Below are 57671 nucleotides of genomic sequence, written 5' to 3' on the forward strand. Positions count from 1 at the left end.
GAGCGGGAAACGAGACTCGAACTCGCGACCCCGACCTTGGCAAGGTCGTGCTCTACCAACTGAGCTATTCCCGCAACTACCTTAAAACAGGCCGTACAGCATTTGGTTGCTTGCGCTACTGTACGGGAGCCGAATTATAAGAGCAGTCATTCCAATTGCAAGGGCTTTTTTGTCTGGTTGCGCGCGTTCGCTCAAAAGCTGGCCGAACTGTCGATTTTAGCAGCCAGCGCATGACAACCCCTTGCCGGGGAATCAGATCTTGAAGACGTGGCTGCGATAGAACTGCAGCTCGGCGATGGATTCGCGGATATCGTCCAGCGCCTGGTGGGTGCCGCTCTTCTTGAACTGCTCCAGCAGTTCCGGCTGCCAGCGGCGTACCAGCTCCTTGATGGTGCTGACGTCGACGTTGCGGTAGTGGAAGAAGGCTTCCAGCTCGGCCATGTGCTTGACCATGAAGCGGCGATCCTGACCGATGCTATTGCCGCACAGCGGGCTGGTGCGCTCCGGCACCCACTGGCGAATGAACGCGAGGGTCTCGGCAATGGCTTTCGCCTCGTCATGCTGACTCGCCTTGACCCGGGCTACCAGACCGCTCTTGGTATGGGTGTTGACGTTCCAGTCGTCCATCTTGGCCAGCTCTTCATCACTCTGATGAATGGCGATGACCGGCCCTTCGGCCAGTACGTTCAGATCCTTGTCGGTGACTATGGTGGCAATCTCCAGTACCACGTTCTCTTCGGGGTCGAGACCCGTCATCTCCATGTCGATCCATACCAGGTTCTGCGCGCTGACTGTCATGATTGCTCTCTCTATTGGGAGGAATGGCGGAATTTTGCCAATTTGCATGTATCATACTGGCTTTGGATCTGTTCATAAACTGGCGAATCGAGTGGCAAAGAAAGCAAAACTCAATCTGGGTCAACAAAGGCGCGTCCAGGCCAACCGCGAACGGCGGCTGCAAAAAGATCACACCACAGTGGTGGATGACACCCTGTTTGGCCCCGCCATTGAAGGGGTGGTGATCAGCCGTTTTGGTCAGCACGCAGACGTGGAAGCGGTCGATGGCACCATCCACCGCAGCAACCTGCGGCGCAGCAGCATCAGCAGTCTGGTCTGTGGCGACAAGGTGGTGTGGCGTCCCGGCCTCAATGCCGCGACAGCGGGCGTCATCGAGGCGGTGCATCCGCGCCACTCGGTACTGACCCGGCCGGACTTCTACGACGGGGTCAAACCCATCGCCGCCAATATCGACCAGATCATCATCGTCTCGGCGGTGATGCCCGAGTTCTCCACCAACATCGTCGACCGCTACCTGGTGGCCGCCGAGGATGTGGAGATCCGCCCCCTCATCGTGCTGAACAAGGTCGATATGCTCGATGATGCCGCCAGAGCGCGCATCGAAAGCCAGCTCGAAACCTACCGCAAACTCAATTACGAGGTGCTGCTGGTGAGCTGCGAGAGCGGCGAAGGGCTGGATGAGCTGAAAGCCGCACTGACCGACAAGATCAGCATCTTCGTCGGCCAGTCCGGGGTGGGCAAGTCGTCGCTCACCAACGCCCTGATGCCGGGGCTGGATGTACTCACCGGCGAGATCTCCGAAAACTCGGGGCTCGGCCAGCACACCACCACCACGGCGCGGCTCTACCACTTCCCGAGCGGTGGCGATCTCATCGACTCCCCCGGGATCCGCGAGTTCGCCCTCTGGCATCTGGAGGCCGACCGCATCACCTGGTGCTTCGTCGAGTTTCGCGACTATCTGGGTGGCTGCAAGTTCCGCGACTGTACCCACAAGGACGATCCCGGCTGTGCCCTGCGCGCCGCGGTCGACGCGGGCGCTATCAGCGCCGATCGCTTCCACAACTATCACCGCATCCTGGAAACCATGCAGGAAGCCCGTCACGGTCGCCAGCAAGCGCGCCTGTGACCCTAATAAACCTACGTTGATGATGAACATGAGCATTACTGACAACCTGAAAATTGCCGGTCAATACTGTCTGCCCAAGCACGCCCTCTCCCGTCTGATCGGCAAGTTTGCCGCCGCCGAAGCGGGCAACATCACCACCAAAGTGATCGAGGCCTTTATCAAGCAGTATCAGGTCGACATGAGCGAGGCGCTGCACGAGAGCCCGGCCCACTACAAGAGCTTCAACGAGTTCTTCACCCGCGAGCTCAAGCCCGGTATCCGCCCCGTGGTAGAAGATGCCCTGACCCTGGCGCTGCCGGTGGATGGTACCGTCAGCCAGCTCGGTCCGATCCAGCAAGGTCGCATCATCCAGGCCAAGGGCCACGACTACAGCGCCCGCGAGCTGCTGGGCGGCTATGAGGATCTGGTTGCGCCGTTCAAGGATGGCGACTTCGCCACCATCTATCTGGCGCCCAAGGATTACCACCGCATCCACATGCCGCTGGACGGCGTGCTGGAGAGCATGGTGTTCGTGCCGGGGGATCTCTTCTCCGTCAACCCGCTCACCGCCGAGAACGTGCCTAACCTGTTTGCCCGCAACGAGCGTGTGGTGGCCACCTTCCGCACCCCACACGGCCCGATGGCGCTGGTGCTGGTCGGCGCCACTATCGTGGCCAGCATCGAGACCATCTGGGCCGGCAATATTGCGCCGACCAAAGAGAAGAAGGTGGTGCGTTGGGACTACACCGGCGACGAGGCCATTACTCTGCAGAAAGGCGCCGAAATGGGCCTGTTCAAGCTGGGCAGCACCGTGGTCTGCCTGTTTGGCCCGGGCATGCTGGCCGGTTTCGAACCTCACTTGGCCAACGGTGTCACCACCCGCATGGGTCAGCCCTTTGCCAAGCTGGCGGAACAGGCATGAGCGAGCAACCGAACGCCTCGCAGAAGAACAACCCGCTGCACGGGCTGACGCTGGAAACCATCGTCACCGCGCTGGTCGAACACTACGGCTGGGAAGAGCTGGGGCAGCAGATCAATATCCGCTGCTTCACCGATAATCCCAGCATCAAGTCCAGCCTGAAGTTCTTGCGCAAGACCCCCTGGGCTCGGGAGAAGGTCGAAAGCCTCTACCTCTACGTCCAGCGCAAGCAAGCCAAATCGAAGAAGGAAGGGCAAGATGGCCTTTAAGATTACGTATACCTATAAAAAACAGGCCAAAGAGATCGGCTACGCGAACGACAAGTTCCGCAGCATCTACGACGCCATCGCTGCTGCCGAAGGGCTGGATCTCACCAGTTTTCACGCCATGGAGGCCCAGCTGGCTCAGGTTTGTCGCCGCGACAAGAAAAGCGTGAAGGATTACCAGGAGAACTACTTCAAAGAGTTGGGATTCTCCAACATCGTCATCGAACGGGATCTGCAGGAGTAACCATGCGCACCTTGACCCTGATGGCCGCCTCTCTGCTGCTGGCGGCATGCAGTACACCGGAACAACATCTGGTGGGCGGCGATCGCGACAGCCACGGCTGTATCGGCAGTGCGGGCTATCAGTGGTCAGCGCTGACTGGCAAATGTGTGCGCCTGTTTGAAGAGGGTATCCGGCTCAATCCAACCGATGCCAGCCAGACCAGCAGTGCGTTCGTGCTGTTCAACACCGATCAGAGCAAGGCCGAACTGACCCTGCCCACCGGTGAGCAGCACCAGCTTGCCCGTCAGGGGATGGAAGGCAACTGGTCGTGGCAGGGCAGCGGTTACACCCTCTTCCCCTGGAAGGGCTATGTGCTCAAATCCGGTGACAAGGTGCTCTATCAGGGGGAGTAACCCGATCGCCTGATATCTTCCCGATATCCGCCAAATAAAATGCCGACCCAAGGGTCGGCATTTTTATATCTGAAACAACCGGTTATCAGGCGCGGCTAAGGTAATCGGCCTGCCCCACCCATTTGTAGCTGGTGAGCTCGGTCAGCCCCATGGGGCCACGGGCGTGCAGCATCTGGGTCGACACCGCCACTTCAGCCCCCAGCCCAAACTGGCCGCCATCGGTGAAGCGGGTCGAAGCGTTCACATAGACCGCCGCCGAACCGGCCCCGTTGACGAAACGCTCGGCGTTGGCCAGATCGTTGGTCAGGATGGCATCGGAGTGGCCGGCGTTGTGCTCGCGCATATGGGCCAGCGCCTCGTTCACATCCGCCACCAGCTTGACTCCCAGGGTCAGTCCCAGCCACTCGGTATCGAAATCCTCCGGCCCCGCCTCGCACAGGTTGTCGGCACCCGCCAGCAACGTCATGGCGTTTGGCGCGGCCACCAGCGTCACCTTGCGCTCGTTCATCAGAGCGACCAGCTGCGGCAGGAAGGTGGTGGCCACCTTCTCGTGTACCAGCAGGGTATCGAGGGCGTTGCAGGCGGAGGGGCGCTGCACCTTGGCGTTGTCGATAACCGCCAGAGAGCGCACCAGATCGGCGCTCTCGTCGACGAAGATGTGGCTGATGCCGAACCCGCCGATGATGACCGGAATGGAGCTGTTCTCCTTGCACATCTTGTGCAGGCCGGCACCGCCACGAGGGATGATCATGTCCACGTAACGATCGAGGCGCAGCAGCTCGGCCACCAGCGCCCGATCCGGGTTGTCGATGTACTGCACCGCAGCCTCGGGCAGGCCGGAGGCCGCCAAGGCATGCTGGATCACCCGCACCAGCTCCAGATTGGAGTGGAAGGTCTCGCGCCCGCCGCGCAATATGCTGGCGTTGCCGGTCTTGAGGCAGAGGCTGGCGATATCGATGGTGACGTTGGGACGCGCCTCGTAGATGACGCCGATAACCCCGATGGGCACCCGACGACGGGAGAGGCGCAGGCCATTCTCCAGCACCCGGCTATCCATTTCGGCGCCGACCGGATCGTCCAGCGTGATCACCTTGCGCACATCGGCCACGATACCGGCCAGCCGGGCCGGATTAAGCAGCAAGCGATCCAGCATCGCCTCTGACAGGCCCGCCTCACGGCCGGCGGCGATATCTTTCGCGTTGGCGGCGAGGATCTGCTCACTGCGCGCCTCCAGCTCGTCGGCGATGGCGGCCAGCGCCCGGTTCTTCTGCGCCGTGCTGACAGTAGCCAGCTGATAGGCGGCTTCACGGGCCGCCTGCCCTATTTTCTCCAGACTCATCTCATTTCCCTTTGTTCATGCCGTGCCGCCCTGATTAGAGCAGCACCATGTCGTCTCGATGGATAGCCACAGAGCCGTAGCCATAGCCCAATACCTGCTCAATCTGGTCCGAGTGGACGCCGCGCAGCTTATCCAGCTCCAGATGGTCGTAACGGCAGATGCCGCGGGCCAGCTCGGCGCCCTTGGGATCAAGAATGCGCACCACATCGCCTCGAATAAAGTCGCCCTTGACTGCGACAATCCCCTTGGGCAGCAGGCTGGAGCCTTTATCCTTCATGGCGGCGACAGCCCCCTGATCCACATGGACTTCGCCGTGAGGGGGCGGGCCTGCCAGGATCCAGCTCTTGCGCCCTTCCAGCGGGGAGGCCAGCGCCGGGAAGAGGGTACCGATACGCTCGCCCTTGGCGAGACGGCCGATCACCTCCGGCATCTGGCCGGTCGCAATCACCACGTTGACGCCGGCGCGACGTGCCACATCGGCCGCCTGCAGCTTGGTGGCCATGCCGCCGGTACCGAGGCCGCTGACACTGTCACCTGCCAGCGAGCGCAGGGTATCGTCAATGGTCTGCACCTCTTCGATGAGCTGGGCATCGGGATTGGTACGCGGATCGGCGGTAAACAGCCCCTTCTGGTCGGTGAGCAGGATCAGCAGATCGGCATCGGCCAGGATGGCGGCGCGGGCGGAGAGGTTGTCGTTGTCGCCCACCTTGATCTCTGCGGTCGCCACTGCATCGTTTTCGTTGATGACCGGAATGATGCGGTGATCGAGCAGAGTGCGCATGGTGTCGCGGGCATTGAGATAGCGCTCCCGATCTTCCAGATCGGCGCGGGTCAGCAGCATCTGGCCGATATGCAAGCCATAGAGGTTGAACAGATCCTGCCACACCCGAATGAGCTGGGTCTGACCGACCGCCGCCAGCATCTGCTTGTTGGGCAAGGTTGGCGCCAGTGGCGGGTGCCCCAGATGCTCACGCCCGGCGGCGATCGCCCCCGAGGTGACCACCACGACCCGATGGCCGTGACGGTGCAAGGCCGCACACTGTCTGACCAGCTCGACCATATGGGCACGATTGAGCTGGGAAGACCCCCCTGTGAGCACGCTGGTGCCCAACTTGACGACTATGGTTCTGTTTTCCATGGGAGCATAAAGGCTAAAAAAGTAAGGAATATCTTTATACCCACGGCCATGGAGCCCTGCAAGGCAATTAACGCCGGGGGTGAGGAGATGAAGCAAAGGCCCGGATGATTGCGGTCGGAAGGGGAGATGGCTGACTGATGGCCCGGCAAACAGCGGGATGCTGCTCGCCGGGCATCAGGGATCAAGCCGCGGTCACGGTCAACTCATTGGTGACCTGATCCGCTGGCGCTAACTGGCACTCCAGTGCCGTCAGTTTGTCGCTGATGAGCTTGTAGAAACGGTTGAGGGTCCGTTCCACTTCTACCTGGTGCTTCTTGGGGATCGGCTTGTCCAGCCACTCACCATCAGCATTGTAGAAACCGAGCTGATAGTGGTAACGGAAATGGTGATCGTCCTGCTCCAGCACCAGCCACCAGCCCCAGAACTCCCGCTTGTCCGGCGCCGGCTTGGCGCTGACACAGACCGACAGGCAGTCGAAACGATAACGCCCCTCTTCGCAGAGATCTTCGCGCAAATAGGGGCCAATGGCAGCAAACTGCCTCAGCAGTCGCTTGTAGGTCACTCTTTCAGACATGCTAACCTCCCTGTTAAACAAGCCGCACCACCTCGGGATGGCGTCAGTTCTTTAGCGCAATATCAGGTACACAAATGCTGTTTCAGCCACTCGACGATTTCGTCCAGTGCCTTGTCATACACCTCCAGCAAAGGCTGTTTGTCGAATACGATGGCCTTGCCGTTACGACTGGCCGCCGCCAATGCCCGTACATCCTGCTCGGGACAAATAAAATCTCGCTTGTGTCCAATACTCAATATCGGCACTGAGGTGCGAGTCCCCAGTAATCCTTGAGTTTTAAGTGAAAAAACCTGGCACTTGGTACGCATGCCGTCCCACTGCGCCGCATCAGCCCCCAACCGGTTGGCCAGACTGTCCCGCATCATGCGCGGGCACTTGGCAAACAGCTCCTGATTGGTAAACACCTGATTGACCCCGGCGCCGACACAGACCACGGTGCGCAGCTTGAACGGTTCGATAAAGGCCAGTCTGGCTGCGATATTGCCCGCCAGACGCATCCCCACCATGGCGATACGCTGATGATCGACCCAGGCCACTTCGGAGAGGTAATGGAGCACCGCCTGATGGAGACGGCTGGTATCTTGCACCAGCGGCCAATGCTCGGCATAGCCAACCCCGGGCATATCGAGGGAGAGCATGCCGATACCGTTGGGCTCGAGCCGTTTGAGATAGAAGTTGAGGAAATCGAGCTGCAGGGAGTCGATCCCGCCGCTGATGATCACCAGCGGCACCGGTTTTTCGGTCGTCGGCAGGTGGAGATAACCCTGAATATGCTTGCCGCGAAAAGGCACCTGGATCTCTTTGAGCGGCACCTTGAACAGGCGACCCGCCTCGCGATAGGCCATGTTACCGAGCAGCTGGGCCTGATCCGCCAGCTCGTCATCCTTGAGATGGGGATAGCTGGCGATGGAGTAGTAGCGCACCGCCTTGAGCAGCTGTCTCAAAGCACCAGAAGGATCACCCTTCTCGCGCAGTTCGCGGCCCTGCTTGAAATAGTTGCCAGCCACCTGGCTCCACTCGTAGATCCAGTTGCCAGGCACATAGCCCTTGATGGTATCGAGATAGCAATCGTGGGTGCGCTCGCCGGTCGCCATGGCGATACGGGCCAGGGTCTGCTCCACTTCGATGGGATCAGCCCCCTGCCAGGTCCAGGAGGGTCGGCGCAGCAGGCGATACCAGCTCTTTGACATGGAGCCGTCGATAAACATCTCGTCTGACTCGGCTTGCGCCAGATCAGCCGCACTGGAGTTGGAGATCTCGGATGTTTCCAATACCTTCTTGACGCGGGTAAAGAGCTGTTCGGTCAGGTTTAGGTCTTCGTTCAAGTCCAAGATAGTGTCCCATTCATATCAGGCAATAGCTCATCTTAACCACTTTTACTGTCCATCAGCCACCCTGCAACAGATTGATACACAAAAAAACAGGGCTCCAAATTGGAGCCCAGTGAAACCATCATTGCCGGTTGCGACCAATGGACGCAGCGAGCGTCACATCCCGATCCCGTTACTTTTCGTCGCAGATCGGTGTGGCGAACTCCAGTGCCATATCCCAAGGCTGTTCGATCCAGGTATCCTGCGGGATCGCCACTTCGAAATCGTCCAGCAGCGCTTCGCCCATCGGCTTGGCGAAAATCGCGATGAACTTGGCTTTCGGGTAGAGCTCGCGGATCGCCTTGGCGGTAGTGCCGGTGTCTACCAGATCTTCCACCACCAGCCAGCCTTCGCCGTCACCGGCGGTGGTGGCAGCCTTCACGACCACCAGCTCGCGCTGGCTGTCATGGTCATAGCTGGAGATACAGAGGGTTTCCACATTACGAATGCCAAGTTCACGGGCCATCAGGGCTGCGGGCACCAGACCACCACGGCTGACCGCGATGATACCTTTCCACTGGCTGACAGGCAGCTGACGACGGGCCAGACGGCGAGCTTCACGTTGCAGGTTGTCCCACGACACATAGAACTTTTTCGGCATGTTATCGATCTCGAATAGTTATTTAAAACAATCACTTAAAATAAAAACACCCGCAATTATCCCTGCGAATGCCAGTAAATGACGGCCCTTGCCCGACTGAATTCAGATTGCACTTCGGCTGCCTCAGGGCTAAGCCTCGGCAGCAAATCTGATAACAATGGAAGCAAGATGGGCTTATCCGGCGATCGGTTAGATGAAGTGTCCAAACCGCGGACAGGCTGTTGGGCCGATATGATAGCACCGTTTGCAGAGAAAATGCCTGGCAAACGTATGCCAAAAACAGGAAAAATCGGCATCACCCTCTCCATTCGGCCCATCTCGAGCGCCAAACGACTAACCTGCCGTCCCTGCTGCCGAGTCCAAATGGGCTGTGCGGCAAATCGCAGATAAAAAAATAGCAGGGGGAGGATTTACCTCACGCACCTGCTGCTTTCTCGCCTCTGCCTGGTTGGGCAGCTCGTCTTAGCGACGAGTGACGAAGGGGTTAGGGTAGCTGAAACCCTGGGTATACAAAGAGGGGGCAAACCAATAGGTTGAGTTGCTGCCTGGCATATTGAAACTCCTGATTGCTTAACAAGTTACGTACCTTTATGCGGGCTCAAATCCTTGAACGAACACTCGGTTCCATGGAGGCGCACTTGCTTTGCTTCGGTTCCCTGGAGGCTTTCATCGTCATCCTGACGGGTGGCGAACCACGGGAGCTAATTTACCAGTCGGTGCGTTAAATTCAATATTTTTGTGAGATCGGTCACACATTTTCTTTTCTATCGGTCAGCGTCGTCCGAACCTGACGATCGTACTGCCTGGTTGCCATCAGCCAGCACAAGCTGCCTGCGATTTGCGCTGATTGCTCACATTTTTGTGTGATTGACTGTATTATCGTTATCCTCTTCCCCGGCCCGCTGATGGGGCCCTGTTAATTCCGTGCTGGTAAGGAGTCCCGACGTGGCACAGCTTAGCTCTCTCTCTCCCAAACTGATTTGGCATTTCTTCGAACAGATCTGCTCCATCCCCCACCCTTCCAAACATGAAGCCAAACTGAGCGCCTGGATCATCCAATGGGCTCAAGGGGAAGGTCTGGCGGTCAAGCAGGACAAGGTCGGCAACATCATCATCAAGAAACCGGCCACCCCGGGGATGGAAAACCGCAAAGCCGTGGTACTGCAGGCCCACATCGATATGGTGCCGCAGGCCAACGCCGACACCAAACACGACTTCGCCAACGATCCCATCGATGCCTATGTCGATGGCGAGTGGGTCACGGCCCGTGGCACCACCCTGGGTGCCGACAACGGCATCGGCATGGCCGGTTGTCTGGCCGTACTGGCTGACAAGACCATCAAGCACGGCCCGCTGGAAGTGCTGCTGACCACCGACGAAGAGACCGGTATGACCGGCGCCTTCGGTCTGGAAGCGGGCTGGCTGGAGGGCGAAATTCTGCTCAACACCGACTCCGAAGAGGATGGCGAAGTCTATATGGGCTGCGCTGGCGGTGTGGATGCCAATATCCGCTTCCCGCTCGAGCTGGTTGATGCTGCTGAAGGTGAAGCGTTCGAACTGGCCGTAAAAGGGCTGCGTGGCGGTCACTCCGGTTGCGATATCCATCGCGGTCGTGGCAATGCCAACAAGCTGCTGGTGCGTCTGCTCAAAGCAGCCGAGCCGCTGGGTGTGCGTCTGACCGAGATCCACGGCGGCACTCTGCGCAACGCCATCCCGCGCGAAGCCCGTGCCACCCTGCTGGTGCCTGCTGTCAGCGTAAACGAGTTCAAGGCGCTGGTTGACCGCTATACCGGGATCTACCAGACCGAACTGGCCGCCACCGAGCCAAACCTGACCGTGCTGGTCAACAGCGCCCCTAAACCGGCCAAGCTGATGAGCGTCTCCCTGCAGCAGCGCCTGCTGGATGCCCTGATGGCCTGCCCGAACGGCGTGATGCGCATGAGCGATGCCATGCCCGGCGTGACCGAAACCTCTACCAACCTGGGGGTCATCAAGACTCAGGATGGCGAAGTGTACGTCCAGTGCCTGATCCGCTCCCTGATCGACTCCGGTCGCGAGAGCATCGAGCAGATGACCCGCTCCCTGTTCACCTTGGCAGGCGCCAGCTGCGAATTCACCGGTGCCTACCCGGGTTGGGCGCCGAACGTGGACTCCCCCGTCATGGCGCTGGTACGCAATAGCTACCAGACCCTGTTCGGCACCATGCCCAACGTCATGGTGATCCATGCCGGTCTCGAGTGCGGTCTGTTCAAGAGTGCCTACCCGGAGTGGGACATGGTCTCCTTCGGCCCGACCATCCGCGGTGCCCACTCCCCTGACGAGAAGGTACACATCCCGGCAGTCGAGCGTTTCTGGCAACTGCTGGTACACGTACTGGAAGCCATTCCGGCCAAGTAAGACGGCCCGGATAAAACAGGCAAAACAAAAGCCCCGCACTGCTGCGGGGCTTTTTATTGTCTGTTCCAGCCTGACTTTGGCACTTAACGGATACCGCGGGCCTCACGGATCCACTCCCAGGCTTGCTGGATCTCCTGGGTTTTCTCCTTGGCCATCTCCATCATCTCCGGCGGCAACCCCTTGGCGGCCAACTTGTCCGGGTGATGCTTGCTCATCTCCTTGCGGTAGGCGCGCTTGATATCCTGATCGCTGTCGCTCTCGCTTACCCCCAGCAGCTGGTAGGCATTCTTGAGGCGATCCGCCGAGGGAGGCGCCTGCCGATACTGCTGGCCACCCGCACCGCCCCCCTGATACTTGCCATGGGCCTGATTGAAGAAGTTCATCTGCGCCTCGGCCATCGCCAGAATGCGGGCCAGCTCGATGCGGCTGAATCCCAGTTCATCAGCAATGGTGTGCAGGATGGCACGTTCACCATCCTCTACCCGACCATCGGCAAAGGCGGCCTGCAGCTGTACTTCCAGAAAGAAGCGCAGGATATCGCGCTGCCCCAGACTGGCACGGCGGAACTCGGCCAGGGTCTCGCGCAGCGGGAAGTCGGCCTCTTTACCGAGACGAAATGACTCCTGTGCCCGGGCACGCTGTTCGCCCGCCAGCCGCATACGATCCATCAGGTTGGAGGCAACCCGGATCTCCTGTTCGGTCACCTGACCGCTTGACTTGGCGATGTGACCCATCACCGAGAAGGTGGCGTGGAAGAAGACGGCTTGCTGCTCCTGACTCGGGCCGCGACGAAACGCCCCCTGCAACCCCATGCCACGGTCGAAACGGTGGCCGATCCAGAGGCCAATCAGGGCGCCGATGATATTGCCGAGCAGAAAACCGAAGAAGGCGCCCAGCACCTTACCCCAAATACGCATGGTTCAAGACCTCTTGAAGTTAATGAGTGCGGGCCTGGAGCTGGTCATCCAGCTCGCGCAGTCGATCGACCGTGCCGATATCGCGCCACTCGCCAGCGAGCAGGCTGCCGCCTACCCGCCCTTGCGCCATCCAGTCACGGAGCAGGGGCGCCAGCTTGCGGGCACCGCCCGCGAGACCGGCAAAGGCCGCCGGATCATATAGTCCGACCCCGCTGAAGGTAAACGCTGGCGTATCCATGACTCGCCCCCCTTGCAGGGCAAAGTCCCCGCTAGGGTGCTGGGGCGGATTGGGCACCAGCCAGAGATGTGCCAGATCATCGCCAAGGGGCTGACTGACCAGAGTGCGATAATCGAGATCGAGCCAGGTATCGCCGTTGATCACCAAAAAGGGTTTAGAGCCCAGCAGCGGCAGCGCCTGCACGATGCCGCCCGCAGTCTCCAGCGCACTCTCTTCGGCTGACCAGTGGATGGTCACGCCAAGCGCACTGCCATCACCAAGGCTCTCGACCAGCTTGTGGCCGAGCCAGGCGTGGTTGATCACCAACTCGGTCACCCCGGCGGCTTTGAGCTTTTCGATATGGTGGACGATAAGCGGTTTGCCCCCCACCGCCAGCAACGGCTTGGGCAGCAGGTCGGTCAGCGGGCGCATCCGCTCGCCACGGCCAGCGGCCAAGATCATCGCCTTCATGGTTTAACCCCTGCATTGGCAATCCCCGGCAACACAACCTGCTCCAGCCACTGACCAAAACGGGCCAGTACCGGATAGGCACTACCATGAGTGCGACAGACATCCACCACATAGCCGAGAGTACGGGGAATATCCTTGAGATAGCCAGGCTTGCCGTCGCGATGATAGAGCCGGGTGAAGATCCCCGCAGCTTTGAGGTGGCGCTGCATGCCGGTCAGGTCGGCATCACGACGGAAACTGGCATAATCGAGCTCACCAAGCAGACCCGCCTGTTGCAGGGTGGCAAAGCCGTGCCGCATCCCTTCATCGATCACCTCGTCTGGCCAGCGTACGTAGCAATCTTTCAGCAGGGAGACCAGATCATAGGTGAGCGGCCCGATGACCATATCCTGAAAATCGATGATGGCAAGGGTGCTGCTCTCGGGGGTATCTCCGCCACATACCATCAGGTTGCGACTGTGGAAATCCCGGTGCATGACCCCTTGCGGCTGAGCCAGATTGCAGGTTGTGAGACAGGCAAAGGTCTCATCGAGCAACTGCTGCTCTTCATCGCTCAGGGTCAGTTTTAGATGGTGGCCCAGCAGCCACTCGGGAAAAATACTGTTCTCCCGTGCCATAAAAGCGGCATCGAAGGGTTCAAGTGCCAGGTCGACTGCCCCCAGTCGGGGCAACAAATCAATGGCCTTGCCATACCAGGCCAGCACGTTGTGCTCGTTCAGGCGGCTGATAAGCTGGGTATCGCCCAGGTCACTGAGCGCCAGCAAGCCCTGTTCGTAGTCCACCGCCTTCACCTCTGGCGCCAGCAGCTGACGCGCCAGCAAGGCGGCCGCGTTACGAACAAATTCATGATTTTTTTCGGTTTTCGGATTGGCATCTACCCATATCAGCCCTGCACCACGGTAGTAGCGGCGGAAACTGGCATCACCGGAAATAAGGGTCAACTGAAGGGTGGCATCGCCTGATATCTGGCGTGCCCACCGCAATAGCAGGGAATCGCGATCGTGCATAAGTCGGGGACCAAGGTGGAAAGCAGCACTTGGCTGTTAGCCCTGGCCGCAATAATGCTTTATCATTGCCGGCTAACATAAAGCAATGACATGCAATGTCAACTCGATGAAACCTGTCGTAAAATGCATGCCTTGGATCAACCGTATCTATCACGGATTGCACGAGTCTTTCACATGACCAAATGGACACTGGGGTACCGCTATCCCATCGCCCTGACTATCAGTCTGGCCCCCGCACTTGCCCCTGTGATGGTGCAGGCGGCTCCGTTCGAAGCGCCGCCAGCCACCGGCATTCTTGATAGTCTCTGCTATGACTATGTTCCCAAGATAGAGAAGCCAGCATCGGATCAGGATGCCAACGCACAGCCGGTCGAGGTTGATGCTGACCGTCTCGAGGCCAAACAGGGCGGCACCGCCGTCTATGAAGGTGACGTCAAGGTTCGTCAGGGTGTTCGCAAGTTTGACTCCGACTATGCCCAGCTCGATCAGAAGAGCCGGGATGTCATCGCCATCGGCAACATCTATTACAACGACGGTCAGGTGACCGTCACCAGCGACAAGACCCTCAAATCCAATCTGGATACCAAGAACTCCGAGCTGGAAGAGGGCAAGTATCAGGTGCATGGCTCACCGGTGCGCGGCTTTGCCAAGCGCGTAGTGATGACCAACAACAACCAGAACATCACCATGGAGGGGGCCCAGTACACCACTTGCCCCCCCGGTCAGGAGGTGTGGACCCTCAAGGCAGGCAACATCGATATCGACCAGAAAGAGGTATTCGGTGAAGCCTGGAACGCCAGTCTCTGGCTCTATGACTACCCGGTGTTCTATTTTCCGTACATCAACTTTCCCATCAAGGATGAACGGAAGACAGGTCTGCTCTATCCGGGTTACAAACAGAGTTCCGGCAATGGCATGGAGATCACCCAGCCCTTCTACTGGAACATTGCCCCCAACTACGATGCCACCATCACCTCTCGTTTCATGGACAGGCGAGGCCTGATGGAACAGGTGGAGTTCCGCTACATGCCGGATCCCGCCCATATCGGCACCCTCTATTTTGAAAATCTGAGGGATGACAAGCAGTTTGACTCGGGCAATCCAAGCTTTACCAACCCTTCAACAGGAACGCCGTACCTCTCTGATGGCCATCGCTATCTGCTGAACGTCCGTCACGGCTCCACCCTGATGGATGGTTCGCTACGCTTTGGTATCGATTACACCAAAGTCCGGGACAAGGATTACAACTACTTCAATGACTTCAGTCCGCAAGTAGGTACCCAGGTCGACAGCCAGTTGCAGCAATCCTTTACTGCTGGTTACTACCAACAAAACTGGAACCTCACCTCGGAGATACGCCGCTACCAGATATTGTTGCCTGGTGCTTTGCTGCCTCACGAGATGCTGCCACGCATCAACTACAACTACTACCAGCAGGGTCAGTGGTTCGATCTGGCCTGGAACAGCGAGCTGACCAAGTTTGGCTATGACAGCGGCAGTGCCACTGCCCAGCAAGCCGGTGAACGCTACACTGCCACCAGATTTCATTTAGCGCCCGCCCTGACAATTCCTCTGGTGGATGCGCCCGGCTATTACCTCACCAGCCAGTACAAGCTGATGTTTACCTCCTACAACCAGGAGGTTCCCAAGGATCTGGTAGCCACCGATCGAACCCGCTTCACCGATGTTGAAAGCAAGCAATTGACCCTGGCGGATGGAACCGTCAATCGCACCCTTCCCTCCTTCCGACTCAAGGGCGGGCTCAACTTCGATCGTTCGATTGACTGGTATGATGGCAAGGGCACCCAAACGCTTGAGCCGGAGTTTCAGTATCTCTATGTACCCTATCGGAATCAGGATGAGATCGGGATCTACGACTCCACCACAACCCGTCAGGATTACTACAGCCTGTTTAGCGATCGCCGCTATGCCGGTCTCGATCGCATTAGTGATGCCAACCGGGTTACCGCTGGCTTGACCAGCCGGGTCTATGACAATGTGGGTGATGAAAGGTTACGCTTGGCGGTGGCTCAGGCCTTCGAAATGACGCCCCCCAAGGTACGCCTCTATTCATCGGATCCCAAGAGCACCAATTCGCGCTCACTGCTCTCGTTCGAAGGTGATGCCCGGATCACCGATGAGTGGTTTGCCCATGTAGGGAGCCAGTACGACACCTCCGAGGGTGATTTTACTGCTGGCAACGGTGCGGTCGAATATCGGGCCGGCAAGCTGACCACCCAGGTCAACTACCGTTATATCCAGGACGGCAACCGGGACTATCGCTACCCGAGCAACCCAAATCTGGCCGAAGACCTCAGCCAGGCTGGCCTGGTGATGATGGCACCGATCGCCGATCAGTGGCAGATGTATGGCGGTTACTACCGTGATATCAAGCAGGATGTGAACATTGACCGCAAAATCGGTGTCAAATACGACTCCTGCTGCTGGAGCATCAACATGAGCCTGGAGTGGCACAACCAGCCGGACAATATCACCCTGAAGCCAACTTCGGAAAAAGTCATTGGTCTGCAGTTTGAAATGAAGGGACTTGGCAGTGTGGGTACCGGTGGCCGCAGTGTCACACTGGATACCGAGCTGTTGCCCTATGTTCGCCCGTTTAATCTGAAAGACCAGCAATGATGCTGGTCCAGCCTTGAGAGATGGATATGAAAAAGAACCTGATTGCCCTGCTGACCGCGGGAATGTTCGGCGCCATGAGCCAGGCCGCTCTGGCTGCACCCGAGCTGATGGACAAGGTGCTGGCCGTGGTCAACAAGGACGTAGTGCTGTCCAGTCAACAGGACGCACTGGTCAACAAGGTAAAACTCTCCGCCCAGGAGAGCGGCCAGTCCCTGCCTGACGATGCCACTCTGCGCAAACAGGCGCTCGACCGTCTAATCCAGGAGAGCCTTCAGTTACAACTGGCGGATCGCCAGGGGCTGAAGATCAGCGATACCCAGCTGGAACAGGCTATTCAGGGCATCGCCGCCGACAACAAGATGACCCTGGATCAACTGCGTGCCCAGCTCGCCCGTGAAGGGATGACCTATGCCCAGTATCGGGAAGAGGTGCGCCGCGAGATCCTGATGAACGAGGTACGCCGCAACCAGGTGCGCCGTCGCATCAACATCTCCGAGCAGGAGGTGAAGCAAGTGGTGGAGATCCTGAAGAAACAGGGTCAACAGCAGAACGAATACCACGTCGGCCATATCCAGATTGCACTGCCGGACAACCCGACCGCCGCCCAGCTGGATGCAGCCAAGAGCAAGATCGAGCGCATTCTGGCCGCCCTCAAGCAAGGTGCCGACTTCCGCAAACTGGCCATTGCCGAGAGTAACGGTCCCAAGGCGCTGGAAGGGGGTGACTGGGGCTGGATGAGCCCGCAAGAGATGCCGACCCTGATGGCCGAAGCGGTACAGGGTGCCAAGAAGGGCGATATCGTCGGCCCGCTGCGCTCCGGCGCCGGTCTGCACATCGTCAAGGTGTTCGACACCAAGGGCCAGCAGCAGGTGATGCAGACCGAGGTGAAGGCCCGTCACATCCTGATCAAGCCTTCCATCATCCTGAGCGAAGAGAAAGCCAAGGGGATGCTGGACGGCATTCTGCACGACATCAAGAGCGGTAAGGCCAGCTTCGCCAGCATGGCGGAGAAGTACTCCGAAGATCCGGGCTCTGCGGTGCAGGGTGGCGAACTGGGCTGGTCTGACCCCAACGTCTATGTGCCGGAGTTCCGCGACATGGTTAACCGCCTGCAACCGGGCCAGATCAGCGCGCCCTTCCGCACCAGCCACGGCTGGCACATCGTCCAAGTGGAAGATCGTCGCAGCCTGGATGCCACTGACAAGGCTCTGGAACAGCGTGCCTATCAGCTGATCTACAACCGCCGCTTCGTGGAAGAGTCCCAGGCGTGGCTGGATGAGCTGCGTGATGAGGCTTACATCCGTGTCGAAGGATCTGCGAGCTGATGAGCTGCCGTCGCCTTGCCGTTACCCCGGGCGAACCGGCCGGGATCGGCCCGGATCTGGTGCTGCAGATTGCCCAGCAGGATTGGCCGCACCAGTTGGTGGTCATTGCCGATCCAGCTTTGCTGCGCGAGCGGGCGGCCCTGCTGGGGCTGTCCATAGAGCTTGAGCCCTACGATGCAGGAGTCCCTGCTCATCCGCAGCGGGCGGGCACCCTGACCGTCTGTCCGGTCCCCCTCGGAGCCCCAGTGGTACCGGGCGAGCTGAACGAAGGCAACGGCGCCTATGTGCTGGCGACCCTGCAACGCGCCTGCGATGGCAACCTCAGCGGCGAATTTGCCGCCGTGGTGACCGGACCGGTGCACAAGGGGATCATCAACCAGGCCGGCGTCTCGTTCAGCGGCCACACCGAGTTCTTTGCCCAGCAGTCTGGCACCGCCGATGTGGTGATGATGCTGGCAACCGAGGGACTGCGGGTTGCACTGGCGACCACCCATATTCCGCTGGCCTATGTAGCGATGGCCATCACCGAGGATCGCCTCGGCAAGGTGATCCGGATCCTCAACGAGGATCTCGCCACCAAGTTTGGCATCGCCAAACCCCGTATTTACGTCTGCGGCCTCAACCCTCATGCCGGGGAAGGTGGCCATCTCGGACGTGAAGAGATTGACGTGATCGAACCTGCTCTGGCCACACTGCGCCAGGAGGGGATCGATCTGGTCGGCCCATTGCCGGCCGACACCCTGTTCCAGGAGAAATACCTCAAGGATGCGGATGCGGTACTCGCCATGTACCACGACCAGGGGCTGCCAGTGCTCAAATACAAGGGCTTCGGCAGTTCGGTCAATATCACCCTGGGGCTTCCCTTCATCCGCACTTCGGTGGATCACGGCACCGCACTGGATCTGGCAGGCAAGGGCCTCGCCGACTCGGGCAGCCTGATCACCGCGATCAACCACGCCATCAAGATGGTAGAGAAAAAAAGATATGAGCAGTAAGGTGCAGAGCAACAAAGTGCACATGGGCCACACCGCCCGTAAGCGTTTCGGTCAGAACTTCTTGCACGATCGCTACGTGATCGATCAGATCGTGGCCGCCATCAATCCGCAGCCGGGTCAGAACCTGGTGGAGATCGGCCCGGGTCTGGCCGCGCTGACCGAGCCGGTCGCCTCCCAGATGGACAAGATGACCGTGGTCGAGCTGGACCGGGATCTGGCGGCACGTCTGCGTGAGCACCCGACCCTCAAGGACAAGCTGACCGTTATCGAAGCGGATGCCATGCGTTTTGACTTCGGCACCCTGATGGGTGAAGGCAAGGGGCCACTGCGTATCTTCGGCAACCTGCCCTACAACATCTCCACCCCGCTTATCTTCCACCTGTGCGAGTTTGCCGACCGGGTTGAAGACATGCACTTTATGCTGCAAAAGGAAGTGGTTCTGCGTCTGGCCGCCGGTCCCGGCAGCAAGGCCTATGGCCGCCTGAGCGTGATGACCCAGTACTACTGCCAGGTAGTGCCAGTGCTGGAAGTGGGCCCTGGCGCCTTCAAGCCGGCGCCGAAAGTGGACTCTGCCGTGGTACGCCTGATCCCGCACAAGAATCCCACCATAGTCGCCAAGGATATCCGTTGCCTGAACCGCGTCTGTACCGAGGGCTTCGGCCAACGTCGCAAGACCATTCGCAACAGCTTCTCCAACTTCATCACCGACGCCCAGCTGACCGAGCTTGGTATCGATGGCAACCTGCGCCCGGAGAATCTCTCCCTCGAGCAGTTTGTCATGATCGCCAACTGGCTGGCAGATCAGCCAAAGGCCTGATCCTGTGGCACTCCCGCACATCGAGATCCGCCCATACCCCGTATATGTGGCGGAATCCAAAGACCCTTACCAGTTTCACTATCTGATCGAGATTGAGAATCTGGGACCCGGCCCGGTGCAACTGCTGCACCGGCGCTGGCTCATCACCGATGCCAATGGCAAGATGCTGGAAGTGGCAGGCCCGGGCGTGGTCGGGGAACAACCCGTCATTGCCGAAGGTGAGACCTACCGCTACCAGAGCGGCGTGCCGCTGGCGACCCCGCTCGGGGTGATGGAAGGGAGCTATACCCTGCAAGATGGCTCTGGCCAGCAGTTCGAGGCGTCCATCGCCCCCTTCACGCTGGCCATCCCCAATATTATCAACTGAGGTTTCATGGCGAACTGTTTTGTCGGTGACATCCAGGGCTGTTACGACGACTTGCGCCGTCTGCTGGATCTTGCCGCGTTCGATCCCGATAAAGACGTGCTCTGGCTCTGCGGCGATCTGGTCGCCCGCGGCCCGGACTCCCTCAATACACTGCGTTTTGTCAAAGGGCTGGGCAATCGCGCCGTCACCGTGCTCGGCAACCACGATCTGCACCTGCTGGCGGTCGCTAATGGCGTTGCACCGCTCAAGAAGAAAGACAAGCTGCAAAGCCTGATGGATGCGCCGGATCGGGATGAACTGCTGGAATGGCTGCGCCACCGCCCGCTGCTGGCAGAGCATCCGGAGCTGCCCATCATGATGGTGCATGCGGGGATCTCTCCTGCATGGGATGCCCGTACCGCCCGCAACTGTGCCCGTGAGGTAGAGAGCCTGCTGCGCGGAGACCAGTACAGCTGGCTGCTACATAACATGTATGGCGATCAGCCCGATGGCTGGAAAGATGAGCTGATCGGGATCGACCGCTACCGCTACATCATCAACACCTTCACCCGAATGCGCTTCTGCTATTTCGACGGTCGTCTCGACTTCAAATGCAAGAAGGGACCCAAGGAGTCAACTCCGGGGCTGCGTCCCTGGTTCGAACAGCGGGAGCATCACGTAGATGACCCCATTCTGGTGTTCGGCCACTGGGCGGCGCTGATGGGCAACACCGGCAAAAGCGATATCAAGGCGCTCGATACCGGCTGCGTCTGGGGCAACAGCCTGACCCTGTGGCGCTACGAGGATGATGCCCTGATCGCCACCCCCTGCCCGGTTCACGCCAGCTAGTGAGTGGGCGGTCGCTGTCATACTGATTGCCACAACCCGCAGTAATAACAAAGCCCGGCAATCTGCCGGGCTTGCAGTTTTGTGTTCTCTGTTTCAGGCGAATGAAGTTACAACTTGCGCCCCAGCCGCTTCTCGATCTGGCGCCGCTCCCACTCGGGGCCAAACAGCTTGAAGGGCTGAAATACCCGAACAGCATGGGAGGCAAGCCCCAGCCCCCAACCCAAGGTTGGCCACCAGGCCCAGATGTACTCCGGATTGCTCAGGTAGTTGATGACAAACAGCCCGCAGATCACCACTACGTAGCTGGCGACATGGTGATAGAAGCCCTTGAGCTCCTCCACATAGCGCATTGCCGCCCGCTCCTCTGCCGATACCTGCACCGCATCCTGACCCATAGTGTCACTTCCTCTCATCTCGCGCTCCTGTTGCTCTGACCCATCCAGTTGAGCCACATCGAGTTCAAAGACGGCGGCCAGGGCCTTGAGAGATTCCAGTCCGGGTTGCTGCCCCTGCTCGATCCGCTGGATAGTGCGGACACTCAAACCAGTCAACGTTGCCAACTGATCCTGAGACCAACCCCGTTGCAATCTCAACTTCCTGACGATCATCTCGAACTCCTTGTGGTCATTGACAGGGCCAGCATAGGGGCCGGAGGGTTGCATGCGACACGACAGCAGCCTGACACCAACCTGACTTTCCTTTTAATTCAGTGCGTTAGTTCAAAGGTAGTGCTGAGTTACAGTCCCCCGACAGTCCCTTTGCGATAACCTGACATCAGGACGACAGACGCACTTTGAGCAAGATAGCGCCTTTGTATTCGGGGAGGCGAGTTATAGATCCTGCATCAACCCGGCGGCAATCTCGAAAGAGCGCAGTCGGGCCTGATGATCAACGATGGGGCCATTGAACATCAGCTCATCGGCTCGGGTTTCCGCCAGCAGCGCCTTGAGACCGTGACGAACCTGCTCAGGATCGCCCACCAGAGAGCGGGCAAGGGTCTGCTCCATCGCCATCAGCTCACGGGGCGTCCACTCGTCGTCAAGCCGGACGACTGGTGCGGGCAGCTTGCCCGCATCACCGCGATGGAGGCGCAAGAACTGCTGCTGCACGGTAGTGAACTGGAAGCGGGCCTCCCGCTCGCTGTCGGCGGCAATCATGTTGATGCAGACCACCGCATGGGGCTTGGGCCAGCGAGCGGAGGGGCGATACTGGCTACGGTAGATCTCCAGCGCCTGCAGCAACATGGCGGGCGCGAAATGGGAGGCAAACCCGAACGGCAAGCCCATCGCCGCTGCAAGTTGCGCGCTGTAGAGGCTGGAGCCCAGCAGCCAGATAGGAAGATGTAACCCTTGACCTGGCACCGCCTGCACCGCGCCGATCTCGTCGCCAAAGTAGCTCATCAGCTCGCGCACATCGGCCGGAAAATCATCCACCTCACTGCTGCGTTGGCGCCTGAGCGCCCGCATGGTGCGCTGATCGGTACCAGGTGCCCGACCAAGGCCCAAATCGATGCGATCCGGATAGAGCGAAGCCAAGGTGCCAAACTGCTCGGCAATCACCAGTGGCGAGTGGTTCGGCAGCATGATGCCACCCGCCCCAATCCGCAAAGTGGTGGTGGCTTCGGCCAGATGGCCGATCAGCACCGAGGTGGCGGCACTGGCAATGCCCGGCATGTTGTGGTGTTCGGCCAGCCAGTAGCGCTGGTAACCCCAGCCCTCGGCATGGCGGGCTAGATCCCGCGAACGGCGAAATGACTCGGCAGGTACGGAACCTTCGGCAACAGGCACCAGATCGAGCACGGAATAGGGGATGGCAGACATGGGTCACTCCATTGATTTACAGACCAGTAACAAGTGGGGCAATGTAGCACGGGATACCTGAATGAATCACTATCTCCTGCCAAGCTCTGCCTGGCAGTGGGCAACCATGGAAAAGCACAGATATCAGGCCATTATTGTCATTTCTGTTATCGTATTGACACACTGCTGACAGATCGTCTCCGCAAGCATCACTGTGACAAGGAAATGTCCATGATCACTGCCAGATCCGGGCGCAAGCCCTTCTACGTTCACATTGCCACCCTGTTTACCCTGCTGTTCAGTGTGCTGGGCATGCTGCTGATTCTGCTGCAGTTCCAGCAGGGCTCTCGCCAGATGCTGGAACATGAGCGCCACAACTTCAAACAGTACCGGGAACAGCTGGCCCTCGCTCTGCAATTGAACGAGCAGCCAGCCCGCATGTCCCTCAGCCTGCTAGCCAGCAGCCGACTGGCCGACATGAGTGATCTGGCAAGCCGACTGGAGTATCTGCCGCAGTTGGCAGAGATCCTGGCCAATCGCGACAGCTATGGTGCCGTCTACATCGGCTATGAGAGTGGCGATTTCTTTCTGGTACGAAAACTCACGGAACGGGCCCGGGCCACGTTGCAGGCTGTGCCTGAAGGCAGCCAGTTGCTGGTTCAGAGCCTGAGTAGCGGGCGGGGAGAGTTCCTCTATTTTGACGAGCAGCTGCAACTTTTGGCACGGCGAGCCATGGCGGATTATCGATTCGATCCCCGCAGCCGCGACTGGTACCGGCTGGCTCGCGGTTCATCAAAGATTGTCGCCACCACCCCCTATCTCTTTTTTACCACCAGGGAGCCAGGCATGACGCTGGCTGTCACCAGCCATAGCCAACGCGCCGTGATCGGGCTGGATGCCAGTGTCGAGGGGCTCTCGGCCTTGATTGGCGAGCTGCAGTTGCCGCTCCAAAGCCAGGTAGTGTTGTTCGATCGCTCCGCGACACTGCTGGCGGCCGACCCTGTACATCTGCCAGCCTATGATCAGCTGACCCGGCTGCCAGCGATCACGGCTCTGGGCAGCCCAGTCATGGCCGAGCTGAAAACTAGGCTAGAGAGAACGCCTGTGCTGCTGGATGGTACTCCCCAGGAGCTGACCCTGACCACAGGGGAAGAACAAGAGTGGCTGGTCTATATCTCTCCCCTCGGCAAGGACACCCCTTTTTACGTCGCCCTGCTGCTCTCGGCAGATCTGCTTTATCAGCAGGCACGCAACGAAGCGCTGGTCAATGTGGCATGGGCGCTGGGCAGCCTGCTGTTGTTGCTGCCGGTGATCTGGCTGGTCTCCCGCCGTACCGCTACCCCGCTGCTGGCCCTGACCCGTGAGGCTGAGCGGATCCAGCGTTTCGACTTTGGCGAGGGTCAGGTTCCTGAATCAGCCATCCGGGAAATAGATGACCTTGCGCGCACCATGTCCGGCATGCGCCAAACCCTCGGCAACTTCATGAACATGGGTAGAGCACTGGCTGCAGAGCACCGCGTCGACTCCCTGCTAAGCCGCATCCTGCATGAAACCATCGCCGCGGTACAGGCAAAAGGGGGATGCCTCTACCTGGCCCAACAGCAAAAGATGCAGCCGGTCCAGGCCCGCTGGCAGCAAACCGAACTGCCCCTAGGGCAGGTTCCCTGGCCACAACCATTGCTATCCGGCCTGGCCACTTCCCAGCGCATCTCCCTCAGCCTGGATGAGGCGGCCTGGAGGCAACACCTGGACAGTTGGGGTTCCTTTCCCGGCCTATGCCAGCTGGTAGCTGAGCCGCTCTGCAACCATCGTCAGGAGCTGATCGGCTACCTCCTGCTGATCCTGCCACACTGCAGCGAACAGGAGCTGGCATCGCGCATCAGCCTGATCGAGGCGCTGGCGGGCACTTCGGCCTCCGCCATCGAGAACCAGCGCCTGCTGGAGGAGCAAAAACAGCTGCTCGAATCCTTTATCGAGCTGATGGCCGGCGCCATCGACGCCAAGAGCCCCTACACCGGCGGCCACTGCCAACGTGTGCCCGAGCTGACCAAGATGCTGACCGAGGCAGCCTGCGCCCAGCGACAGGGCCCCTTTGCCGATTTCAGTCTCAACGAGGAGGAGTGGGAAGCCATCCATATCGCCAGCTGGCTACATGACTGTGGCAAGGTGACCACCCCGGAGTTCGTGGTCGACAAGGCTACCAAACTGGAGACCCTCTACGACCGGATCCACGAGATCCGCACCCGTTTTGAAGTACTCAAGCGGGATGTCTATATCGAGTGCCTCGCAGCCCGCCTGTCATCAGAGATCAGAAGTGCCTGCCGGGAAGAAGCAGCCCCGCGCTGGGCCGAACTGGATCAGGAGTTTGCCTTCATCGCCGAGTGCAATCTGGGCGGCGAGTGGATGGCCCCCGAGAAGATTGAACGGCTCGACGCCATCGCCAGCCGCACCTGGCTGCGCACCCTGGACGATCGACTCGGCATCAGCCGGGAGGAGCTCAAGCTGCGTCAGAAAGAACCGTCTCCCGAGTTGCCCTGCCTCGAGCCACTGCTGGCCGACAAGTGCTGGCACCTTGTGCCTCGTCCGGATGGAGATCGGTTCGACGAGCACAATCCCTGGGGCTTCAAGGTCAAGGTACCGCACCATCTCTACAACCGGGGGGAGAGATACAACCTTGCCATCAGCAGGGGAACCCTCACCGAGGAGGAGCGCTACAAGATCAACGAGCACATCATCCAGACCATACGCATGCTGGAGCACCTCCCCTTCCCCCGTCATCTGCGCTGCGTGCCAGAGATTGCCGGCGGTCATCACGAGCGGATGGATGGCAAGGGTTACCCACGCCAGCTGACCGGAGCACAGATGAGCGTACCAGCCCGCATCATGGCTATCGCCGATATTTTCGAGGCTCTGACCGCCAGTGATCGCCCCTACAAATCTGGCAAGACGGTCTCCCAGGCTCTTGCCATCATGCAGAGCATGGTACGTGAACAGCATATCGACCCGGATCTGTTCGTTCTGTTTGTCAGCAGCGGTATCTGGCGCGATTACGCCAGACGCTTCCTCGAGACCGCCCAACTGGATCAGGTGGATGAAACCGCACTGCTGGCCGCACAGGCCTAGCTGGGTCATATCTTCTTACATTTGCGGGCTGGCCTGAACGCCCCGGGCTGGTTATAACGGTGCCCCTATAGCGAAGGGGGAGCAATAGACTCCCCCTCACTCTTTGTCACACCACACTGTTCAGGTTATCTATGTCAAAACATCTCGTTCTGCTGGGCGCGCTGACGCTCTCCGGCTGCTCCCTGTTGTCTCCCCCCACCCCCACCGTCACCCCGGTGCGCCTTGCCGATAAGGGCCAGCTCGGCTTCTACATAGAGTGCAGCAGCATGACGGCCTGCTTTCAGCAAGCCAACCAGACCTGCCCACAGGGCTACAAGGAGACAGATCGCCGCCAGCAGACGCTATACAGCACCCAGTATCTGGGAGGAAGCTACGACGAAGATAAGAAGGTCTACAAGGCGGCCAAGCCCTATCGCATCGCCAACACGGTCCACTCCCTGACTATCCAGTGTCCCGTCACTAGAGGCTGAACCAGCCTAAGGGCGATGCTCTCCCATTACCGCGGAAAAGAAAACGGTCAACCCAGGTTGACCGTTTTTCACTATGGAGTAGTCCTTAGAACAGCAGATGCGCTACACCGGCAATCACCGGCAGGGTAACCAGGGTGCGCATCAGGAAGATCACAAACAACTCCCACAGTTTGACCGGGATCTTGCTGCCCAGCAGCAGGGCCCCCACTTCGGACATATAGATCAGCTGGGTCACCGACATGGCGGCAATGACGAAGCGGGTCATCTCGCTATCGATGGTCGAAGCCAGCACAGCCGGAATAAACATATCGGCAAAACCGACCATGATAGTCTTGGATGCGGCTTCCGCCTCCGGCAGTTGCAGCAGTTCCAGCAAGGGGACGAAGGGAGCGCCAAGCCAGTTGAAGATGGGGGTGTGTTCGGCCAGCATCAGGGCACAGGTACCGATCGCCATGACCACAGGCAACACGCCAAACAGCATGTCGAGCGCATTTTTCACCCCTTCCCGGGCGACGGCACCGAGACCGGTCATCTGCTCTGCCTTGGTCAATGCACGTTCGAGACCATAACTCATCACACTGTGCTGGTGGGGCACCGCCTCCTGCTTGCGACACAGGGGAGCGCCATCGATATAGATATCCTTCTTCCAGGATAGCGGCGGCAGACGTGGCACCACGATAGCGGCAACCACCCCAGCCAGACAGACAGTCAGATAGAAGGGAACGAACATGTGTTCCAGCTTCACCTGGGAGATCACTACCAGACAGAAGGTGATGGAGACGGCGGAGAAGGTGGTGCCAATAACGGCCGCTTCCCGCTGGGTATAGAACTTCCCTTCGTACTGCTTGCTGGTCAGCAGGATGCCGACACTGCCATCCCCAAGCCAGGAGGCAAAGCAGTCCACGGCAGAGCGACCCGGCAACCGGAATACCGGACGCATGATGCGAGTCATCATAGTGCCGACAAACTCCAGCAGCCCGAAATCGAGCAGCAACGGCAGCAGCAGGCCGGCAAAAATGAAGACTGAAAACAGCACTGGCAGCAGATCATTAAGCACCAGGCCGCCGGTTGCGCCTGAATAAAGCACCTCTGGTCCCACCTGGAAGAAGGTCAGCAGCACGAAAATACCACCCACCACCCGCACGCAGGCCCAGAAAGGAGAGACGTTGAACAGGCTGTTGAGGAATGGTCTACGCACCAGAATCGCCGGTTTGAACAACCAGGTGATGATAGTCATCAGCATGGTGGTAGTGATCACCGCACTGACCATGGCAACCAGATAATCGGCAAAAACCCGCTGCACCAGCTTGGCCAGCACTGCGACGGGGATGGTGACGTTACCGTCATAGACGACCGGCGTCATGAACAGCAAGATACCGATCAGTGACGGTATTAGAAACATCAACAAGTTACGGCGGGTATTAACCGCAGATGCTTCAAGACTCTTTTCCAGCATGATAAGACTGCCCTAATGTTACTTTTCCATAGCCCGGCCTACCTGCGTATTCATGCATTAACCGGAAAAACGGGCGCAAGAATACTCCAAAAAAATGCACAAACAAGCCCATAAGGCATAAATCTGCGCATAAAAATTTTTACAGGTAAACCTTCCATCAAAACAATCAGATACAGAAACGCATATCGATTCAATCGACATCGCCAGACGATTGTTTCATTACTGTTAATTTTGATGGGCAGTATAAACAGTTATCAACTGCAGGCAATAAGTGGCATCACAAATATACCTAATGAGCCACTACTCGACAGGCATAAAAAAACCGGAGCCTGTTCAGGCTCCGGTTATCAATGAAATGGACAGACAAGGGTATCAGTCACGGACGTAGATCACTTCCACACCATCATCATCTTCGTCATCCCAATCATCATCGTCGAGACTTTCGTCAAAGGCCATGGAGGCGGCAAGCGCTTCCGCTTCGGCTTTAGCCAGCTGGTTCTTGTGGTAGTCGTCCCACTTGAACTCCACTTTCTCGATCGCCTCTTTGGCATCCTGCTCCAGCTGACGGGGCATGGTATCCAGCAGATCCAGGATGTCGTAGCAGACCTTCTTGGTCCCTTCCTTGCTGATGGCAGTGATGGCGTAGACCGGCCCTTCGTGGTTGAGGGCGGCTTTCACGCGATCCATCACTTCCCGAGCCTCTTCTTCCAGGATCAGATCCATCTTGTTGAACACCAGCCAGCGCGGCTTGCCAGCCAGTTCCGGGCTGTACTTCTCCAGCTCACGCACGATGGTCACGGCATTTTCAGCCGGATCGGAGCCATCAATGGGGCAAATATCCACCAGATGGATCAACACGCGGCAGCGTTCGAGGTGCTTGAGGAAACGGATACCAAGACCTGCGCCTTCGGCTGCCCCCTCAATCAGGCCCGGAATATCGGCGATCACGAAGGAGCGGGAGTTCTCACCACGCACCACACCGAGGTTCGGCACCAGGGTGGTAAAGGGATAATCAGCGACTTTCGGGCGGGCGGCAGAAACAGCGCGAATAAAGGTAGATTTACCGGCGTTGGGCAGACCCAGCATACCGACGTCAGCCAGCAACAGCAGCTCCAGCTTCAGGGTACGCACTTCGCCCGGGGTGCCGTTGCTCTTCTGGCGTGGAGCCCGGTTGACCGAACTCTTGAAGCGGGTATTGCCCAAACCGTGGAAACCGCCCTTGGCAACCAGCAGCTTCTGCTCGTGGTGAGTCAAGTCGCCCAGCAACTCGCCGGTATCGTCATCGGTTGCACGGGTACCGACCGGCACGCGCAGGATCTTGTCCTTGCCACGACGACCGGTACAGTTGGCACTCTGGCCATTCTCGCCACGCTCGGCAGCATGGAAACGCTCAAAACGGTAGTCGATCAGGGTGTTGAGGTTCTCATCGGCAACCAGATAGACGTCACCACCGTCACCACCGTCACCACCATCCGGACCACCGTTGGGAATATATTTTTCACGGCGAAAACTTACACAACCGTTACCACCGTCACCGGCATCGACTCGAATCTGGACTTCATCAACAAACTTCATAGGTAACCGTCACCTTAATTCGAAAAACCGATACGCAATTATAGTGGTACAGACCCCTGCGGGCGATACGCATCTTGCCTCTCCGGGCAATCTCGGTACCCGGGTCATCTGCGTTCCGTTTTTTCGTCATTATTTCGGAAAAACAAAAGCCCCGCCTGTTGGCGGGGCTTCGGATCCTTGCGGTCCGTAATTACTCAGCAACGATGCTAACGTACTTACGATTCAGCGGACCTTTAACTTCGAACTGCACCTTGCCGTTCGCGGTAGCGAACAGGGTGTGGTCCTTGCCCAGACCAACGTTCTCACCAGCGTGGAACTTGGTACCGCGCTGACGAACGATGATGCTGCCAGCCAGAACTGTTTCGCCGCCGAAACGCTTCACGCCCAGGCGTTTAGCTTCAGAATCGCGACCGTTGCGGGATGAACCGCCAGCTTTTTTGTGTGCCATCTATCGGACTCCTCTAATTAAGCGCTGATGCCAGTGATTTTGACTTCAGTGAACCACTGACGGTGGCCCGCTTGCTTACGGTGGTGCTTACGACGACGGAACTTGACGATAGTCACTTTCTCGCCACGGCCGTGAGCCACAACTTCAGCTACAACCTTGCCACCTTCAACGAAAGGAGCACCTACTTTAAAAGTGTCGCCTGCAGCAACCATCAGCACTTCGTCGAAGTCGATGGTAGCGCCAGTCTCAACGTTCAGCTTTTCCAGACGAACGATTTGACCTTCGGCCACACGGTGTTGTTTTCCGCCGCTTTGGAATACCGCGTACATTTGATTAACTCCGTAAAGGCATGTCTTTTGCTCAAGGCTAGACATGCGCAAAAACCTATAACAATGGGCGGGCATTCTACGCAAATCGATCTGCTCAGGCAAGGCCAATTTAGCAAAAAGTTTATTTTGTGCGCATATCTGCCGCCGTGGATAAACGCCTAACTGTAACCCATTGTGAAATCGTGTAGAATCCCTGCCATTACTAAAATCGCAGTTATTGCTGCTGTCACGTTACGAGACTTATGGACCAACAGACTATCCGTGCGCTCTGTGCCGCCGACATGACGGCGGTCAATGAACTGATCCTGGCCCGACTCCAGTCCGACGTTAGTCTGATCAATCAGCTGGGTTTCTACATTGTCAGCGCCGGCGGGAAACGGATGCGCCCCATGCTGACCGTGATGGCTGCGCGTGCGCTGGGCTATGAAGGTGAGGATCACCTGAAACTGGCCGCCATCATCGAATTCATTCACACCTCTACCCTGCTGCACGACGACGTGGTCGACGAATCCGACCTGCGCCGTGGCCGGGAGACCGCCAACGCCATGTTTGGCAATGCTGCCAGCGTGCTGGTCGGTGACTACCTCTATAGCCGCTCCTTCCAGATGATGGCCGAACTCTCCAACCTGCGGGTGATGGAGATCCTCTCGGATGCAACCAACACCATCGCCGAAGGGGAAGTGCTGCAGTTGATGAACTGCAACGATCCGGATACCACCGAAGAGAGCTACATGACGGTCATCTATTGCAAGACCGCCAAGCTGTTCGAGGCCGCCACCCGTCTCGCCGCCGTGCTGACCCATCAGCCGGAGCCTGTCGAGCAGGCCATGACCGACTACGGCAAGTATCTGGGTACCGCCTTCCAGATCATCGATGATGTGATGGATTACTGCTCCCAGAGCGAAGAGATGGGCAAGAACGTCGGTGACGATCTGGCCGAAGGCAAACCGACCCTGCCGCTGCTGCGCGCCATGGAAGTGGGTAGTGCGGAAGAGCGCCAACTGGTGCGTGATGCCATCGAGCACCGCAACGGCATGGAGCATCTCGACCAGATCCTGGCCATTCTCGACCGCACCGGTGCTCTGGAGTACTCCCGCATGCGCGCAAGGGAAGAGGCGGACAAGGCCATTGCCGCGCTCGCCATCCTGCCTGACTCCCCGCACAAACAGGCGCTGGAAACACTGGCCCACATGGCGGTGCAGCGCAGTGCCTGAGTAAACGACATGCATGAAAAAAGAGGCCTTCTGCCTCTTTTTTATTGTCTGCTATCTGCTGAGCAGTGCATTTCGCCAGACTCAGCGACTCACCATCCAGAGGATCACGCTGCCAGCCACCACCAGCGAGCCGCCGATACGGCGTAGCTGCTCCGCCGGTTGTTCGCTCAACAGCCGCAGCATCTGCTGCCACACTCTTGGCATCAGAAACGGCCCCAACCCTTCAAACAGCAACAGCAGACCCAGCCCCGTCAGTATGGATGTCATCATTCTGCCCCTCTCCCGTCAAAAACCATTGACCCCGTTTGTTTGGCAGACAAATAAAAGGGCCTGACAAAGCAGGCCCCTGGCAAAACAACTCCCGACACTTACTGCTTGGTGCCTTCAGGAGACTTGAAGTAACGGAAAAACTCGCTATCCGGCTTGAGCACCATCAGGTCATTGCCACCGGCGAAGCTCTTGCGATAGGCCTCCATACTGCGCACGAAGCTGAAAAACTCGGGGTCTTTCTTGTAGCTGTCAGCATAGATTTTGGCGGCTTCCGCATCCCCTTCACCGCGCAGTTGACGAGCGTTACTCTCTGCATCAGCGATCATCACGGTCACTTTGCGATCGATATCGGCCCGCAGGATCTCGGCCTGCTCACGCCCCTGGGAGCGATGCTCACGGGCCACGGCAGTACGCTCGGCCCGCATCCGCTGGTAAATGGAGTTGGACACTTCCACCGGCAGGTTGATCTGCTTGATCCGCACATCCACCACCTTGATGCCGAGCTCGGAGGAGCGCGCCATCTTCATCAGAGCATCTTCCATCACGGTACTGCGTTCGCCGGAGACGATATCCTTGATGGTACGATTACCGATCTCGGAGCGCAGACCGTTGTTGATTTTGCGCTTGAGCAGATCCTCGGCCTGCAACTTGTTGCCACCACCGGTTGCCAGGTAGTACTTGGAGAAGTCCTCGATCTTCCATTTCACATAGGAATCGATGATCAGGTCTTTCTTCTCGGAGGTGACAAAACGGTCAGCCTGGCTGTCGATGGTCTGGATGCGTGCATCCATTTTGCGAACCTGGTCGATGAGCGGCACCTTGAAGTGCAGGCCCGGTTCATAGAGGCGGGGTTCACCGGAGTCAACCCGCTTCACCTTGCCGAACTGCACCACAATCCCCTTCTGGCCTTCATCAACGATAAAGACAGAGGAGAAGCAGACCATGGCCGCGACAGCGATTACACCAATAGCTAGCTTTTTCATCTATCAGTTTCTCCCTGAGCTGAAGCGGTCACCGCTACGCAGCGGCGTCGGAGTGGAGTTGGCGCCCTCGTTGGAAGCTGGCGTGGACTCGATGGTCGGCGCAGCAGCTGGACGCCCCTGCTGGACGCTCGCCTGCTTGCCAGCCAACTTGTCGAGCGGCAGATAGATCATGCTGTTGTTGCCAGCCGGCATGTCGACCACCACTTTATTGGCCTGCTGATAGAGCTCTTCCATGGTCTCCAGGTAGATACGATTGCGTGTCAGATCGGGCGCAGCTTGATACTGGGGCAGCAGCTCGTTGAAGCGGGCCACTTCACCCTGGGCTTTCAGCACAATCTGGGACTTGTAGGCTTCCGCCTCCTGCTCCAGACGCTTGACCTGACCACGGGCCTTCGGCTCGACTTCACGGGCATAGGCTTCGGCCTCGCGGATGAAGCGTTGCTCATCTTCCTGAGCGGCAATGGCGTCATCAAACGCATCCTTCACCTCTTCCGGCGGACGAGCCGGCAAGAAGTTGACGTCGACGATCTGCAGACCCATCTGGTAAGGCTCGATGATGCCATCAATCACCTGCCAGGTCTCCTGACGCACCTTCTCACGACCGGTGGTCAGCACGTCGTCCATCTTGGTGTGGCCCACAACATAACGCAGGGCACTGTCGGTGGCCTGACTCAGGCTCTCGTCAGCATTCGTTACGCTAAACAGATACTGCTCGGGGTTGACGACACGGTACTGCACGTCCATCTCGACCCGCACCACGTTTTCATCCTGAGTCAGCATGAAACCGGAAGCAGGCAGGGAGCGCACGGACTCGACATCCACAGGGATCACCTTGTCGATAAAGGTGGGATTCCAGCGCAGACCCGGCTCGACAATATGGGAAAACTTGCCAAACCGCAGCACTGCACCACGTTCCGCTTCACGAATGGTGTAGAAGCCGCTGACAACCCACACCACCACAGCGATCACCAGTGCGATGGAGATACCAAAGCGACCGACATCACCACCGGATGTGCCACCACCAAACAGGCCCCCGAAGCGACGGCTCATCTTGCGCAGCATTTCGTCCAGATCAGGGGGCCCCTGATTCTTGCCGTTGTTCCCCCAAGGGTCACGGTCTTTGCCGTTGTTACCAGGCTCATTCCAAGCCATCAGCGTCTCCATTAATACTTGCGGATGGATATCACCTCTATCAGAACATCAATGTCTGATAAAGCGTTGTAAACTCTCACCTTCCTGCTTTACGAGGCGGTTCCAGTCGGCCACTTGCAAGCGGACTTCCAGCACGAAATCTCCCTCCTCGCTAAAGCCTTCCTGCTCAATGCCCTTCAACTGATAAAGCGCACTGCGCAATCTTGCTGCCGAGGGTGGCAACTGCAGGGTGTGGTGCACCATGGAGCCGGCCAGCAGTTCAGTCAGCGCCGTAAACAGATGCTCACAACCTTCACCAGTCTGAGCCGACAGCCAGACGCGCAATGGGCGCCCCTCGTCATCTCGCTCCAGACCAGCAGGACGATCCGCCAGCTTGTCGATCTTGTTGCAGATCATCAGCTGAGGCCTGTCGTCAGCTTCAATTTCGGCCAGCACCTGCTGCACGGAGTCGATATTCTCCTGCATCTGCTCATCGGCACAGTCCACCACATGCAGCAGCAGATCCGCTTCGCGGGTCTCCTGCAGGGTCGCTTTGAAAGCCGCGACCAGATCATGAGGCAAGTGCCGAATAAATCCAACCGTGTCAGCCAAAATCACATCACCCACATCCCGGATCACCAGTTTTCGCAGGGTCGGGTCCAGTGTTGCGAACAACTGGTCGGCAGCATACACGCTGGCAGCTGTAAGTTGGTTGAACAAAGTGGATTTTCCGGCGTTTGTGTAACCAACCAGAGAAACTGTCGGTACTTCGTTGCGGTTGCGGGCACGACGTCCCTGCTCCCGCTGCTTGGCTACCTTGTCGAGCCGGCGCAAAATCGCCTTGATGCGTTCCCGCAGCAGACGTCGGTCAGTTTCAAGCTGGGTTTCACCCGGACCACGCAGACCGATCCCGCCCTTTTGACGCTCAAGGTGGGTCCAGCCTCGCACCAGGCGAGTGGAAAGGTGGCGTAACTGGGCCAGTTCGACCTGCAGTTTACCTTCATGGGTTCGGGCGCGCTGGGCGAAGATGTCGAGGATCAGACCGGTTCTGTCCACCACCCGGCACTGGAACAGACGTTCCAGATTTCGTTCCTGGGCAGGAGTCAGGGCATGGTTGAAGATCACCACATCCGCATCCAGCATCTGGACCTGGGACGCGATCTCTTCAGCCTTGCCGCTGCCGACAAAAAATTTGGCACTGGGCGCACTACGACTGGTGGTGATGACCGCCAGCGCATTTACACCGGCAGAACTCACCAACATCTTGAGCTCTTCCAGATCCTCCCGCTCACCCTCATCACTGAAGTTGACATGCACCAGAACGGCCTGTTCGCCAGCTTCATAACGGTCAAACAAGCGCTTGCTCCTTAACAGGAATCATGATGAATCTGAGTTGGCGAGTCGACTCGCCCAGGGATATCACGCCTCGGCATCACCCTGTTCATCAGCCGCGCCACCCGGAGTGGGCTGGTGATGATTGACGGCACGGGCCGGTACGACAGTCGAGATGGCGTGCTTGTAAACCATCTGGCTCACGGTGTTTTTCAGCAGGATAACAAACTGGTCAAAAGACTCGATCTGACCTTGCAGTTTGATGCCGTTCACCAAATAGATAGAAACAGGAATCCGCTCACGGCGCAGCGCATTCAAAAACGGGTCTTGGAGAGATTGCCCCTTAGCCATTTTTCTTTTCCTTATAGTTTGTTGTTTTTAAACACCGAATATCAATATAACAACCTGATTATACAGGGAGTGTCAAGCCGCACCAGCGCGAGCAAGCACGAGGTCAAGATTGCCAGACTCACCAGATTCCAACCAGGTCACGTCGGGCCAGCCGCGCAACCAGGTCATCTGTCGTTTTGCCAATTGGCGTGTGGCAACAATGCCACGATAACGCATCTCATCATACCCCACTTCACCGCACAGGTAGTCCCACATTTGGCGATAACCCACACAGCGAATGGAGGGAAGATCCGGGTGCAGATCGCCGCGCGCCATCAGCGCACGAACCTCCTGTTCAAAGCCACCTTGCAGCATCTTGTCAAAGCGCTGTTCGATCCGCTGATGCAGCAAGGCACGATCGCTCGGGGCGATGGCAAACTGCAGCACCCGATAGGGCAAGCCCTCCCCCTGCACCTGCGTCAGCTCGGTAAGGGTCTTGCCGCTGATGCGGTAGACCTCCAGCGCCCGAGAGAGTCGCTGCGGATCATTGGGGTGGATCCGCGCCCCGGCCACCGGGTCGATGCGTACCAGCTCATCGTGCAGCGCCTGCCAACCGAGGCGGGCAGCCTCTTCCTCAATCCCGGCTCGAATGGCGGGATCGGCGGAGGGCAGCGGAGACAATCCCTCCAGCAACGCCTTGAAATAGAGCATGGTACCGCCCACCAGCAGCGGAATGCGGCCGCGATCGGCGATCTCTTTCATCTCCCGCAGGGCATCCTTGCAAAAATCGGCCGCAGAATAGCTCACTGCGGGATCAAGAATGTCGATCAGCCGGTGCGGGGCCCGTGCCAGCTCATCGGCAGTCGGCTTGGCCGTACCTATATCCATGCCACGATAGATCAGCGCAGAATCGACGCTGATGATGTCGCAAGGCAATGCCTGACACAGTTCAATGGCGAGATCCGTCTTGCCGGAGGCCGTCGGCCCCATCAGAAAAATTGCGGTCGGCAAGTCACTCGCCATGTTCAAACTCCTCCAGCACGGTCGCCAATGAAAGCGGGCGTACCATGCGAATATCTGTCAGTTGGTCAGCGTGAGCGGCTACAAGTTCCGTCAGCAGACGACTGGCAGTTGAAAAATCGTATATCTTCTCGCGGCTTATCCCCTGCTCCACCAGCCATTGGCATAATACTTCAGCCTGCTGACCAGCATCACTGTCAGATCCGCCCTCGATAATTTGCAGCAATTCGGGTAACAGACGCACCAGATCGGTCTGGCGCAGCAGAGCCGGCACCCGAGTCAGGATCATGGTGTCGCGCCCCCCGCTTTTCAACTCCAGCCCCATCCGTTTCAGCAAACGTTCCTGCTCGGTCACCAGCGCGATCAAATTCTTCGGCAATTTGAAGGAGACCGGCAGCAACAGCGGCTGGGCAGCCAGTCCCTGGCCCCAGGTCTCCAGCAGCCAGTGGCGCAGCAGTACCCGCTCGGCGCGTACCAGCGAGAGCAGCACCAGCTGATTATCCCGCTCGATCAACAGGTAGGCCTGCTCCACCAGTGTCAGGGCACGACATCCCCCCTGTTTGGGTGACGGCACTGGATCAGTGGGCTGCGCAGGAGCAGCCTCAGCTGCGATAGGAAGCGTAGTGAGCAGAGCGCCCATGCCGCGCATCGCCTCCCGGCTTGGGGGCTCGGGCGGTTGATAGTTGCTGGCTCGGCCTGCACCACCACCGTTCCCTTCCCGCACCTGTGCAGGTGCCCGGTAGCTGTGCTCGGCACCGTACCACTCGGTACGCGGAGCCTGACCGGGATATTCGATCTGCGGGCTGACCGGCAGCTCGACCAGGGTTTCGGCCAGCGGAGTGTCCTGATGAGCGGCGCTGACCCCTTCGCGACGCAGCGCAGTAAACAGCGCCTGAAAAATAAAGTCGTGGATCAACCGCGCCTGATGAAACCGTACCTCATGCTTGGCCGGGTGGACGTTGACATCCACCTGACGGGGATCCAGCTCGATATAGAGCACATAGGCTGCAAAACGGTCAGCGGGCAGCAGCTCGTCATAGGCCTGACGAATGGCATGATTGATGAGCTTGTCACGCATCATCCGACCGTTGACGTAGGTGTATTGCAGGTCGTTCTGCGGTCTTGCCCCCTCCGGGGTTGCCAGCCAGCCCCACAGACGCACGTCGCTATGCTCGCTCTCTACCGCCAGCGCATGGTGCATGAAGGGGGTGCCGCAAACGGCGGCGAGACGTCGCTCCTGCTCCGGCACGGTATTGGCGGCCTTGTACTGGCGCACCACCTTGCCATTGTGGCGCAGGATCAGGGTGGCATCGAAGCGGGAGAGCGCGATGCGGCGCACCAGCTCGTCAATATGGGCAAACTCGGTCTTTTCGCTGCGCATGAATTTGCGCCGCGCGGGTGTATTAAAGAAGAGATCCACCACCTCCACCGTGGTGCCCACCGGATGGGCCGCAGGCTTGATGGTGACGCTCATCTCGCGCCCTTCCGCCTGGGCTTGCCAGGCTTCGGACTGCTCGGCGGTGCGGGAGGTGAAGGTGAGACGGGAGACAGAGCTGATGGAGGCGAGCGCCTCGCCACGAAAACCGAGGCTGTTGATCCCTTCCAGATCATCCAGCGTGGCCACCTTGGAGGTTGCATGACGCGACAGCGCAAGTACCAGCTCATCTTTGGCGACACCGCAGCCGTTGTCACGGATGCGGATCAGCTTGGCGCCCCCCTTGTCGATGTCGATCTCGACCCGGTCGGCCCCCGCATCCAGGCTGTTCTCCACCAGCTCTTTCACCACAGAAGAGGGCCGCTCCACCACCTCTCCGGCTGCAATCTGGTTGGCCAGAATGGGTGGCAAAATACGGATCGGCATCATTTACTCCTGAATTTCAATCTTGCGGATAGGGAGCCGTTCCACCACCTCTCCACCAACCGGAATCTGGTTGGCCAAGATAGGGGGCAATATACGGATCGGCATCACTTACTCCTGAATTTCAATCTTGCGGATAGAGAGCCGTTCCACCACCTCTCCACCAACCGGAATCTGGTTGGCCAGGATAGGGGGTAATATACGGATCGGCATCACTTGCTCCTGAATTTCAATCTTGCTGATGGTATTGGCTAACAGCGAGAGCAGTATCACCCGCTCCCGCGCGTCAGTTTTGCGGAATGTAGAGTACCTGCCCTACCTGAATATTCCGCGATTTGAGCTTGTTGATCTCTACCAGTCGCGCCTGACTCACCCCATGCTTCTCGGCAAGGCGGGAGAGACTCTCCCCCCGCTTGACCACATGGCGGATCATCTGCGACTTGTCATCACTGCGAACGGGGGCGGCAGCGCGGCTCTGCCCCTGCTGGGGAATATAGATGGTCTGACCAATCTGAATATCCCGGCTGCGCAGCTGGTTGATCTCTACCAAAGTGGATTGACTCACTCCATGCTTCTCGGCAAGGCGAGAGAGACTCTCGCCACGTTTGACCACATGGCGGAGCATCCGAGATTTGTCATAGTCGCCCACATTGCTAACCGGCGCACCAGAATCTTGCGCAGCCTCAGAATAGGGCTTGATCACACCGGCACCTGAACCGGTCGCAGTAGCGCCGTCACGCACTGTAGCCGGCATCTTGTTGGTCACCACCGGCTGCGACTGCACCGGCTTGGGCTGGCTCACCGGCTGCGAAGCTACCGGTGCAGAGCGAGTGGTCGCAGCAGGCCTGCTCGCCTGTCCCTTGCCGGTCAGCATGGCCCCCTTGGTCGGGTGGGCGCGGTAATAGTTGCGGATCCCCTCGAAAATGGCGCGGGCCAGCTGATCCTGATAGCTTGAGGTGGCCAGCAGCTTCTCTTCCGCATGGTTGGAGATAAAGCCGGTTTCGACCAGCACCGAGGGAATATCCGGCGCCTTCAGCACAGCCAGACTGGCATGCTCCGGCGCCTTCTTGTGCAGTCGGGCAACCTTGCCCAACGAGCGCAGGATCTGACGGCTGACGTCGTAGCCTTCGGCACGGGACTTGTCCATTGAGAGGTCGAGGAAGGTCTGCGCCAGATAGGGGTTGGGATCGGATTCCGCCAATACCTTGCCAACCCCGCCCAGCAGCTCACCCTGCTTCTCCTGCTTCTCCAGCCAGCTTCCCATCTCGCGGTTGGCACGGTTGGTCGAGAGGACCCAGACAGAGGCGCCACGCGGAGTGGAGTTATGGAAGCTGTCCGCATGGACCGACACCAGCAGATCCGCCTTGGCCTTGCGGGCAATCTCGGAACGCTTGTTGAGGTCGACGAAATAGTCGCCACGACGGGTCAGCACGGCGCGCATCCCCGGCTCGCGGTCGATCAGCGCGGCCAGCTTCTGGGAGACCGCCAGCGTCACTCGCTTCTCATAGGTACGACGTGGACCGATGGAGCCCGGGTCTTCCCCACCGTGGCCTGGGTCGATGGCAATCACCACCCCCTTGCCCTTGCCACCCACTGGTGTGGCTTGTACCGCAGCAGCCGACCGCTTCTCTTCATAAGGTAGATCGATCACCAGACGGTGACCATAAGGCCCGGCTGGTGCCAGCGGAAAGACCACCGGCGTGATGGCGGAGCTGAGATCCAGTACCAGCCGCAGGCCACCCTTCTCCAGCGGAGTGCTCTCACGTATCTTGCGCACCAGCTCGCTGTTGTTCTCGACCCGGGCCAGATTGGCAGCGTTGCTCGCCCCTTTCAGATCGATCACCAATCTATCGGGGCCAGCCAGGGTGAAGTAGTTGTAGTTGGGGGCACTGCTCATATCGAGCACCACCCGGGTATTATCCGGTGATGGCCAGATTCGCACACTCTTGAGCTGATTTGCCCAGGAGGGGAGCGCCATCAAGGAGAGAGCAATAACAAGGATCAAGCGCACGTAGATGACAACCGTTCCAGAATGGCTTCGCCAATAGCAGTGCGAGCCTCTATCAGAACCTCGCGCTGCTCGCCTACATAGGTGAGGGTAATTTCCAGGTCTGGGGCCGGTAACCAGCCCTCGCCCTTCTCGGACCACTCCACCAGACAGAGAGTATTGGCGGCAAAATAGTCCCGAATGCCCATGAATTCCAGCTCTTCCGGATCAGCCAGGCGATAGAGATCGAAATGGTAGACCTGCCAGCCATCGAGTTCGTAGGGCTCGACCAGGGTGTAAGTCGGGCTTTTTACCTTGCCCTGATGGCCAAGGCCCTGCACCCAGCCGCGGGTAAGGGTGGTTTTACCGGCGCCAAGCGTGCCATGCAAAAACACTGTAGTCGCCTGCTGGCAGGCCTGTGCCAGACGGCCACCAAGTGCCACGGTTGCTGCCTCGTCCGGCAGTGTCATCATCAACTGTTTTGCCATGTTCTTCTTTTTAACTTGTAATGGTGTCGGGATTAACCAGTTTGCGGATCAGCGGCAGCAAGTCTGACGCCAGCATGCCCCGCTCGCCGTCAGCGGCGGCCTGATCTGCAGCCTCGCCGTGGATCACGGCGCCCAGCCAGCTTGCCATGGTGGCAGACCAGCCCTGGGCCAAAAGGGCGGCGATTATACCAGATAACAGATCGCCCATGCCGCCACTTGCCATGCCGGGATTGCCTTCACAACAGAGAGCGACCCGCTCGCCGTCATAAATAAGTGTTCCCGCCCCTTTTAACAAAACCACACCGCCATAACGCCGCTGCAGTGCCTGCACGGCGGCAAACCGGTCGGTTTCAATCTCGGCAATGGAGCATCCCAGCAGGCGCGCTGCTTCGCCGGGATGGGGCGTGAGCACCCAATTATCCTGATGGCGGGGAGATTGCGCCAGCCAATTCAATCCATCGGCGTCCAAAACCAATGGCAACCGATCGGTGAGATAACGGGCAATTTGCCCCCTTCCCCAATCATCCTGACCGAGCCCGGGGCCAATGACCCGCACCGACGCCCATCCCTCGTCATCAGCGGTGATAAGACTCATTAGTTCGGGTTGATAAAGACTGACCGGCGAATGTTCCGGATGCTGACACACCCGCACCAGCCCGGCCCCCGCCCGCAGGCAGGCGCGAGCCGCCAGCACGATGGCCCCCTGCATGCCGCGATTGCCCCCCACTAGCAGCACCTTGCCATAAGAGCCCTTGTGGGAAGCGCGCGGGCGCGGGGTCAGCAGCGTGCTGAGCTGCGGATAATCGATACGCCAGGCGGCGGGCAGCATAGCTTCATCAGGCGTCACGCCTAGGGGATCACAGTCGAGCTGGCCGACACAATCCACCCCGTCGCCGGTGAGCATTCCCTGCTTGATACCGATAAAGGTGAGGGTGCGAGTGGCCTGCACCACGGCCCCCATGGCACGGCCGGTATCGCCGTTGAGGCCGGAGGGGAGATCCACCGCCAGCACGGGCACAGCCAAGCCATTGATTGTTGCGACGATCTTTGTCAGTAGTGGCGAGAGGGACGTGTTGACGCCGGTGCCAAGCAGGGCATCGACCACCAGATCCGGGGTGGTGTGCTGGTCCTTATCAAACTGCTCGGCCAGCCAGACCCGGCCACCGGCCGCCAGCCACTCATCGGCGGCCCGTCTGGCATCCCCCTTCAGCTGGTCGGGTGCTCTGGCGGCAATCACCACCACCTCGATGCCAATCTGGCGGGCAAGGCGGGCCAGCACATAGCCATCACCGCCGTTATTACCGGGGCCGACGAAAATCCACCAGCAGCGACTGTCGGGCCAATGCAGGGTGGCATAGGTGCGCAGCGCGGCACCGGCTCGCTCCATCAGGGCATAGAGAGGTTGCCCCTCACGCGCGGCCCAGTTGCGCTCCAGTGCGCGGATCTGTTCAGTCTGCCACAACCCCTGTGGTAAACTGCTCCCCTCTTTTGTGCCCAACGCGCCCCTGATGATCTCTACCATGACGGCTCCCGCCTCTTATCAATCGACCCACGCCAGCAAACACCGGCCAGGCCAAGCCGCATGAGCGCACCTGACTTCCACCAGCTGGCCCACGATATCAAGCTCTGGGCACGGGAGCTAGGTTTTGACCAGGCGGGCATCACCGACACCGATCTGCGTATCGAAGAGCCGAGATTGCAGGCCTGGCTGGATGCGGGCTATCACGGCAGCATGGATTACATGGCGCGCCACGGCATGATGCGCGCGCGCCCCCACGAGCTGCTGCCGGGCACGGTGCGGGTGTTGTCGGTGCGGATGAACTACCTGCCGTTCGAGGCGGGTTTTGCCGCCACCCTGCGCGATCCGGCCCTCGGCTATATCAGCCGCTATGCTCTCGGTCGCGACTACCACAAGGTGCTGCGCAACCGGCTCAAACAGCTGGGTGATCGCATCGAAGCGCGCTGCGCCGAGCTGTTTCAAGGCACTGAAGAGACCTTGGGTGAGTGGCGCCCCTTCGTCGACTCCGCCCCCATCCTCGAGCGGCCACTGGCGGCCAAGGCGGGCCTCGGCTGGGTTGGCAAACACTCACTGCTGCTCAACGAATCGGCTGGCTCCTTCTTCTTTCTCGGTGAGCTGTTGATCAACCTGCCGCTGCCGCTCGACCAGCCAGTGGAGAAGGAGCTGTGTGGCAAGTGCGTCGCCTGCATCAACATCTGCCCGACCGGCGCCATTGTCGCCCCCTATGTGGTAGATGGCCGCCGCTGCATCTCCTATCTCACCATCGAGAACGATGGCCCTATTCCGGAAGAGTTCAGGCCCTTGATGGGCAACCGCATCTATGGCTGTGACGACTGCCAGCTTATCTGCCCCTGGAATCGCTATGCCGATGCCAGCCCGGAACCCGATTTCAGCCCCCGCCCCAGCCTGCATCGCCCGCCCCTGCTGGACCTGTGGTGCTGGAGCGAGGCCGAGTTCCTCAAACAGACCGAGGGGAGCCCGATCCGCCGCATCGGCTATCAACGCTGGCGCCGCAATCTGGCGGTAGCCCTTGGCAACGGCCCGGCGACCCCCGAGGTAATCGCCGCCCTGCAACTGGGACTGACCACCGCCGAGCCTATGGTGGCCGAACATATCGAATGGGCGCTGGCCACTCTGGCACTGCGTCAGGATGAGGAGAACAAGAAGACCCGTTTGCTGATCCGCTGCATCGAAAAAGGTTTGCCGGATCACGCATAAGTGATCTGCCCCTTGCCGGATTGCAGCACTTTTTTCATGCTCTGCCGACCCGTCGTGATCAACACTGCGATCAAGACAACATGGTCGGCACACTAAAAGGACATTACAGATGCAAATGTTGGGAGTGGATATTGGAGGCTCGGGGATCAAGGGTTGCCTGGTCGACACCGAAACAGGCGAACTGATCGGCGAGCGTCATCGCATTGCCACACCGCAACCGGCCACCCCGGCCGCCATCGCCCATACCCTCAAGGCACTGGTCGAACACTTCGACTGGAAAGGGCCGGTGGGCTGCGGTTTTCCAGCCACCATCCACAACGGGGTTGCCAAGAGTGCCGCCAACATCGACAAGAGCTGGATTGAGACCGATGCCGAACATCTGTTTGCCGATGTCACCGGCAAACCCTGCTATGTGCTGAACGATGCCGATGCAGCGGGTCTGGCCGAGATGCGCTTTGGCGCAGGTAAAGATCGCAAGGGGGTCATCATCCTCATCACGGTCGGCACCGGTATCGGCACCGCCATCTTCGTCAACGGCCATCTGCTGCCCAACACCGAGCTGGGTCACCTGATGCTGGAAGGAATGGTCGCCGAGCACTACTGCTCCGATGCGGTGCGCAAACGGGAAGATCTCTCCTGGAACCGCTGGGGCAAGCGCTTCAACAAGTATCTGGCCCGCCTCGAGTTTCTCTTCTCCCCCGACCTCTTCATTCTGGGGGGCGGCAGCGCCGCCAAGCTGGATAAATTTGTCGATCGCATCGAGACCCGGGCACCGCTGATTCCAGCGGCCAGCCTCAATCAGGCAGGAATTATCGGAGCCGCTCTCTACGCAGCCGAACGGCATCAGGGCTGATTGCCCAGCAACACAGTCCCTTATAACCCTCCTATAAAAGAAGGGCCCGGCATTACTGCCGAGCCCTTCTTTTTATCTGCGTACCAATCCTTCCGGTTTCCTACATATCATCAAGCCGATGCACCCCATGCACCAGACGGTGCAGGCGCGTCTGTTCCAACGCAGCCAGATTGTCGAGCATGGTTGCAGTAGCAGGCGTCGGACACTCCCGAGCCAGATGACCCAACTCACCGACCAGCTGCTCCTCCCAGCGACAAACCAGCGCAAGGATCTCCCCGGTTTGAGCCGAGGCTGGCAGCTCGCAACCGGTAATGGCAGGCAGCATATCCTCGCTAAAACCCTGCTCCAGCCAGGTTTCCCTGACCGCCTCTCCCAGTTGAGCGGCATATTCGTGCAGATGGGCACTAGCCGCATCCTCACGCCCTTGCAGATAGACCAGCAACATCCGGCTGCGTTCGCTGTCCACCTGACTGGTCAAACGCCCGTAACAGAGTCCGAGCTGGTGATGAACCTGCTCAAGATAGTGCAGCAACTCTTTGATCTGTTGGAATCTCATCGCACTGCCCTCCATGCTTGTCGACAACATCAGTATAAAAAACCGGCGCCACCGACCCAATCCCTATCCGAGCCCCTCTTGCGCTGCATCAAGGTTGACACCGACAAAGTGGCGATCAGGTGATCCGGTCACGAATAGGGAACGATTTGTGCAGCAATTTGTGTAACGATGGAGGAGCATTAAGCTAGACAGCAGATGTGAACAGAAACGGGCTAACACACTAATAAAACCAGCCTTACCCGGCATAAACCATCTTTAATTCGGTTATCTGCCGCAGGGACGAAACAGGATCTGGATGAGCAACAATACCATTCTGATCGTTATCCGCCTGACAGAAATCCTTATCACTTTTTTAGACGTCTAGACGTAAAAACATGCGTTGACATGGCCATCCAGACATCTTAGCATCATCCTCCATGATGACAGAGTAACCCAGTGGAACCTCTGCCCAATTTTCCCGCCTGTAGCGCCCTGTGCTTTAAGGCTGTTAGCACGGAAGAATCCATGATTAAGTTGATCGGTCTCAACAAAGTCTACGGTACAGGCAGTGATGCCGTGCACGCCCTGCGTGATGTGAGTCTGCATGTACCCCAAGGCAAAATTTTCGGGGTGATCGGTGCCTCCGGTGCCGGCAAGAGTACCCTCATTCGTTGTGTCAACCTGCTGGAGCGCCCGACAGAGGGTCAAGTCATCGTTGATGGCCAGGATCTGGTCGCCCTGAGCGAACGGGATCTGACCCAGGCTCGCCGCCAGATCGGGATGATTTTCCAGCACTTCAACCTGCTTGCCTCCCGCACCGTCTCCGCCAACATCGCCTTTCCGTTGGAGCTGGCAGGCTGGAGCAAAGAGAAGATCCAGCAACGGGTTGCCGAGCTGCTGGCGCTGGTCGGGCTGGAAGCCCGTGCCCAGGCCTATCCGTCCGAGCTTTCCGGCGGTCAGAAACAGCGCGTCGCCATTGCCCGCGCACTGGCACCAGCCCCCAAGGTACTGCTCTGTGACGAGGCCACCTCGGCCCTCGACCCGCAGACCACCCGCTCGATCCTGACCCTGCTCAAGGAGATCAACGTCAAGCTGGGGCTCACCATCCTGCTCATCACCCACGAGATGGACGTGGTGAAGGGGATCTGTGATGAAGTGGCCATCATCAGCGACGGTCGCCTGATCGAACAGGGCGAAGTGGCCTGGTTCTTCAGCAATGCCAAGACCCAGCTGGCCCGTGACTTCATCCACTCCACCATCCATCTGGAGGTACCGCAGGAGTATCAGGATCGGATGAGTGCGGAGCGGGTGCCGGGCAGCTACCCGCTGGTGAAGCTCGGCTTTACCGGCAGCACGGTCGATACGCCGCTGATTTCCGAGGCGAGCCGCCGTTTCAATATCGACATCAGCATTCTGAGCGCGGACATCGAGTACGCCGGTGGCGTCAAATTCGGTTTCCTGCTGGCCGAGCTGTTCGGGGATGAAGCCCAGTGCGAGGCGACCCAGCAGTTTCTCATCGACAACCACATTCAGCTGGAGGTAATGGGTTATGTCCGAAGCCATGATTAACCTGCTCATCACGGCCCTGGGCGACACCCTTATCATGGTGTTTGCCTCCGCTCTGTTCGGCTGTCTGCTGGGTCTGCCGCTCGGCGTGGCACTGCACGTGACCAAGGCGGGCCAGATCCTGGCCAACCCCTTGCTCAACCGTACTCTGGGTATGGTGGTCAACGTGGGTCGCTCGGTGCCCTTTATTATCCTGCTGGTCGCCATCATTCCGCTAACCCGGCTGATTGTCGGCACCAGTATCGGCACCATCGCCGCCATCGTGCCGCTGACTGTCGGCTGCATCCCTTTCATCGCCCGTCTGGTGGAAGGGGCCCTGATGGAAGTGCCGGACGGCCTGCTGGAAGCGGCCAAGGCGATGGGCGCCAAGCCGCTGCAAATAATCACCAAGGTGCTGCTGCCCGAGGCTCTGCCCGGCATCCTCAACAGCGTCACCATTACCCTCGTCACTCTGGTGAACTACTCGGCCATGGCCGGGGCCATCGGTGGCGGTGGTCTGGGGGATGTGGGTATTCGTTATGGTTATCAGCGCTTTGACCCGACCGTCATGCTGGTGACCGTGGTTATCCTGGTAGTACTGGTTCAACTTATCCAGAGCGCGGGTGAGCGCCTGGTCAACAAATGTGATCATCGTTAATCGTCGATTTCTGACAGGAGGTTTTATGAAATTTGGCATCAAATCCGTTGCGGCTGCCCTGCTGGCTGGTCTGGTTCTGGCCGGTTGCGGTCAAAAAGAAGAGAGCAAGGTTCTGAAAGTGGGCGCTATTGCCGGCCCGGAGACCGAACTGGTTGAAGTGGCTGCCAAGGTAGCCAAAGAGAAATACGGTCTGACAGTCGAGGTGGTCAACTTCTCCGACTACGTCACCCCGAACGTGGCGCTGAACGATGGCAGCATCGACGTCAACGCTTTCCAGCACAAACCCTATCTGGATGCACAGGTACGTGATCGCGGCTTCAAGCTGGTGCCGGTTGGCAACACCTTCGTCTACCCGATTGCCGGTTACTCCAAGAAGATCAAGACGCTGAGCGAGCTGAAAGATGGCGCCCAGGTCGCGGTGCCGAACGATCCGACCAACCTGGGCCGCTCGCTGATCCTGCTGGCCAAACAGGGTCTGATCACCCTGAAAGATGGTGCCGGTCTGGAAGCGACCGTGCTGGATATCGCCAGCAACCCGCGCAACTTCAAGATTGTGGAACTGGAAGCAGCCCAACTGCCGCGCTCGCTGGAAGACGTAGACTTGGCCATCATCAACAACACCTTCGCCGGCCAGATTGGTCTGACCCCGACCGAGAACGGCCTGTTTGTTGAAGACAAAGAGTCCCCGTACGTCAACCTGATCGTCGCCCGCGACAACAACAAGGATGACGAGAAGGTCAAACAGTTCGTACAAGCTTTCCAGACCGATGATGTTTACAAGAAAGGTCTCGAGCTGTTCAAAGGCGGCCTGGTAAAAGGTTGGTAATTGCTCACTCGGCAAAAAAGGCCACGCAATGCGTGGCCTTTTTTATTGGCGCCGCTATCATATCCGCGAGCACGGCAACACGAACATACTCATAACATGAAAAAATGGTATCTGGCCTACTGCAAGCCAAAAGAAGAGGCCCGCGCCCGCGCCCACCTCGATGCCCAAGGTATCGAATCCTATTACCCCATGGTGGAGATCGAGAAGCTGCGCCGGGGCAAGCGAGTTCCGGTACGGGAACCCATGTTCCCCAACTATCTGTTTATCTTCGTTGATTTGGAAGAGGTGACACCGGTCACCCTGAAATCGACCCGCGGCATCAGCCGGATCATCCACTTTGGCAGTGAATGGACCCCCATCAGCAGCAAGCTGGTCTATCAGCTGATGAGCCGTGATGACAGCGACGAGGCAAGAGCCAGCTACGCCAATCTGCCCTGCTCGGGCGACAAGGTGCTGATTGAAGAGGGGCCGCTTGCTGGCTTCGAAGCCATCTATATGGAGCCGGATGGAGAGAAACGGGCGATTTTGCTGGTCAGCCTGCTCAACCGGGAGACCACCAGCAGCTTCGACAACCACACCTTCAGGCGTCTGGACTAAACCCACGGGCCAGACGGCCCGGTGCATGGCAATAGCAATGGCGGGATACTCCCGCCATCTCACGCATCAAGATCAAAGCGGGCGATGACCGCCTTCAGCTTGCCGGTATCGCCAGCCAGTCTGGCTACGATCTCCTCCCCCTGCTGACTGCGCTGACAGGATTGCCGACTGAGCCCGGCAATGTCGTCGACCGTCCCGGATACCTCGGCGGCCACCCGCGACTGCTGCTCGGTTGCCACCGAAATGGCCTCCAGCTGGCCCGACAGCGACCGCACCAGCTGGTTCATGGCACTCAGGGTATCGGTCACCAATCCGACTGCATCCCGCCCTTGCTCTACCAACCGGGTGCCGCTGCTGACGGTGCTCACCGTCTGGCGAGTCTGCTGGGAGATGGCCACAATAGTCTGGCTGATCTCGGCGGTGGATTGATGGGTGCGGGTCGCCAGCTGGCGCACCTCGTCGGCCACCACCGCAAAACCGCGTCCCTGCTCACCTGCCCGCGCCGCCTCGATCGCCGCATTGAGGGCCAGCAAGTTGGTCTGCTCCGCTATCGTGGCGATCACCTCGGTGATCTGCCCAACTTGTTCGCTCTGATGTGCCAGCAGCCCCATGGCCTCGTTGGCCTGCCCAATCATGGCCGCAATCTGCTGCATGGCGTCGGTCATCCGCGCCAGCGCGGCCTCTCCCTGACGAGTCTGGTGTTGCACCTGCTGGGCGCCACCTGCCGCGGCGGCGATATGGCCGGCCACATCCCGGGCGCTGACCGACATCTGATCGATAGCCGCCGCCACCGCATCGACCCGCTGATCCTGCTCCGTCAGATCCGCCACTATGGCTCTGGTGGTGCTGCCCACATCGAGACAGGCCACCTCGACCTGCCCCACTGCCCCCTGCAACTCCCCGACCAGATGATGTAACTGGGCAGACATCCGGTTGATGGAACCAGTCAATTCTCCCAACTCATCCTGCCCCGTGATGGGCAGGGGATCGGCCGCCAGTCGGCCATCCGCAACCTGTCCTGCCCTGGTCACCAAGCTGGCAATGTCACGGGTCAGACGACGACTGAAGAGCCAGGCGACTACCATACCAAGCACAATGGCGCTGCCGGTAGCCAACAGCAGTGTCTGGTTGATGGCACTCCCGGCACGAGTCATTTGCGCCGAAATCTGATCCACCTCGGCACGGGTTTTCCCCACCTGCTGGACCAGCTGCTCGCTGAGGTTGGACTGCATCGGTTCGATGTCGGTGGCCATCAGGTAATTGGCCTGATCCCAATCCGGTGCCTGGCGCTTCTCGATCACCTGCTCAACCAGCTCGGAGAAGGGACTCGCCATCTCTTCAAACAGCTGCCAGAGGCCGCGCTGGGTCTCGGTAAAGAGCGCGGCTTGCTGTTTCACCTCAGCCACCCGCTGCTGATGGAACTGGTAGTAATCCTGATATTTGCTGCGGTATTCGGGATCGCCGGAGATGAGAAAATCCCGCAGGGCAGAGAGTGCGTTGGCGAGGCTGTTATAGGCATCCCCCACCTGTTTGAGCAGCATGCGGCGATCCCCTGTGAGCTGCTCCTGCGGGGTTGCGACCTCCTCATTGGCAAAGGATTGCAGCTGATCGAGCGCCGCCTCCGCCAGTGGCCCAGCCTCCTGCAGCATCAGGGTGTGAGCGGGCAGATTCTCTTCACTCTGGGCGATGGTCCACACTTTCTCCTGATGGCTTTTGAAGGTCTCGAGAGACTTGGCGAGCGCCTGACTGAACGTCTGATGGGCAATCGCCTGCCAGGCCGAGTCCCACTCCTGCTTGAGGCGAGAAGCCTGAACCGGATCCTTGCCGAGGATAAGATAGCCACGCAAGGCAGAAACGGTGGCAACCAGCGCCTTCTGACTCGCCTCATCCCGCTGCAGGGCGGGCAGCGCCTGCTCCAGCAGGGTGTGTTGGGCCTGATTGATCTGGGTCAGCCGGTAATAGACCAGCGTGGAGGAGAGCAGGATCAGCAGGTTGATAAAACCGAAGCTGAGCAGCAACTTGTTTGAAATTTTCATGAACATCCTTGTTCAAACGGAGGATCCAGCCAACAGAATCAGATAGATATCAGTGTAGGCAATCTATCCTGCCAAGTTCGATTCCATGTTTGCAACTCACTGCGTGGCATAGGTCTGGCAGAGAAGAACCCCTGGCAAACATCGCAACCCAGCGTTGCCAGCAACCGCCAGGTCTGCTCATCCTCCACCCCTTCAGCCACCGACTTGAGGCCCAACTTCCGTGCCAGCTCGATGCTGGACTCGATAATTGCCAGACGGGAGGGGTCTTCAAAACAGCGATCGACAAAGGATCTGTCCAGCTTCAATTCGGTAAAGGGCAGAAGCGCCAATTGCTGCATGGAGGAGTAGCCGGTACCGAAGTCATCAATGGAGAGACCAAAGCCGTGCATCCGCAGCCGGGTCAGCACCTCCAGCGACTTGCCCAGATCCTGCACAAAGGCGCTCTCGGTCACCTCCAGGGTGATAAGCTCGGGGTTGATACTCCAGCGTTGACACTGATTGATTAGGGAGTTGCACAGATCGCCCTCGATCAGCGAGGTGGTGGAGAGGTTCATCGACAGATTCAGTGAGAGCCCGGTCTCTTCCCACAAGTGGCCATCACTGAGAGATTTGCCGATGATCACCTCAGTCAACTGATCGATCAGGCCGTTGTGCTCCGCCAGCGGAATAAAGCGCCCCGGGGAGATTAGGCCATACTCCGGGTGCTGCCAACGGGCCAGCGCCTCCATTCCGACCCACTCGCCGGAGGCAAAGCTCACCTTGGGCTGATACCAGGGCAACAGTTGATCCTGCTCGAGCGCCCGACGCAACTCATCCAGCCCGATTCTGTGTCCCTCTTCCTCCCTGGCAGGCTCCTCCCGGGGTGACCATGCATCGATCAGTTGCTTGAGCTGCTGCTGGGTAGATGGTTTATCTATGCGGCCGAGCACCTGCAAGCCATAGGCAGCACTCATTCGCAACACGGCTTCCACCACATCGTCTTCAAGGGCACTGGAGAGAATTATCCCTCCCCGAAAACCGCCCAGTGACAGGCGGCGCAGCAGCGCCATGCCATCCATACCCGGCATCCGCAGATCGCAAAACAGGATATCAACGGCGTGTTGCTGGCTCAGTGCCAGCGCCTCGGCACCATCGGCCGCCTCCAGCAGATTCTGGAATCCCAGGCTGCGGACCTGGTGCAGCAGCGCCTTGCGCTGAAATCCATGGTCTTCCACGACCATAATGACTAACTCATGTTGTGCTTTTTTCATCGAGCCATAATCCAATGTCGTGGGCGATCGCCGTCATCAATAGCTGCACCTTGCCGGTGAGCTCCTCCAGTTCATCAAACTGTTTCAATCTGGCAGCCGACTCCAGCCTGGCTGCCTGGCTGGCCAGCTCCTGTAGTCCGACCATGCGGGCCGCGCCCTTGATCCGGTGGGCAGTCTCTACCAATGCACCGAAGTCGTGGCAAACCAAAGCGGCCTTCATATGAGCTCCATCCTGACGATTGGAGTCGAGATATTCCGCCGCCATCACCCGCGCCGTCGGCTCATCGCCAAACAGGGTCAACCAGCGTTCTGCCTGAACGGCCAGTCCGTCATCAATCGCCGCCCCCACAGCACTACCCGCGGTTACCGACTCGGCAAGCCAGTGTGCCAACAGCTGGCGCAGGGTATCCAGCGGGTAGGGCTTGAACAGCATATCGCTCATGCCCGCCTCCACCATACGAGCATGGGCCTCTTCCGAGGTATCTGCTGTTACCCCGATAATGGGCGCCGTCACCCCCGCAGCCCGCAGCGCCTTGGTCAGGGCATAGCCATCCATCACCGGCATGTGGCAATCGGTCAGTAACAAGGAGAATGACTGCCCCTGCCAGGCCCGCAACGCCTTCTCGCCATCCTCTACCACTTGGGCTTCGATCCCGAGGATCGCCAGTTGTCGTGCCAGCAGGGCACGATTGACCGGATGATCATCGGCCACCAGTACCCGTCCTCCCAGCTTGTCAGCCAGCGCAGGCAAGGCAGGAACAACCCGCTCTTGCAGCAACTCGAGGCAACTTTCCAGCAGCAGATCCGGATAGAGAGGGGAGAGCCCCAACCGCCACCACTGCTGACCGCCAACACGGCCACGCAGGGCCTCGTTCGGTGACGCAATTATTCCTCTCAATGCAACATGTTGTAACCAGCCCTGCCACTCACTGCCAAGAGCTTGCTCCAACCACTGCTGGTCAGCCAGCAGCAATCCTTCCAGTGAGCGGTTGAGCTGGCCGGCATCCAGATGCTTGAGCCTGGCCCCCAACCGCAGCATGGCCGACTCGAGATTGGCATCGGCGCTAAAAAACCACCATTCGGTGCCAGTCAGCGGGGGCGCATCCCATTGAGGATGGGCCAGCGGCACAGTAAAGCGGAAACGGGAGCCCTCTCCCGCCTTGCTGGTCAGGGTCAGTTCGCCGCCCATTTTGCGCACCAGCTGATCACAGATCGCCAGCCCCAGACCTGTTCCACCAAAGCGGCGGTTGATATCGGACTCAACCTGCTCAAACGGGGTAAATAACAATGCCTGTTTCTCTTCGGCAATCCCGATGCCGGTATCACGGATGCTGATGGCAAGATGCTCGCGCAGGTAGCTGACCCGGATAGAGACTGCCCCCTGCTCGGTAAACTTTACCGCATTGTTGAGCAGGTTGGAGATCACCTGGCCGACCCGAACCCCATCGATATCGGCCCAATCCGGCACATGCTGACCCCACTCCAGCGTCACGTTAAGCCCTTTGTTATGGGCAAGGGTGGCGTGACCACGAATCGCATCGCAGATCACCGTCTGCAACCGGCTGACCTGACAATGCAGTTGCAATTGACCTGCTTCGATCTTGGAAAAATCGAGAATATCGTTGACCAGATAGAGCAGGTTGTTAGTCGAGGTGACAACATTGCGCACCATGTAACGCTGATCGTCGTTGAGCTCGCTCATTTGCAGCAACTCAAGCATGCCATGCATACCGGAAATAGGGGTACGCAACTCGTGGCTCATGGTGGCCAGAAAGCGGCTACGTGCCTGCATCGCCTGCTCGGCATAGGCGCGCGCCTCGCGCAGTTCATGTTCCTGCTGTTTGAGGGCCGTGATGTCCTGAATAACGCCGTTGAGGATCAGAGCTTGCTGCTCCTGACGTACAAAATTGCCACGAACTTGCAGATAGCGATCTCCCTCAGGACGCTCCACCTTGACTTCCAGATCGAGGGGAGCCAGCGTCTCGGCATGATTGGCCACCTTGCTGACAAACTCCTGCAGCGCCTGTTCGGTAAAGCCAAATACCGCACCACCCGATTCAGCGTTAAATAAATCCTGATGAGATACCCCCAGGATTTCACTGGCCCCCTGAGAAGCGTAAAGAAAACGCCCCTTCCCCGGTCCCTGCCACAGATATTGATAGACGACGCCAGGCATGCTGTCGGTGATCTGTGTGAGGCGAGTTTCTGCCTGACGGGCACGCTCCTCCGCCGCCTTGATCCGGCTGACATCGGTCAGCACAGTCAACACCCCCAGCATATTGCCATCGGGGTCCCGGTAAGGGCGCTTGGCATAGATCACATGAAAAGGGGTACCATCAGCACGCAAGCTGTTGCCAGCCCCCTCCAGCTCCTGCCCGCTTTGCCACACCCGGCGATCTTCTTCAAGCACGCTCTCGCGCAAGTGCTCTGGAATGCCTTGCAGGTCGTCGAGCGCTTCACCATTACCATCAACGAGGAAGGCGTCCCGATAAGCCTTGTTGCAGAGAGTGATCCGCTGCCTGCTATCACGCAATGCCACCATGGTCGGTAACGAATTGAGCAGGGTCTGTACAAACAGCAATTGCTCGTTGAGTTTTCCCTCTGCGATTTTCCGTTGCGCAATCTGGCGACGCAAACTGCGGGCCCAGAGCATCACCAGCAGACCACAGACCAATAAGGCAACACCGCCTAACGCCAGCCACTTGTAGACCAGGCTGTAATCAGATTCGATATTTACCGAGACATTAAGCCAGCGACGTTCCAGCAGCTGCCACTCCTCATCCGTGATGGTCAGCAACAGCTTGTCCATGATCCGCCGCAGCTCGGGCTGCCTGATGTCAATGGCCATGCTGATGGGCACGGAAAACTCGGGAGAACTCAGCACCACCTGATACTTCTCGTTGAACCCCTTCATCGCCTGTTGCCCCAGATTGGTCATTGTCAGCAGCACATACTCGGCTTTTCCCGTGTCAAGCAGGGTGAGCAACTCGGTATCCTTGCCCACTTCGATGACGTTGCCACCGTGGGCCTGTATGAGGGAAGCCTCATAAGAACCGGTCACGCCACCGATCAAACGCCCTTTCAGCTCCGCTAGCGACTTCAGCGGGCGGGCGCCATGGCGAGCCACCACATAGCTATCGAACTTGAGATAGGAAGAGCTGAATGACGCAAATGTCTCGCGATCCCTGAGTGCTGTCATCAAGGGGATCAGATCAACCTTGTGCTGTTTCAGCAGCGCCAGTGACTCTTGCCAGGTGCTGGTGGGTTCCAGTTCAAAGCGGATCCCCGAGCGCAGACTCAACAGTTTCATCAAATCAGCTGCATAGCCGTGCAACACCCCTTCGTCATCGATCTCGCTGATACCGGCAAACGATGGCGCAACGGCAAACCTGACCACCTTGTTCTTCTGCTTCAGCCAAGCCACCTCGTCAGGCTCCAGCAATAAACCCGCTTTGAAGCGATTGTCCTCCTGACTCAGCCTCAATCGGGAATCCGCCACAGGGATCCGCTGGTAAGCCTGCCAGATGCGATCTGTCAGCACCGGGTCATTGGCATTGGTGGCAATAGTTAATGCACTACCGGGAATCCAGTCAGGAATCACAATCCCCATCGACTCTGGCAGCCGCTCCATCTCCATGGCAATGATCGGCCCCAGTGCCAGATAAGCATCGGCCGCCCCAAGTTTGACCATATAGGTAGCCTCATCACGACTCTCCAGCTCGGTCACATGGGGCATCTCCAGTCGTGCCAGCTCATTGCAACTGCCAAAACCGCGAATACAGACCCAGCGAAGCTTGCGTGCCTGCTCCAGGGTCAAATGTTGATCCGGGTGGCGCATCAAGATGGCGCGAGCGTAGGATCCCAGATACCCGATATGATTCATCCCCTCGAGCTCGAGAGCATCGAGCTCGACCCCGATCAAGGCATCAACCTGACGGCTGTTCAGCGCAGCATGGGCATCCACATAAGAGTTGTAGGAGACATAACGCAGAGAGACCCCCATTTCTGCCGCAATGCGCGAGGCCAGTTCCTTGAGTGGACCGGCATAGCGCTGATTGGGCAGTTCGTAGAGAAACGGGGGATAACCACCACGGGGCACCCCGACCACCAGCTCTTCATCAGCAGTCTGGTTGCCCGCCAGTGCCTTTCCCAATTGGGGAACAGCAGCAGCAGGGATGCCGGAAAACAGCAGCAACAGGGGAAGAAAAAGCTGACGAAAGAGTGACATGAAGTCTTGTCCTGATGAGTAAAACAGATCGGCCACCATCTCTAATTTTGCCGATCCTGACGGCACAAGGCGAGAAAACATACGCATCTGTCACAAATGGGGCAAAGAGGATAGTGCCGGGACAAAGAAAAGTGAATAAAAAATCAACCTGCAAACACAAAAATGGCAGGCATTCCGCCTGCCACGTCACCACGGGGAGAGCGTTTACCCTCCCCTGTGGATCAGGTTATTCGATTCCCGAGGCGGAAGCCGGTTTGATACTCCCGCTCGCGAACGAGGGAGATCTGACCCTGATATCCTTCCAGCCCGATATCCCTGAGCAGAGCGGGTGACAGATTGACCTGTACGAGACGACGCTCGACCCGGGCAATCCGTCTCTGGACCAGGGATTCAACACTGCGCAGTAAAACCAGTTCGATAGACATGACATTCTCCAGTAGAACATGCGGTTCTCCCGGAGAAAGTGGATATCACCCTGCGGGACGAACCGCGGGTGATAAAAAGACAGGGGTTACCTGTTTACGCCACGCGGTAAAAGAGCACGAGATTTCACGCCGCACGCAGTGCCGCGAGAGAATGCAATATTGAGCATCAGATGTTGCATTTTCGTCTCCTTACCGGATAAAAGTTGAACAGGTTGCAGAAGTCTAAAAAATATCCGAATTTAAAACAAGCCTCTTGCGACTCCTTTTTAAACGTTTTTACGGCATTTTATGCTGCCCGAAAAGGAGCTTGGGGTATCAGATCCCCGAGAGCAGCCGGTACTCCTCCAGCACATAGGTATCTGTCATGCCGCTGACATAATCGAGCAGCAGCCGCACCCGGTAATACCACTCCTGCTCATGCAGGCAGGCAAAGCGTGGATCAGGGGTGGCGATCGCCAATCGATAGGCCTTGAGATGGCGGGCCGAAAGGCGGTGATAGAGGCGGCGCGCAAAGAACAGCGCCTGACTCCCCTCCCCGGCCAGCAGGCGAGCAAACTGTGGTGCTGGCAGCGCCAACAGACAGGAATAACTGGTCAGCACCCCGCGCAGCGCCGCATACCCTTCCAGTTCGAGCGCCTCGACTTCGGGTCGCATAAAGACCTGCTCGCGGGCCACCTGTTTGAGGATGTCGAGCACCCGCGCCGCCGGCGCCTGGCCGTGCAGCAGCGCTTGCGGATAGGATCCCTGCAAAATTGCCTGATGTTCGCTGACATAGCTCTGCGCCGCCAGCGCCACCAGATCCCGGGTAAGCTGCTGGCGAAAATGGGGGAAAAAGCCTCGACCACTGGCAAGCGCGTCACCCAGCAAGGTACCCATGTAGTCACTCTGGTCAGCTGCTCGCAGCGCCGCCAGCAATTCACCCTGAGTCAGGATCCGCCTATCCACCGCATCTTCCAGATCGGCGATGCAGTAGGAGATGTCGTCTGCCGCCTCCATGATGTAGACCAGCGGATGGCGACAGCCGGGGGCCAGCCCCAGACTCTGGCCGAGGGCGCGGTAGAGCGGCTGCTCGCTAAAGAAGATACCTCGTTTGCTGCTCCAGCCATGATGCTGGCCATAGCTCACCCCGGGCTGGGGCTGCTGCGGGTATTTGCAGAGTGCCGCCAGTTGTCCGAGCGTCAGGTTGAGCTCGTGCAGGCTGTGCACCAGCCGAAGACTCTGGGCGTTGCCATCAAACAGCTGCAGATCCTGACGTAATTCAGCCCACTGGGCCGAGGGGGGCTGCGCCAGCGCCTGCTGATAGAGGGGATCGAGCATCTCGCCGAGCCACTGGCTCATCACCTGCTCGCCAAAATGGCCAAACGGCGGGTTGCCCACGTCATGAAGCAGGCAGGACATCTCCACCAGATTGATAAAAGCGCCTTCACAGACCATACCTGCA

53 protein-coding genes and 1 tRNA gene (1 of these 54 running past the window's edge) are annotated in these 57671 nt (G+C 58.7%); 21 read left to right on the plus strand and 33 right to left on the minus strand.

Features of this window, described 5'->3' with window-relative positions; translation table 11 throughout:
- Window position 1: 1 nt before the first annotated feature.
- Window positions 2–74 (minus strand) — tRNA-Gly (locus G5171_RS16335).
- Between the two features lie 178 nt (window positions 75–252).
- Window positions 253–798: an oligoribonuclease gene (orn, locus tag G5171_RS16340; RefSeq protein WP_421260427.1), complete on the minus strand. Its 546-nt coding sequence runs from the start codon at window positions 796–798 to the stop codon at window positions 253–255.
- 91 nt (window positions 799–889) lie between these two features.
- On the opposite strand from orn, the gene rsgA reads away from it, so the two are divergent.
- From rsgA to G5171_RS16365, 5 genes are read left to right on the plus strand one after another with little or no spacing between them, the layout of a single operon-like run.
- Window positions 890–1924: a small ribosomal subunit biogenesis GTPase RsgA gene (rsgA, locus tag G5171_RS16345; RefSeq protein ID WP_041202348.1), complete on the plus strand. Its 1035-nt coding sequence runs from the start codon at window positions 890–892 to the stop codon at window positions 1922–1924.
- Between the two features lie 28 nt (window positions 1925–1952).
- The gene (asd, locus tag G5171_RS16350) at window positions 1953–2825 is read left to right on the plus strand and encodes an archaetidylserine decarboxylase (protein WP_421260428.1); all 873 of its coding nucleotides are present in this window, start codon (window positions 1953–1955) and stop codon (window positions 2823–2825) included.
- A complete protein-coding gene (locus G5171_RS16355) occupies window positions 2822–3091 on the plus strand; it encodes a VF530 family DNA-binding protein (RefSeq protein ID WP_120414856.1) in 270 nt (89 codons plus the stop codon). Before asd ends, G5171_RS16355 begins: the two co-directional genes overlap by 4 nt.
- Window positions 3081–3332 (plus strand): DUF2960 domain-containing protein, encoded by a 252-nt coding sequence (locus G5171_RS16360; RefSeq protein ID WP_005338984.1) that lies wholly within the window; start codon window positions 3081–3083, stop codon window positions 3330–3332. The genes G5171_RS16355 and G5171_RS16360 overlap by 11 nt, the downstream gene beginning before the upstream one ends.
- A gap of 2 nt (window positions 3333–3334) precedes the next feature.
- Window positions 3335–3724, plus strand: a complete 390-nt coding sequence (locus tag G5171_RS16365; protein WP_106842274.1) for a hypothetical protein — start codon at window positions 3335–3337, stop codon at window positions 3722–3724.
- Between the two features lie 85 nt (window positions 3725–3809).
- On the opposite strand, the gene G5171_RS16370 is transcribed toward G5171_RS16365, so the two are convergent.
- From G5171_RS16370 to gpt, 5 genes are all read right to left on the minus strand, one after another.
- Entirely contained in the window at window positions 3810–5063 is a 1254-nt protein-coding gene (locus tag G5171_RS16370) for a glutamate-5-semialdehyde dehydrogenase (protein WP_421260429.1), read from the minus strand.
- A gap of 34 nt (window positions 5064–5097) precedes the next feature.
- Window positions 5098–6201, minus strand: a complete 1104-nt coding sequence (proB, locus tag G5171_RS16375) for a glutamate 5-kinase (protein ID WP_005338991.1) — start codon at window positions 6199–6201, stop codon at window positions 5098–5100.
- Window positions 6202–6382: 181 nt separating this feature from the next.
- A complete protein-coding gene (crl, locus tag G5171_RS16380) occupies window positions 6383–6775 on the minus strand; it encodes a sigma factor-binding protein Crl (protein WP_005339003.1) in 393 nt (130 codons plus the stop codon).
- 62 nt (window positions 6776–6837) lie between these two features.
- On the minus strand, window positions 6838–8106 hold the full coding sequence (gene frsA / locus G5171_RS16385; protein ID WP_421260430.1) for an esterase FrsA: 1269 nt from the start codon (window positions 8104–8106) through the stop codon (window positions 6838–6840).
- 172 nt (window positions 8107–8278) lie between these two features.
- Complete coding sequence (gene gpt, locus G5171_RS16390) at window positions 8279–8746, minus strand: xanthine phosphoribosyltransferase (protein WP_005339007.1); 468 nt, start codon at window positions 8744–8746, stop codon at window positions 8279–8281.
- A 945-nt stretch (window positions 8747–9691) separates the two neighbouring features.
- On the opposite strand from gpt, the gene G5171_RS16395 reads away from it, so the two are divergent.
- The gene (locus tag G5171_RS16395; RefSeq protein ID WP_421260431.1) at window positions 9692–11143 is read left to right on the plus strand and encodes an aminoacyl-histidine dipeptidase; all 1452 of its coding nucleotides are present in this window, start codon (window positions 9692–9694) and stop codon (window positions 11141–11143) included.
- Between the two features lie 83 nt (window positions 11144–11226).
- On the opposite strand, the gene djlA is transcribed toward G5171_RS16395, so the two are convergent.
- From djlA to G5171_RS16410, 3 genes are read right to left on the minus strand one after another with little or no spacing between them, the layout of a single operon-like run.
- Window positions 11227–12060 carry a co-chaperone DjlA gene (djlA, locus tag G5171_RS16400; RefSeq protein WP_421251594.1) on the minus strand — a complete coding sequence of 278 codons (834 nt, stop codon included), beginning with the start codon at window positions 12058–12060 and terminating at the stop codon, window positions 11227–11229.
- 19 nt (window positions 12061–12079) lie between these two features.
- Complete coding sequence (gene murU / locus G5171_RS16405) at window positions 12080–12748, minus strand: N-acetylmuramate alpha-1-phosphate uridylyltransferase MurU (protein ID WP_421251595.1); 669 nt, start codon at window positions 12746–12748, stop codon at window positions 12080–12082.
- A complete protein-coding gene (locus G5171_RS16410) occupies window positions 12745–13755 on the minus strand; it encodes an aminoglycoside phosphotransferase family protein (protein ID WP_421260432.1) in 1011 nt (336 codons plus the stop codon). Before G5171_RS16410 ends, murU begins: the two co-directional genes overlap by 4 nt.
- Window positions 13756–13929: 174 nt before the next feature.
- On the opposite strand from G5171_RS16410, the gene lptD reads away from it, so the two are divergent.
- From lptD to G5171_RS16440, 6 genes are read left to right on the plus strand one after another with little or no spacing between them, the layout of a single operon-like run.
- A complete protein-coding gene (lptD, locus tag G5171_RS16415) occupies window positions 13930–16395 on the plus strand; it encodes an LPS assembly protein LptD (protein WP_421260433.1) in 2466 nt (821 codons plus the stop codon).
- 26 nt (window positions 16396–16421) lie between these two features.
- A complete protein-coding gene (gene surA / locus G5171_RS16420) occupies window positions 16422–17720 on the plus strand; it encodes a peptidylprolyl isomerase SurA (RefSeq protein ID WP_421260434.1) in 1299 nt (432 codons plus the stop codon).
- Entirely contained in the window at window positions 17720–18715 is a 996-nt protein-coding gene (gene pdxA / locus G5171_RS16425) for a 4-hydroxythreonine-4-phosphate dehydrogenase PdxA (RefSeq protein ID WP_216980183.1), read from the plus strand. The genes surA and pdxA overlap by 1 nt, the downstream gene beginning before the upstream one ends.
- On the plus strand, window positions 18705–19532 hold the full coding sequence (gene rsmA / locus G5171_RS16430) for a 16S rRNA (adenine(1518)-N(6)/adenine(1519)-N(6))-dimethyltransferase RsmA (RefSeq protein WP_236348086.1): 828 nt from the start codon (window positions 18705–18707) through the stop codon (window positions 19530–19532). The genes pdxA and rsmA overlap by 11 nt, the downstream gene beginning before the upstream one ends.
- Window positions 19533–19536: 4 nt before the next feature.
- Window positions 19537–19899, plus strand: coding sequence for a Co2+/Mg2+ efflux protein ApaG (apaG, locus tag G5171_RS16435; protein WP_005341038.1), 363 nt, complete (start codon window positions 19537–19539; stop codon window positions 19897–19899).
- A 6-nt stretch (window positions 19900–19905) separates the two neighbouring features.
- Window positions 19906–20727: a symmetrical bis(5'-nucleosyl)-tetraphosphatase gene (locus G5171_RS16440; RefSeq protein WP_005341040.1), complete on the plus strand. Its 822-nt coding sequence runs from the start codon at window positions 19906–19908 to the stop codon at window positions 20725–20727.
- Window positions 20728–20834: 107 nt separating this feature from the next.
- Here G5171_RS16440 and G5171_RS16445 read toward each other — a convergent pair whose 3' ends face one another.
- Together G5171_RS16445 and G5171_RS16450 are read right to left on the minus strand one after the other, a co-directional pair.
- Window positions 20835–21335, minus strand: coding sequence for a 2TM domain-containing protein (locus tag G5171_RS16445; protein WP_021231934.1), 501 nt, complete (start codon window positions 21333–21335; stop codon window positions 20835–20837).
- 222 nt (window positions 21336–21557) lie between these two features.
- Window positions 21558–22547, minus strand: a complete 990-nt coding sequence (locus G5171_RS16450; protein WP_421244805.1) for a luciferase-like monooxygenase — start codon at window positions 22545–22547, stop codon at window positions 21558–21560.
- A gap of 210 nt (window positions 22548–22757) precedes the next feature.
- Here G5171_RS16450 and G5171_RS16455 point away from each other — a divergent pair, with 210 nt between their 5' ends.
- The gene (locus G5171_RS16455; RefSeq protein WP_421260435.1) at window positions 22758–25649 is read left to right on the plus strand and encodes an HD domain-containing phosphohydrolase; all 2892 of its coding nucleotides are present in this window, start codon (window positions 22758–22760) and stop codon (window positions 25647–25649) included.
- Window positions 25650–25780: 131 nt separating this feature from the next.
- The gene (locus G5171_RS16460) at window positions 25781–26119 is read left to right on the plus strand and encodes a hypothetical protein (protein WP_421210008.1); all 339 of its coding nucleotides are present in this window, start codon (window positions 25781–25783) and stop codon (window positions 26117–26119) included.
- Window positions 26120–26204: 85 nt separating this feature from the next.
- Here the strand turns inward: G5171_RS16460 and G5171_RS16465 are convergent, their stop codons facing one another.
- The 4 genes from G5171_RS16465 to rplU all read right to left on the minus strand — a co-directional run bounded on the left by G5171_RS16465 (window position 26205) and on the right by rplU (window position 29927).
- Window positions 26205–27575: a YjiH family protein gene (locus tag G5171_RS16465; RefSeq protein ID WP_216952929.1), complete on the minus strand. Its 1371-nt coding sequence runs from the start codon at window positions 27573–27575 to the stop codon at window positions 26205–26207.
- A 372-nt stretch (window positions 27576–27947) separates the two neighbouring features.
- On the minus strand, window positions 27948–29150 hold the full coding sequence (gene cgtA / locus G5171_RS16470) for an Obg family GTPase CgtA (protein ID WP_421260436.1): 1203 nt from the start codon (window positions 29148–29150) through the stop codon (window positions 27948–27950).
- Between the two features lie 190 nt (window positions 29151–29340).
- Window positions 29341–29598, minus strand: a complete 258-nt coding sequence (gene rpmA, locus G5171_RS16475) for a 50S ribosomal protein L27 (protein ID WP_005304202.1) — start codon at window positions 29596–29598, stop codon at window positions 29341–29343.
- Between the two features lie 17 nt (window positions 29599–29615).
- The gene (gene rplU / locus G5171_RS16480; RefSeq protein WP_421260437.1) at window positions 29616–29927 is read right to left on the minus strand and encodes a 50S ribosomal protein L21; all 312 of its coding nucleotides are present in this window, start codon (window positions 29925–29927) and stop codon (window positions 29616–29618) included.
- Window positions 29928–30169: 242 nt separating this feature from the next.
- Between rplU and ispB the strand changes: the two genes are divergently transcribed.
- Window positions 30170–31141, plus strand: coding sequence for an octaprenyl diphosphate synthase (gene ispB / locus G5171_RS16485; protein ID WP_421222476.1), 972 nt, complete (start codon window positions 30170–30172; stop codon window positions 31139–31141).
- A gap of 81 nt (window positions 31142–31222) precedes the next feature.
- Here the strand turns inward: ispB and G5171_RS16490 are convergent, their stop codons facing one another.
- The 11 genes from G5171_RS16490 to G5171_RS16540 form a co-directional block, all read right to left on the minus strand.
- Window positions 31223–31411, minus strand: a complete 189-nt coding sequence (locus G5171_RS16490) for a DUF2065 domain-containing protein (RefSeq protein WP_421251601.1) — start codon at window positions 31409–31411, stop codon at window positions 31223–31225.
- A 98-nt stretch (window positions 31412–31509) separates the two neighbouring features.
- Complete coding sequence (hflC, locus tag G5171_RS16495; RefSeq protein WP_421222473.1) at window positions 31510–32394, minus strand: protease modulator HflC; 885 nt, start codon at window positions 32392–32394, stop codon at window positions 31510–31512.
- 3 nt (window positions 32395–32397) lie between these two features.
- On the minus strand, window positions 32398–33546 hold the full coding sequence (gene hflK / locus G5171_RS16500) for an FtsH protease activity modulator HflK (RefSeq protein WP_319919773.1): 1149 nt from the start codon (window positions 33544–33546) through the stop codon (window positions 32398–32400).
- A 48-nt stretch (window positions 33547–33594) separates the two neighbouring features.
- Window positions 33595–34881: a ribosome rescue GTPase HflX gene (gene hflX / locus G5171_RS16505; protein ID WP_421172861.1), complete on the minus strand. Its 1287-nt coding sequence runs from the start codon at window positions 34879–34881 to the stop codon at window positions 33595–33597.
- Window positions 34882–34944: 63 nt separating this feature from the next.
- Window positions 34945–35208, minus strand: a complete 264-nt coding sequence (gene hfq / locus G5171_RS16510; RefSeq protein ID WP_005339045.1) for an RNA chaperone Hfq — start codon at window positions 35206–35208, stop codon at window positions 34945–34947.
- Window positions 35209–35280: 72 nt separating this feature from the next.
- Window positions 35281–36210 carry a tRNA (adenosine(37)-N6)-dimethylallyltransferase MiaA gene (miaA, locus tag G5171_RS16515; RefSeq protein WP_421251602.1) on the minus strand — a complete coding sequence of 310 codons (930 nt, stop codon included), beginning with the start codon at window positions 36208–36210 and terminating at the stop codon, window positions 35281–35283.
- On the minus strand, window positions 36200–38068 hold the full coding sequence (mutL, locus tag G5171_RS16520) for a DNA mismatch repair endonuclease MutL (protein ID WP_421251603.1): 1869 nt from the start codon (window positions 38066–38068) through the stop codon (window positions 36200–36202). Before mutL ends, miaA begins: the two co-directional genes overlap by 11 nt.
- Before the next feature lie 108 nt (window positions 38069–38176).
- Window positions 38177–38338, minus strand: coding sequence for a hypothetical protein (locus G5171_RS16525; RefSeq protein WP_421260473.1), 162 nt, complete (start codon window positions 38336–38338; stop codon window positions 38177–38179).
- Between the two features lie 13 nt (window positions 38339–38351).
- Complete coding sequence (locus tag G5171_RS16530) at window positions 38352–40076, minus strand: N-acetylmuramoyl-L-alanine amidase (RefSeq protein WP_421260438.1); 1725 nt, start codon at window positions 40074–40076, stop codon at window positions 38352–38354.
- Complete coding sequence (tsaE, locus tag G5171_RS16535) at window positions 40067–40540, minus strand: tRNA (adenosine(37)-N6)-threonylcarbamoyltransferase complex ATPase subunit type 1 TsaE (RefSeq protein WP_005339056.1); 474 nt, start codon at window positions 40538–40540, stop codon at window positions 40067–40069. Before tsaE ends, G5171_RS16530 begins: the two co-directional genes overlap by 10 nt.
- A 10-nt stretch (window positions 40541–40550) precedes the next feature.
- Window positions 40551–42062 (minus strand): NAD(P)H-hydrate dehydratase, encoded by a 1512-nt coding sequence (locus G5171_RS16540; RefSeq protein ID WP_421260439.1) that lies wholly within the window; start codon window positions 42060–42062, stop codon window positions 40551–40553.
- Between the two features lie 60 nt (window positions 42063–42122).
- Here G5171_RS16540 and queG point away from each other — a divergent pair, with 60 nt between their 5' ends.
- Both queG and ppgK read left to right on the plus strand, forming a co-directional pair.
- Complete coding sequence (gene queG / locus G5171_RS16545) at window positions 42123–43277, plus strand: tRNA epoxyqueuosine(34) reductase QueG (protein ID WP_421260440.1); 1155 nt, start codon at window positions 42123–42125, stop codon at window positions 43275–43277.
- Between the two features lie 109 nt (window positions 43278–43386).
- Window positions 43387–44130, plus strand: a complete 744-nt coding sequence (gene ppgK, locus G5171_RS16550) for a polyphosphate--glucose phosphotransferase (RefSeq protein ID WP_421251363.1) — start codon at window positions 43387–43389, stop codon at window positions 44128–44130.
- A gap of 100 nt (window positions 44131–44230) precedes the next feature.
- On the opposite strand, the gene G5171_RS16555 is transcribed toward ppgK, so the two are convergent.
- Complete coding sequence (locus tag G5171_RS16555; RefSeq protein WP_236348117.1) at window positions 44231–44686, minus strand: hypothetical protein; 456 nt, start codon at window positions 44684–44686, stop codon at window positions 44231–44233.
- A 504-nt stretch (window positions 44687–45190) separates the two neighbouring features.
- Between G5171_RS16555 and metN the strand changes: the two genes are divergently transcribed.
- The 4 genes from metN (at window position 45191) to rfaH (ending at window position 48291) form a co-directional block, all read left to right on the plus strand.
- Window positions 45191–46234, plus strand: a complete 1044-nt coding sequence (gene metN / locus G5171_RS16560) for a methionine ABC transporter ATP-binding protein MetN (protein ID WP_181269932.1) — start codon at window positions 45191–45193, stop codon at window positions 46232–46234.
- Complete coding sequence (locus tag G5171_RS16565; protein WP_005339070.1) at window positions 46215–46868, plus strand: methionine ABC transporter permease; 654 nt, start codon at window positions 46215–46217, stop codon at window positions 46866–46868. Before metN ends, G5171_RS16565 begins: the two co-directional genes overlap by 20 nt.
- A gap of 25 nt (window positions 46869–46893) precedes the next feature.
- On the plus strand, window positions 46894–47694 hold the full coding sequence (metQ, locus tag G5171_RS16570; protein ID WP_421260441.1) for a methionine ABC transporter substrate-binding lipoprotein MetQ: 801 nt from the start codon (window positions 46894–46896) through the stop codon (window positions 47692–47694).
- Window positions 47695–47790: 96 nt separating this feature from the next.
- Window positions 47791–48291, plus strand: a complete 501-nt coding sequence (gene rfaH / locus G5171_RS16575) for a transcription/translation regulatory transformer protein RfaH (protein ID WP_058057235.1) — start codon at window positions 47791–47793, stop codon at window positions 48289–48291.
- Between the two features lie 59 nt (window positions 48292–48350).
- Here the strand turns inward: rfaH and G5171_RS16580 are convergent, their stop codons facing one another.
- The 5 genes from G5171_RS16580 to dgt all read right to left on the minus strand — a co-directional run.
- Window positions 48351–50327 carry a HAMP domain-containing methyl-accepting chemotaxis protein gene (locus G5171_RS16580; RefSeq protein WP_216980172.1) on the minus strand — a complete coding sequence of 659 codons (1977 nt, stop codon included), beginning with the start codon at window positions 50325–50327 and terminating at the stop codon, window positions 48351–48353.
- Window positions 50328–50365: 38 nt separating this feature from the next.
- Complete coding sequence (locus tag G5171_RS16585; RefSeq protein ID WP_421260442.1) at window positions 50366–51577, minus strand: EAL domain-containing response regulator; 1212 nt, start codon at window positions 51575–51577, stop codon at window positions 50366–50368.
- Window positions 51558–55805, minus strand: coding sequence for an ATP-binding protein (locus tag G5171_RS16590; protein ID WP_421260443.1), 4248 nt, complete (start codon window positions 55803–55805; stop codon window positions 51558–51560). The genes G5171_RS16585 and G5171_RS16590 overlap by 20 nt, the downstream gene beginning before the upstream one ends.
- Before the next feature lie 221 nt (window positions 55806–56026).
- Complete coding sequence (locus tag G5171_RS16595; protein ID WP_042059910.1) at window positions 56027–56230, minus strand: hypothetical protein; 204 nt, start codon at window positions 56228–56230, stop codon at window positions 56027–56029.
- A 315-nt stretch (window positions 56231–56545) separates the two neighbouring features.
- A protein-coding gene (gene dgt / locus G5171_RS16600; protein ID WP_216980169.1) for a dGTPase crosses the window boundary here: on the minus strand, window positions 56546–57671 show its 3' portion. It continues 239 nt past the right edge of the window; 1126 of the gene's 1365 nt are visible here — the last part of the coding sequence; its start codon lies off the right edge, out of view — the gene reads right to left on this strand; it ends in the stop codon at window positions 56546–56548.

The sequence above is a fragment of the Aeromonas sp. 600774 genome (assembly GCF_049175075.1).
GTDB classification, from domain to species: Bacteria; Pseudomonadota; Gammaproteobacteria; order Enterobacterales; family Aeromonadaceae; genus Aeromonas; species Aeromonas veronii_A.

Coding starts and splice junctions, on each gene's coding strand:
- cgtA (WP_421260436.1), bottom strand. CDS start 29,150: ATGAAGTTTGTTGATGAAGTCCAGATTCGAGTCGATGCCGGTGACGGT.
- G5171_RS16370 (WP_421260429.1), bottom strand. CDS start 5,063: ATGAGTCTGGAGAAAATAGGGCAGGCGGCCCGTGAAGCCGCCTATCAG.
- hfq (WP_005339045.1), bottom strand. CDS start 35,208: ATGGCTAAGGGGCAATCTCTCCAAGACCCGTTTTTGAATGCGCTGCGC.
- miaA (WP_421251602.1), bottom strand. CDS start 36,210: ATGGCGAGTGACTTGCCGACCGCAATTTTTCTGATGGGGCCGACGGCC.
- G5171_RS16455 (WP_421260435.1), top strand. CDS start 22,758: ATGATCACTGCCAGATCCGGGCGCAAGCCCTTCTACGTTCACATTGCC.
- G5171_RS16585 (WP_421260442.1), bottom strand. CDS start 51,577: ATGAAAAAAGCACAACATGAGTTAGTCATTATGGTCGTGGAAGACCAT.
- G5171_RS16440 (WP_005341040.1), top strand. CDS start 19,906: ATGGCGAACTGTTTTGTCGGTGACATCCAGGGCTGTTACGACGACTTG.
- asd (WP_421260428.1), top strand. CDS start 1,953: ATGAGCATTACTGACAACCTGAAAATTGCCGGTCAATACTGTCTGCCC.
- rpmA (WP_005304202.1), bottom strand. CDS start 29,598: ATGGCACACAAAAAAGCTGGCGGTTCATCCCGCAACGGTCGCGATTCT.
- G5171_RS16565 (WP_005339070.1), top strand. CDS start 46,215: ATGTCCGAAGCCATGATTAACCTGCTCATCACGGCCCTGGGCGACACC.
- G5171_RS16580 (WP_216980172.1), bottom strand. CDS start 50,327: ATGAAAATTTCAAACAAGTTGCTGCTCAGCTTCGGTTTTATCAACCTG.
- G5171_RS16490 (WP_421251601.1), bottom strand. CDS start 31,411: ATGATGACATCCATACTGACGGGGCTGGGTCTGCTGTTGCTGTTTGAA.
- G5171_RS16365 (WP_106842274.1), top strand. CDS start 3,335: ATGCGCACCTTGACCCTGATGGCCGCCTCTCTGCTGCTGGCGGCATGC.
- G5171_RS16410 (WP_421260432.1), bottom strand. CDS start 13,755: ATGCACGATCGCGATTCCCTGCTATTGCGGTGGGCACGCCAGATATCA.
- G5171_RS16360 (WP_005338984.1), top strand. CDS start 3,081: ATGGCCTTTAAGATTACGTATACCTATAAAAAACAGGCCAAAGAGATC.
- rplU (WP_421260437.1), bottom strand. CDS start 29,927: ATGTACGCGGTATTCCAAAGCGGCGGAAAACAACACCGTGTGGCCGAA.
- G5171_RS16460 (WP_421210008.1), top strand. CDS start 25,781: ATGTCAAAACATCTCGTTCTGCTGGGCGCGCTGACGCTCTCCGGCTGC.
- hflC (WP_421222473.1), bottom strand. CDS start 32,394: ATGAAAAAGCTAGCTATTGGTGTAATCGCTGTCGCGGCCATGGTCTGC.
- metQ (WP_421260441.1), top strand. CDS start 46,894: ATGAAATTTGGCATCAAATCCGTTGCGGCTGCCCTGCTGGCTGGTCTG.
- queG (WP_421260440.1), top strand. CDS start 42,123: ATGAGCGCACCTGACTTCCACCAGCTGGCCCACGATATCAAGCTCTGG.
- djlA (WP_421251594.1), bottom strand. CDS start 12,060: ATGCGTATTTGGGGTAAGGTGCTGGGCGCCTTCTTCGGTTTTCTGCTC.
- rfaH (WP_058057235.1), top strand. CDS start 47,791: ATGAAAAAATGGTATCTGGCCTACTGCAAGCCAAAAGAAGAGGCCCGC.
- metN (WP_181269932.1), top strand. CDS start 45,191: ATGATTAAGTTGATCGGTCTCAACAAAGTCTACGGTACAGGCAGTGAT.
- proB (WP_005338991.1), bottom strand. CDS start 6,201: ATGGAAAACAGAACCATAGTCGTCAAGTTGGGCACCAGCGTGCTCACA.
- pdxA (WP_216980183.1), top strand. CDS start 17,720: ATGAGCTGCCGTCGCCTTGCCGTTACCCCGGGCGAACCGGCCGGGATC.
- G5171_RS16595 (WP_042059910.1), bottom strand. CDS start 56,230: ATGTCTATCGAACTGGTTTTACTGCGCAGTGTTGAATCCCTGGTCCAG.
- G5171_RS16445 (WP_021231934.1), bottom strand. CDS start 21,335: ATGATCGTCAGGAAGTTGAGATTGCAACGGGGTTGGTCTCAGGATCAG.
- G5171_RS16555 (WP_236348117.1), bottom strand. CDS start 44,686: ATGAGATTCCAACAGATCAAAGAGTTGCTGCACTATCTTGAGCAGGTT.
- crl (WP_005339003.1), bottom strand. CDS start 6,775: ATGTCTGAAAGAGTGACCTACAAGCGACTGCTGAGGCAGTTTGCTGCC.
- gpt (WP_005339007.1), bottom strand. CDS start 8,746: ATGCCGAAAAAGTTCTATGTGTCGTGGGACAACCTGCAACGTGAAGCT.
- surA (WP_421260434.1), top strand. CDS start 16,422: ATGAAAAAGAACCTGATTGCCCTGCTGACCGCGGGAATGTTCGGCGCC.
- G5171_RS16465 (WP_216952929.1), bottom strand. CDS start 27,575: ATGCTGGAAAAGAGTCTTGAAGCATCTGCGGTTAATACCCGCCGTAAC.
- orn (WP_421260427.1), bottom strand. CDS start 798: ATGACAGTCAGCGCGCAGAACCTGGTATGGATCGACATGGAGATGACG.
- rsmA (WP_236348086.1), top strand. CDS start 18,705: ATGAGCAGTAAGGTGCAGAGCAACAAAGTGCACATGGGCCACACCGCC.
- ppgK (WP_421251363.1), top strand. CDS start 43,387: ATGCAAATGTTGGGAGTGGATATTGGAGGCTCGGGGATCAAGGGTTGC.
- lptD (WP_421260433.1), top strand. CDS start 13,930: ATGACCAAATGGACACTGGGGTACCGCTATCCCATCGCCCTGACTATC.
- mutL (WP_421251603.1), bottom strand. CDS start 38,068: ATGCCGATCCGTATTTTGCCACCCATTCTGGCCAACCAGATTGCAGCC.
- G5171_RS16590 (WP_421260443.1), bottom strand. CDS start 55,805: ATGTCACTCTTTCGTCAGCTTTTTCTTCCCCTGTTGCTGCTGTTTTCC.
- ispB (WP_421222476.1), top strand. CDS start 30,170: ATGGACCAACAGACTATCCGTGCGCTCTGTGCCGCCGACATGACGGCG.
- G5171_RS16450 (WP_421244805.1), bottom strand. CDS start 22,547: ATGTCTGCCATCCCCTATTCCGTGCTCGATCTGGTGCCTGTTGCCGAA.
- murU (WP_421251595.1), bottom strand. CDS start 12,748: ATGAAGGCGATGATCTTGGCCGCTGGCCGTGGCGAGCGGATGCGCCCG.
- hflK (WP_319919773.1), bottom strand. CDS start 33,546: ATGGCTTGGAATGAGCCTGGTAACAACGGCAAAGACCGTGACCCTTGG.
- G5171_RS16540 (WP_421260439.1), bottom strand. CDS start 42,062: ATGGTAGAGATCATCAGGGGCGCGTTGGGCACAAAAGAGGGGAGCAGT.
- G5171_RS16355 (WP_120414856.1), top strand. CDS start 2,822: ATGAGCGAGCAACCGAACGCCTCGCAGAAGAACAACCCGCTGCACGGG.
- tsaE (WP_005339056.1), bottom strand. CDS start 40,540: ATGGCAAAACAGTTGATGATGACACTGCCGGACGAGGCAGCAACCGTG.